Source organism: Komagataeibacter xylinus (assembly GCF_009834365.1).
GTDB lineage: Bacteria > Pseudomonadota > Alphaproteobacteria > Acetobacterales > Acetobacteraceae > Komagataeibacter > Komagataeibacter xylinus_D.
On record NZ_CP041348.1, the window covers coordinates 109,971 to 167,641 of the forward strand.

Annotated in this window: 42 protein-coding genes, 6 pseudogenes and 1 other annotated feature (2 of these 49 cut by a window edge); of the genes and pseudogenes, 22 read left to right on the forward strand and 26 right to left on the reverse strand. The window is 59.2% G+C overall.

Annotation, left to right across the window (positions count from 1 at the left end; all coding sequences use genetic code 11):
* The 3 genes in view from FMA36_RS00620 to rfbD are tightly spaced (at most 45 nt apart) and all read left to right on the forward strand, a layout consistent with a single transcriptional unit that may run on beyond the window.
* Nucleotides 1-409, forward strand: the final stretch of a protein-coding gene (locus tag FMA36_RS00620) for a glycoside hydrolase family 5 protein (protein WP_206065146.1). 614 nt of this gene lie to the left of the window's left edge; the window shows 409 of its 1,023 coding nt (coding positions 615-1,023); its start codon lies off the left edge, out of view; the stop codon is at nt 407-409.
* A gap of 44 nt (nt 410-453) precedes the next feature.
* The gene (gene rfbC, locus FMA36_RS00625) at nt 454-1,011 is read left to right on the forward strand and encodes a dTDP-4-dehydrorhamnose 3,5-epimerase (protein WP_159260148.1); all 558 of its coding nucleotides are present in this window, start codon (nt 454-456) and stop codon (nt 1,009-1,011) included.
* Between the two features lie 45 nt (nt 1,012-1,056).
* The gene (gene rfbD, locus FMA36_RS00630) at nt 1,057-1,941 is read left to right on the forward strand and encodes a dTDP-4-dehydrorhamnose reductase (protein WP_159260150.1); all 885 of its coding nucleotides are present in this window, start codon (nt 1,057-1,059) and stop codon (nt 1,939-1,941) included.
* A gap of 45 nt (nt 1,942-1,986) precedes the next feature.
* On the opposite strand, the gene FMA36_RS00635 is transcribed toward rfbD, so the two are convergent.
* Complete coding sequence (locus FMA36_RS00635) at nt 1,987-2,898, reverse strand: hypothetical protein (protein WP_240906436.1); 912 nt, start codon at nt 2,896-2,898, stop codon at nt 1,987-1,989.
* 330 nt (nt 2,899-3,228) lie between these two features.
* Between FMA36_RS00635 and FMA36_RS00640 the strand changes: the two genes are divergently transcribed.
* Entirely contained in the window at nt 3,229-4,386 is a 1,158-nt protein-coding gene (locus FMA36_RS00640) for a DegT/DnrJ/EryC1/StrS family aminotransferase (RefSeq protein ID WP_240906437.1), read from the forward strand.
* A 44-nt stretch (nt 4,387-4,430) separates the two neighbouring features.
* Nucleotides 4,431-5,813 carry a Rossmann-fold NAD(P)-binding domain-containing protein gene (locus tag FMA36_RS00645; protein WP_206065148.1) on the forward strand — a complete coding sequence of 461 codons (1,383 nt, stop codon included), beginning with the start codon at nt 4,431-4,433 and terminating at the stop codon, nt 5,811-5,813.
* Between the two features lie 126 nt (nt 5,814-5,939).
* On the opposite strand, the gene FMA36_RS00650 is transcribed toward FMA36_RS00645, so the two are convergent.
* The 6 genes from FMA36_RS00650 to FMA36_RS00675 all read right to left on the reverse strand — a co-directional run bounded on the left by FMA36_RS00650 (nt 5,940) and on the right by FMA36_RS00675 (nt 13,509).
* Entirely contained in the window at nt 5,940-7,307 is a 1,368-nt protein-coding gene (locus tag FMA36_RS00650) for a sugar porter family MFS transporter (RefSeq protein WP_159260152.1), read from the reverse strand.
* 61 nt (nt 7,308-7,368) lie between these two features.
* Nucleotides 7,369-8,499: an L-dopachrome tautomerase-related protein gene (locus FMA36_RS00655; RefSeq protein WP_159260154.1), complete on the reverse strand. Its 1,131-nt coding sequence runs from the start codon at nt 8,497-8,499 to the stop codon at nt 7,369-7,371.
* Nucleotides 8,500-8,591: 92 nt separating this feature from the next.
* Entirely contained in the window at nt 8,592-10,061 is a 1,470-nt protein-coding gene (gene xylB, locus FMA36_RS00660) for a xylulokinase (RefSeq protein ID WP_159260156.1), read from the reverse strand.
* A 279-nt stretch (nt 10,062-10,340) separates the two neighbouring features.
* The gene (locus tag FMA36_RS00665) at nt 10,341-11,483 is read right to left on the reverse strand and encodes an acetoin dehydrogenase dihydrolipoyllysine-residue acetyltransferase subunit (RefSeq protein ID WP_159260158.1); all 1,143 of its coding nucleotides are present in this window, start codon (nt 11,481-11,483) and stop codon (nt 10,341-10,343) included.
* A 1-nt stretch (nt 11,484) separates the two neighbouring features.
* Nucleotides 11,485-12,513, reverse strand: coding sequence for an alpha-ketoacid dehydrogenase subunit beta (locus FMA36_RS00670; RefSeq protein WP_159260160.1), 1,029 nt, complete (start codon nt 12,511-12,513; stop codon nt 11,485-11,487).
* Between the two features lie 30 nt (nt 12,514-12,543).
* The gene (locus tag FMA36_RS00675; RefSeq protein ID WP_159260162.1) at nt 12,544-13,509 is read right to left on the reverse strand and encodes a thiamine pyrophosphate-dependent dehydrogenase E1 component subunit alpha; all 966 of its coding nucleotides are present in this window, start codon (nt 13,507-13,509) and stop codon (nt 12,544-12,546) included.
* Between the two features lie 215 nt (nt 13,510-13,724).
* Between FMA36_RS00675 and FMA36_RS00680 the strand changes: the two genes are divergently transcribed.
* On the forward strand, nt 13,725-14,684 hold the full coding sequence (locus FMA36_RS00680) for a helix-turn-helix domain-containing protein (RefSeq protein WP_159260163.1): 960 nt from the start codon (nt 13,725-13,727) through the stop codon (nt 14,682-14,684).
* A gap of 12 nt (nt 14,685-14,696) precedes the next feature.
* On the opposite strand, the gene FMA36_RS00685 is transcribed toward FMA36_RS00680, so the two are convergent.
* The 4 genes from FMA36_RS00685 to FMA36_RS00700 form a co-directional block, all read right to left on the reverse strand.
* Nucleotides 14,697-14,846 carry a hypothetical protein gene (locus FMA36_RS00685; protein WP_159260165.1) on the reverse strand — a complete coding sequence of 50 codons (150 nt, stop codon included), beginning with the start codon at nt 14,844-14,846 and terminating at the stop codon, nt 14,697-14,699.
* 33 nt (nt 14,847-14,879) lie between these two features.
* Complete coding sequence (msrQ, locus tag FMA36_RS00690; RefSeq protein ID WP_159260167.1) at nt 14,880-15,509, reverse strand: protein-methionine-sulfoxide reductase heme-binding subunit MsrQ; 630 nt, start codon at nt 15,507-15,509, stop codon at nt 14,880-14,882.
* Nucleotides 15,510-15,511: 2 nt separating this feature from the next.
* Nucleotides 15,512-16,456 (reverse strand): protein-methionine-sulfoxide reductase catalytic subunit MsrP, encoded by a 945-nt coding sequence (gene msrP, locus FMA36_RS00695; protein ID WP_159260169.1) that lies wholly within the window; start codon nt 16,454-16,456, stop codon nt 15,512-15,514.
* A 573-nt stretch (nt 16,457-17,029) separates the two neighbouring features.
* Nucleotides 17,030-18,460, reverse strand: a complete 1,431-nt coding sequence (locus FMA36_RS00700; RefSeq protein WP_159260171.1) for an NCS1 family nucleobase:cation symporter-1 — start codon at nt 18,458-18,460, stop codon at nt 17,030-17,032.
* A gap of 285 nt (nt 18,461-18,745) precedes the next feature.
* Between FMA36_RS00700 and FMA36_RS00705 the strand changes: the two are divergent.
* A pseudogene (locus tag FMA36_RS00705) lies at nt 18,746-18,917 on the forward strand (transposase); the annotation flags it as partial.
* Between the two features lie 716 nt (nt 18,918-19,633).
* Nucleotides 19,634-20,509 (forward strand): annotated as a pseudogene (locus FMA36_RS00715) (TonB-dependent receptor); the annotation flags it as partial.
* 126 nt (nt 20,510-20,635) lie between these two features.
* Here FMA36_RS00715 and FMA36_RS00720 read toward each other — a convergent pair.
* A complete protein-coding gene (locus tag FMA36_RS00720; RefSeq protein WP_010516652.1) occupies nt 20,636-21,715 on the reverse strand; it encodes an IS5 family transposase in 1,080 nt (359 codons plus the stop codon).
* A 74-nt stretch (nt 21,716-21,789) separates the two neighbouring features.
* Between FMA36_RS00720 and FMA36_RS00725 the strand changes: the two are divergent.
* The 5 genes and pseudogenes from FMA36_RS00725 to FMA36_RS00745 form a co-directional block, all read left to right on the forward strand.
* Nucleotides 21,790-23,232: pseudogene (locus FMA36_RS00725) on the forward strand (TonB-dependent receptor); the annotation flags it as partial.
* 61 nt (nt 23,233-23,293) lie between these two features.
* Nucleotides 23,294-24,019 (forward strand): tetratricopeptide repeat protein, encoded by a 726-nt coding sequence (locus FMA36_RS00730; protein ID WP_159260173.1) that lies wholly within the window; start codon nt 23,294-23,296, stop codon nt 24,017-24,019.
* Nucleotides 24,016-24,522, forward strand: a complete 507-nt coding sequence (locus FMA36_RS00735; protein ID WP_159260174.1) for a hypothetical protein — start codon at nt 24,016-24,018, stop codon at nt 24,520-24,522. Before FMA36_RS00730 ends, FMA36_RS00735 begins: the two co-directional genes overlap by 4 nt.
* A 31-nt stretch (nt 24,523-24,553) precedes the next feature.
* On the forward strand, nt 24,554-25,237 hold the full coding sequence (locus FMA36_RS00740; RefSeq protein WP_159260176.1) for a Fe2+-dependent dioxygenase: 684 nt from the start codon (nt 24,554-24,556) through the stop codon (nt 25,235-25,237).
* Between the two features lie 125 nt (nt 25,238-25,362).
* Nucleotides 25,363-27,024, forward strand: coding sequence for a SulP family inorganic anion transporter (locus FMA36_RS00745; RefSeq protein ID WP_159260178.1), 1,662 nt, complete (start codon nt 25,363-25,365; stop codon nt 27,022-27,024).
* Between the two features lie 70 nt (nt 27,025-27,094).
* Here the strand turns inward: FMA36_RS00745 and FMA36_RS00750 are convergent, their stop codons facing one another.
* Nucleotides 27,095-27,781 carry a GntR family transcriptional regulator gene (locus tag FMA36_RS00750; RefSeq protein WP_159260180.1) on the reverse strand — a complete coding sequence of 229 codons (687 nt, stop codon included), beginning with the start codon at nt 27,779-27,781 and terminating at the stop codon, nt 27,095-27,097.
* Nucleotides 27,782-27,939: 158 nt separating this feature from the next.
* On the opposite strand from FMA36_RS00750, the gene FMA36_RS00755 reads away from it, so the two are divergent.
* From FMA36_RS00755 to FMA36_RS00765, 3 genes are all read left to right on the forward strand, one after another.
* Complete coding sequence (locus tag FMA36_RS00755) at nt 27,940-28,713, forward strand: aspartate/glutamate racemase family protein (RefSeq protein WP_159260182.1); 774 nt, start codon at nt 27,940-27,942, stop codon at nt 28,711-28,713.
* 144 nt (nt 28,714-28,857) lie between these two features.
* Nucleotides 28,858-31,341, forward strand: a complete 2,484-nt coding sequence (locus FMA36_RS00760; protein WP_159260184.1) for a TonB-dependent receptor — start codon at nt 28,858-28,860, stop codon at nt 31,339-31,341.
* A gap of 88 nt (nt 31,342-31,429) precedes the next feature.
* Nucleotides 31,430-32,914, forward strand: a complete 1,485-nt coding sequence (locus tag FMA36_RS00765) for an NCS1 family nucleobase:cation symporter-1 (protein ID WP_159260186.1) — start codon at nt 31,430-31,432, stop codon at nt 32,912-32,914.
* A 44-nt stretch (nt 32,915-32,958) separates the two neighbouring features.
* On the opposite strand, the gene FMA36_RS00770 is transcribed toward FMA36_RS00765, so the two are convergent.
* Together FMA36_RS00770 and FMA36_RS19390 are read right to left on the reverse strand one after the other, a co-directional pair.
* Nucleotides 32,959-34,212, reverse strand: coding sequence for a M20 family metallo-hydrolase (locus tag FMA36_RS00770; RefSeq protein ID WP_159260188.1), 1,254 nt, complete (start codon nt 34,210-34,212; stop codon nt 32,959-32,961).
* A 15-nt stretch (nt 34,213-34,227) separates the two neighbouring features.
* Complete coding sequence (locus FMA36_RS19390) at nt 34,228-34,485, reverse strand: hypothetical protein (protein ID WP_240906438.1); 258 nt, start codon at nt 34,483-34,485, stop codon at nt 34,228-34,230.
* A 373-nt stretch (nt 34,486-34,858) separates the two neighbouring features.
* Here FMA36_RS19390 and putA point away from each other — a divergent pair, with 373 nt between their 5' ends.
* The 5 genes and pseudogenes from putA to gabT all read left to right on the forward strand — a co-directional run bounded on the left by putA (nt 34,859) and on the right by gabT (nt 41,950).
* A complete protein-coding gene (gene putA / locus FMA36_RS00780; RefSeq protein WP_159260190.1) occupies nt 34,859-38,494 on the forward strand; it encodes a bifunctional proline dehydrogenase/L-glutamate gamma-semialdehyde dehydrogenase PutA in 3,636 nt (1,211 codons plus the stop codon).
* A gap of 347 nt (nt 38,495-38,841) precedes the next feature.
* A complete protein-coding gene (locus FMA36_RS00785; protein ID WP_159260192.1) occupies nt 38,842-39,537 on the forward strand; it encodes a GntR family transcriptional regulator in 696 nt (231 codons plus the stop codon).
* 136 nt (nt 39,538-39,673) lie between these two features.
* The gene (locus FMA36_RS19395; RefSeq protein WP_240906439.1) at nt 39,674-39,898 is read left to right on the forward strand and encodes a helix-turn-helix domain-containing protein; all 225 of its coding nucleotides are present in this window, start codon (nt 39,674-39,676) and stop codon (nt 39,896-39,898) included.
* Nucleotides 39,880-40,563 (forward strand): LysR substrate-binding domain-containing protein, encoded by a 684-nt coding sequence (locus FMA36_RS00790; protein WP_240906440.1) that lies wholly within the window; start codon nt 39,880-39,882, stop codon nt 40,561-40,563. Before FMA36_RS19395 ends, FMA36_RS00790 begins: the two co-directional genes overlap by 19 nt.
* 109 nt (nt 40,564-40,672) lie before the next feature.
* A pseudogene (gene gabT / locus FMA36_RS00795) lies at nt 40,673-41,950 on the forward strand (4-aminobutyrate--2-oxoglutarate transaminase).
* A 149-nt stretch (nt 41,951-42,099) separates the two neighbouring features.
* Here the strand turns inward: gabT and FMA36_RS00800 are convergent.
* From FMA36_RS00800 to FMA36_RS00820, 5 genes are all read right to left on the reverse strand, one after another.
* The gene (locus FMA36_RS00800; protein WP_206065245.1) at nt 42,100-42,918 is read right to left on the reverse strand and encodes a mechanosensitive ion channel domain-containing protein; all 819 of its coding nucleotides are present in this window, start codon (nt 42,916-42,918) and stop codon (nt 42,100-42,102) included.
* 778 nt (nt 42,919-43,696) lie between these two features.
* Nucleotides 43,697-45,148 carry a PepSY-associated TM helix domain-containing protein gene (locus FMA36_RS00805; protein ID WP_159260196.1) on the reverse strand — a complete coding sequence of 484 codons (1,452 nt, stop codon included), beginning with the start codon at nt 45,146-45,148 and terminating at the stop codon, nt 43,697-43,699.
* Nucleotides 45,145-45,426: a hypothetical protein gene (locus FMA36_RS00810; RefSeq protein ID WP_159260198.1), complete on the reverse strand. Its 282-nt coding sequence runs from the start codon at nt 45,424-45,426 to the stop codon at nt 45,145-45,147. The genes FMA36_RS00805 and FMA36_RS00810 overlap by 4 nt, the downstream gene beginning before the upstream one ends.
* A 4-nt stretch (nt 45,427-45,430) precedes the next feature.
* A complete protein-coding gene (locus FMA36_RS00815; protein ID WP_159260200.1) occupies nt 45,431-47,632 on the reverse strand; it encodes a TonB-dependent siderophore receptor in 2,202 nt (733 codons plus the stop codon).
* Between the two features lie 502 nt (nt 47,633-48,134).
* A protein-coding gene (locus FMA36_RS00820; protein ID WP_240906441.1) for an IS3 family transposase occupies nt 48,135-49,381 on the reverse strand; the annotation gives its coding sequence in 2 pieces (ribosomal slippage) (nt 48,135-49,075 and nt 49,075-49,381; 1,248 coding nt in all).
* Nucleotides 48,966-49,082 (reverse strand) — a sequence feature (AL1L pseudoknot). Its footprint overlaps the gene before it by 117 nt.
* A gap of 36 nt (nt 49,382-49,417) precedes the next feature.
* Here FMA36_RS00820 and FMA36_RS00825 point away from each other — a divergent pair.
* Nucleotides 49,418-50,568 (forward strand): IS3 family transposase gene (locus FMA36_RS00825; RefSeq protein WP_159260204.1). Its coding sequence is split into 2 segments (ribosomal slippage): nt 49,418-49,676 and nt 49,676-50,568, totalling 1,152 coding nucleotides; the frame shifts between segments, so codons are not numbered across the junction.
* Between the two features lie 16 nt (nt 50,569-50,584).
* On the opposite strand, the pseudogene FMA36_RS00830 reads toward FMA36_RS00825, so the two are convergent.
* The 6 genes and pseudogenes from FMA36_RS00830 to FMA36_RS00855 all read right to left on the reverse strand — a co-directional run.
* A pseudogene (locus tag FMA36_RS00830) lies at nt 50,585-51,183 on the reverse strand (transposase); the annotation flags it as partial.
* Nucleotides 51,184-51,295: 112 nt separating this feature from the next.
* Complete coding sequence (locus tag FMA36_RS00835; RefSeq protein ID WP_159260206.1) at nt 51,296-53,092, reverse strand: DUF262 domain-containing protein; 1,797 nt, start codon at nt 53,090-53,092, stop codon at nt 51,296-51,298.
* A 189-nt stretch (nt 53,093-53,281) separates the two neighbouring features.
* Nucleotides 53,282-54,559, reverse strand: a complete 1,278-nt coding sequence (locus tag FMA36_RS00840; RefSeq protein WP_159260208.1) for a type II restriction endonuclease — start codon at nt 54,557-54,559, stop codon at nt 53,282-53,284.
* 495 nt (nt 54,560-55,054) lie between these two features.
* Nucleotides 55,055-55,816 carry an SDR family NAD(P)-dependent oxidoreductase gene (locus tag FMA36_RS00845; protein WP_206065151.1) on the reverse strand — a complete coding sequence of 254 codons (762 nt, stop codon included), beginning with the start codon at nt 55,814-55,816 and terminating at the stop codon, nt 55,055-55,057.
* A 102-nt stretch (nt 55,817-55,918) separates the two neighbouring features.
* Complete coding sequence (locus tag FMA36_RS00850) at nt 55,919-56,818, reverse strand: LysR family transcriptional regulator (protein ID WP_159260212.1); 900 nt, start codon at nt 56,816-56,818, stop codon at nt 55,919-55,921.
* 294 nt (nt 56,819-57,112) lie between these two features.
* A pseudogene (locus FMA36_RS00855) lies at nt 57,113-57,671 on the reverse strand (MFS transporter) (its annotated part continues 227 nt past the right edge of the window); the annotation flags it as partial.

Sequence of the window (57,671 nt, forward strand, 5' to 3'; positions counted from 1 at the left end):
CTTTGCCAAACTGAACGGCCCACCCCTGAGCCAGCTCCACGACCCCGATAACAAGCTGCTTTATGAAGTGCATGAGTATTTCGATGCCGATGCCTCGGGCACGAAACCGGACTGCATTGCCCCTGACAAGGCGGTTGACCGCCTGCGCTCGTTTACCGACTGGCTGCACGCCAACCATGCCCACGGCTTTCTGGGTGAGTTCGGGGTCAGCCGCCAGCCCGAATGCGTGAAGCTGCTCGATCCCGTCCTGTCTTACCTGCGCGACAATGCCGATGTATGGGCCGGATGGACCTACTGGGCGGCAGGTCCGCTGTGGGGCAACTATATGTTTACCCTTGAGCCCGACCATGGTACCGACCGCCCGCAGATGACGGCCATCAGGCCCTTTCTTGCGGGTGGCACGCACTAACCATTTATTGCAACTGCCATAACCGGAATTTCAGGAGCTCTTTCATGGATATAAAGACCTTCAACATCGCGGGCATGATGCTGATCACCCCGCCGCGCTTTGGCGATGAGCGCGGTTATTTTTCCGAAACCTTCAATGCGGCCCGCATGAAGGAAGCCGGCATTACCGATGCTTTCGTGCAGGACAATCACAGCCTGTCGCGCCAGCGTGGCGTGGTGCGCGGGCTGCACTGCCAGTTGCCGCCGCACGCGCAGGGCAAGCTGGTGCGCTGCACGCGTGGCAGCATCTGGGATGTGGGGGTGGATATCCGCACCGGCTCGCCCACCTTTGGCCAGTGGGTGGGCGTGACCCTGTCGGAAGAAAATGGTTCACAGCTATGGATTCCGCCCGGCTTCCTGCACGGGTTCTGCACGCTGAGCGAGAATGCCGAAGTGCAGTACAAATGCACCGACCTGTGGAACCGTGAATGCGAACGCTCCGTGCGGTGGGATGATCCGCTGCTCAACATTGAATGGCCGGTGGCTCCCGGTGCTGCCATCCTCTCGGCCAAGGATGCGGCGGCGGAAGCGTTCTCCAACGTCAATGACTGGTTTCAAATCTGACGTCCCTCACCTGCCCTTTCCTCCCGTAAAAAGAAAACGCTCACGATGCAGAAATCGATCCTGGTCACCGGTGGCAGCGGCCAGCTTGCCAGCGCTCTTGCAGCCCAAGGCGATGTAAAACGGGCGGGCCGCCCTGGTTTTGACTTTGAACGGCCTGACACGATTGATGCCGCCTTCCGCGCGGCAGAGCCCTCCATTGTCGTTAACGCCGCCGCCTGGACTGCCGTTGACGCCGCCGAGACCCATGAGGCGGAAGCCGAACGCGCCAACAATACCGGCCCAGCCCATCTGGCCGCCCTGTGCCATGAACGCGGCATTCCCTTCATCCACATCTCGACCGACTACGTTTTCAGCGGCGACAAGGGCAGCCCCTATGTCGAGACCGACCCGGTCGACCCGCGCTCGGTCTATGGCCGCACCAAGGCGGAAGGCGAGCAGGCCGTGCTCGCGGCCCATCCTGACAGCATCATCCTGCGCACGGCCTGGGTCTATTCGCCCTATAACCGCAATTTCGTACGCACCATGGTCAATGCCGCAGCCCAGCGCCCGGTTTTGCGCGTGGTCAGCGACCAGATCGGCAACCCCACCAGTGCTGACCAGTTGGCCGATGTCATTTTCAGGATCATCGCCCGCATTGAGGAAACCGGCTGGAAAGCTGAATACGCCGGTATTTTCCACGCCGTGGGCGAAGGGGCGACAAGCTGGTACGAACTGGCCCGCACCGCCATTGCCGCTGCCGCCCGCCGGGGCAACCCGCTGCCCGAGATCGAGCCGATCACCACGGCGGACTGGCCAACACCGGCCCGCAGGCCGCCCGATGCCAGGCTGGACTGCACGCACCTCAAGCAGGTCTTTGGCTGCGCCCCCGGCCCGTGGGCACCGGAAGTGGACCGGGTTGTGGGCGAAATCATGAAGCACGGACAGGGCTAACAAGTTTACGGGTGCCGCCTTTTTAAAAGGCGGCATTCTTATTATCTACAGGCCACCACGGGCCAGGTGCAGCCTCTGGACCGCGCGAGCAAGAGCCGCGCGATAAAGCTGGCGGCGCGATACCGCACCGGGAAAGCGCCTGAGTTCGCGCCGCAGATGGCTACCGGGCATGAAGTAATGCCGCACGAAATGCGTCTGTCGCAGCAGGCTGGCAATATAGCGCTTCTGGTCCAGAACCGGGTGCACGAATGTATGCCCGCCCTCAGGCAGCACCAGATCGGCCTCGAGAATGGGCGGGAACCATGTATAGCGCGAGACATCGCCATACCGGCCAAGCGGCACGAAGCTGAACCCGGCCTTTTCTATTTCCGATGCCACGAATGCCTCACCCAGCGGCCAGAATTTGATCCCCGCCCCAGGCGCCGACATGGCGCGCCGCCGCGCTGCGAGATGCTCAAGCGCCCTGCTGGAAAAAAAGGAAATGCAGTTAAGCGAAGCGCGTAGCTGCCCATCGGGATAGACCCCGGTATGAAACGCCGTCCAGTACCATGACAGGTCAGCCACGATGGGGTGCGCCACGAAATCGGCCCCATCGGCAATCATGTCAGCGAGCAGCCGATTGCCGTTGCCGCCAATGCAGGCGTCATATTCAACAAACAGATAATACGCATAATCGGGGATGCAGGCCTGCACCTGATAATGGGTGTAGTCGGCGTTCCACCACAGCAGGCTGCCTTTTTCAAAACGGTTGGCAAACCCTGCGTTCACCATATCGGCATTGCAGGTGCGCAATACGTTGGGGTGGGAAATATTTCCTGCAAATCCGCCTGTCTCATCAATGGAGATGAAAATGTCCGTATCAGGAAAAGTGGCCTGCAGGCGCTGCAACTGGCGCTGCACGAAACTGTCCCACGCATAGGTTTTCAGTACAATAGCGCATGTTCGTGCAGCATTCATGTCAGTCACGTTCCCTGTTTCATTGGCATTATGACTTAAATTGACCGAAGGATATTTCAGTTTTCACATTTTTTTTGAATATGTCCTATAAGAAAAAACACGGGACGTTTTTTTTCGATGCATGAATTTTTATTTTCTTTTTCATTTATCGTATACTTAGACCATACATGCGATCACTTAAACGTGTGGTAAACGATATGCCTATGGGCGCGTTAAAAATGTACATGTTATGTGATTTTGCCGGTGCCCTGCGGGCAGATGCCATCAGGGCGCTGCACTTGGAACAATACTTGTACTACTAACCGAATCCAGTGAATCGGAATGTGAAAAATGACAGAAATGTCGCTCCCGGAAATATCGTTTATCCGTTCGAACATTCCGAAGATCAGCCAGTTATCCGAGAGCGTCATCGCAATGGAAAACTCGGGCATCTACACCAATTATGGCCCGATCAACCAGAAGTTCGAAAAACGCCTCGTCGAGCAGATGTTCGGTGGGGTGGGCCAGTGCGTGACAGTGTGCAACGCCACCATCGGCCTCATGATGGCGCTCAAATACGTCACGCGCCACACCAGCCCTGAGCGGCAGCGCTATATCATCATGCCATCCTTTACATTTGCTGCGGCAGCCCACGCCGTGCTGTGGGCAGGATTCGTACCACTTTTATGCGATATTGACCCATATGACTGGATGGCATCTCATGATGCGGAACGCGCCCTCCTGCACCAGTATAAAGATCAGGTTGCGGCAATATTTCCTTACGCCACCTTCGGCAATGCAGCCGACATGGCATACTATACCGAACTCGAAAAGCGCACCGGCATTCCCGTCGTGATTGACGCCGCTGCCTCACTTGGCGCGCGCGACGGGCAAGGCAATGGCTTTGGCCAGGGCTCGCCGCATGCCATTATCTGTTCGCTTCACGCAACAAAAACAATGGGAATTGGCGAAGGCGGTTTCATTTACGCCAACAACCCCGAGATGATTGATGCCCTGCGGGCCATGGGCAATTTCGGTTTTGGCCAGGTCCGCCATGCCACCATGCCTGGCCTCAATTCCAAACTGCCTGAAATCGGTGCGCTCCTGGCCCTGTCGGGGCTGGAACAGCTTGATGCCGTGGTCGAGAAAAAATGCAGCATAGAACGACTGTATTACGACCTGCTGCCCGAATTCACGTTCCAGCGCCAGCGCGGCACGCGCACGGCCTATCAGTTCCTGCCCGTGCGCCTGCCCGCGCATTACGCGCCGCACCGCCGGGCGATACTGGAGCGCATGAAGCAAAAGCGCATTGGCACCTCAACCTATTTTTCGCCCCATCTGCATGAACAGAGCTATTTCGCCGCCAATAGCGTGGCGGGAGACCTGAGTGCGACCAGAGCCCTGGCCTCATCCATCGTGTCGCTCCCGCTATGGCATGAAATGACCCCTGAAATGGTGCATTACGTGTGCCGCGAATTCAGGGCCGCCTGCCATGCCCAGATAGCCTGAGCCCCCGTCGTGCCTCCCCACCACGGAAAACGGACCCATGCCCCATGCCTACCCACGCGACAACGCCCATCCTCATTGCAGGCGGCGGCCCTGCGGGCATCGCCATCCTGCTCGCCGCCTCGCGCATCGGCCAGTTGCCCCACCTCCTTGATGCAGGCGTGACCCTGGTTGAACAGGGTAGTACGATCGGCTCTGGCATGCTGGGGCGCTATGTCATCAATTCCGACAGCGCCGCCGAAACCTTTGTCGATGCGATTACAGCCAACCCCGTGCCGGAACTTGCCCGCCTGACCCATCACCCACTGGTGGAAATGATCCGCAGCCAGGGCAAGCAACCCCTGCCGCTGCGCATCGTAGCGGATTTTCTTGATGTCGTGGGTCACGTGCTCACCGAGATCATCGCAGCCCATCCCGCTTCGCGCCTGCTTACCGGCTGGCGGGTCGAAACGCTGACCCGGCAGAAAGATGGCAGCTGGCTGGCCAATCTTGCTGCAACCCGCGGGGCACACAGCCAGGAGGTGGTTGCGGGCAAGGTGGTGCTGGCCCTTGGCGCCTGCCAGCCCGAGGCGCGCCTTTATACCGAGAACGTGGCAGGCCGCCCGCTGCTGCCGCGCTACGCAGGGCGTATCGTGCAATCCGATGCCCTGCTGGCCCCCGAAGGCATGCACATGCTGCGCGCCATGCTGGCCGGGCGCGACAAACCAAGGATCACCATTATCGGCGGCGCCAGCAGTGCCCTGTCATCGGCCAATGTCATTTTGCGCGAGATGGGCGAGCGGATCGCGCCGGGGCACCTGACGCTTCTGCACCAGTCCCGGCTCAAACTGTTCTACCGCACGGCGGATGAGGCAAAAGCGGACGGATATGCCGATTTCACCACCAGTGACATCTGCCCGGTCAGCCAGTTCGTGCATCGCTTTGGCGGCCTGCGTTATGATTCGCGCACCCTGGCAATGCGCCTGCTGGGCATTGCCAGCGCCCCACCCGAGCCTCGCCTGCACGCGCGGCAAATGACACCGGACAATACAGCGCAAATACAGCATATTCTCGATCAGTCCGATGCCATCATCGCCTGTCTTGGCTATAGCCCGCGCCGCGTGGGCGTGCGCGACACCAGCGGCCAGCCCATTGCCCTTGCCACAGACCAGCCCCAGGGTGCCCTAACCGGGCCAAACTGTGGCGTTCTCGATCAGGCAGGGCACGAAATTCCGGGCCTGTTTGGCATTGGCCTGGCCTCGGGCTTCAGGCCATCGGGGGCCATGGGGGGGGAAGCCAGCTTCCGCGGGCAGGTCAACAGCCTGTGGTTATGGCAGAACGCCATTGGGGAGCGGATACTGACGCATATCCTGCCCCCTGCTGCCCGCGCCCATTCATCTCCCGTGCCGACGCGCCCGTTTGATCTCGCGCGCGGGCATGTGCACCTCTAAAAACAAACATTTCGGGAAGCCGATTTTTTTTCAAAAGGCAGGTCCGGCAATACCCTGAAATCATAAAAATTCCGGGTGAAGCCTTTTTTTAAAAAGGCAACACCCAGAAACTTCTTTGCTTCAGGTTCAGCGCAACCGGTCAAAGGCGCCTGCCTTGAGGGCGGTCTCGATTTCCTCAAGCGAGCGCCCGCGGGTTTCGGGCACGTAACGCCATATGAACACAAAGGCCAGCACGTTCAGCCCGGCATACATCCAGAACGTGCCCGCCGCCCCGAGCGCCTGCACCAAAGAGAGCGTGGTAAGCGAGATCAGCAGGTCGGCTGTCCAGTGGGTCGCGGCCACAAGGCTCATGCCCTTGCTGCGGCATGAGAGCGGATAGACTTCCGCGCCAACCAGCCAGATCGCCACCGACAGGCTGCCCACGTTGAATATGGCGTAACAGACCACCGCTGCCGCCGTGATCCATGTATTGATGCCATGCGTGGCCCCCTGGGCAAACATGGCACCAAGCACCATGAGCGATACCGCAGCACCCGGCACCAGCCGCAGCAGCAGTCTGCGCCGCCCCCACGCATCAACCGCCCAACTGCCGAACGCGGTGGAAATGACCATGGCGACGCCAATGGCGATCGAGGTCAGCAGCGCCGAACTCTCGCCAAACCCCACGCCTGCAAAAATGGTCGGCGCGTAATACAGCACCGCGTTGATGCCGGTAATCTGGCAGAACAGCGCCACCCCTACCGATGCCACCACCGCAGGCCGCACCCATGGCTGCAGCAGGGCCGACCACGGGGCCTGCTCATCATGCATGGCCACGATGGCATCGAGTTCCGCGCGCGCTGCCACCGGGTCACGCCGCAGGCGCTGCAGCACGTCAAACGCGCTTTCCAGCTTGCCCTTCATGGCCAGCCAGCGCGGGCTGCGCGGCAGGAACGACATGCCGCCCAGCAAAATCACTGCCGGAATGACCCCCAGCCCGAACATGAGCCGCCACGACTGCGCGCGGAACAGGTAGCCTACAATAAACGAGACAAGAATGCCGGTCACGACAGCCAGCTGGAACAGTACCACCATCTGGCCGCGTTTTTCACGCGGAGCAATTTCCGCAATATAGACCGGTACGATCTGCGAGCACATGCCCACGGCCAGCCCCAGGATGAAACGCGCCGTGACCAGCACCTCCACCCCCGGCGCAAACGATGCCACCAGCGTGCCCACGATGAAGACAAGGGCTGCGAACATGATCATGTAGCGCCGGCCCAGCCGGTCCGACAGCGGGGCCGCCATCAGGCACCCCGCCAGCGCCCCGGCCACAATGGCCGAGGTCACCACCTGCTGCCCCAGCGTGCCCAGGACAAAATCCGGGGTGATCTGCAGCAGGGCGGCGGAAATGATGCCGGTGTCATAACCGAACAGAAGGCCACCGGTCGCGGCCACGCCTGCAATCAGGTTGACAATGCCGGAGCTGGAAACCGTTTGACTGTGATGCGCCATTATTATGCGTTCTTTCAGCTACGCCGGGTCAGGGCGGAACGGGGCGGTGCGCCCCCGGGGTTTATTTCATCGGTATCTTCACCACCAGCCAGGGGCGCTCTTCCATGTCGTGCCCATCATGGAACACGGGCAGCCGCCCCCACTGGCCCACGGTCAGCCACAGCGCGTTATCCTTGATGGTCAGGCCATCGGGCGCGATCAGGCGCGGGTCATGGGCCACGACCGACAGCTGCCCATCAGGCAGGCGGCGCAGTATGGCGTGGCGTTCGATATCGGTCAGATAGAGGGAATTGTCCGGCCCTGTCGCCATGCCGTCCACCACGGCGTCTTCCCCTTCATCACGCACGGCCTGTTCGAGCTGCGCGGGCCTGGTGGCGGGATCGGACAGCAATGCGGTCGGTGCGCTGTACAGCCTGCGGCTGGACAGGGGCTGCCAGTACAGCGTGCTGGAATCCGCGCTCAGCGCCACGCCGTCAATCCCGCCCTGCCCCATGGCCGGATGCGCCATATCATAACGCAGCATTTTGCCGTCGAGTTCCATGGCGAAGCCCTGCTCGGCACGGACGGAAGGCGCGTTTTCAAGCACGCGGCGGGCGTGACCGGTCGCGATATCAACCACGATGATGGCCGGGTGGTCCATCTGCGAGGTATCGCTGATAAAGGCGGTGCCCTTCTCGCCATGCGTCAGGTCCACACGCACGTCATTGACGTGGCTGTCGGTGCGCGTGGCGCCGGTGTCCGGGCCAAGCGCAATGGTGGCGATGATCTGGCCGGTCTTGGGATCCAGCCCGATCAGCGCCGGAGTGGCGGGTGCTGCCTGCCCCGCCACGGTGCCTTCATCCACGATCCACAGGTGGCCCGATGTATCCACCGTCATGCCAAGGGGGGAAATGAAACGCGCCTGCGTCGCCTCATCGGGGAAAGGAATGGCCTTGCCCTTGACCAGTTGGCCAAGACGCGGCCCCTTGTGGTCGGCAGCACTGCGGGGGAATGCAATGACCAGACGCCCATCGGGCAGGGCCGCGATGCCGGAGGGCTGCATGTCGGCAAACCGGGCTACCACGGTTACATTGCCACTTGGTGCCGCGCCATGGTCCACGCTATCTTTGGCATGGGCGCCAGGCGGCGCGAGCAGGGCGAGCAGCGCAGCCCCGCAGGCATAATGAAGGCGGGAGAACAGGCGTGTTTTCATCAAACTATATCCATTTCCTTATTCTTGCCCGACATGCGTAACATGATCGCCATACGGCCATAACCGTCTTTTTCCACACCCTGTCCGTGCCTTCAGGCGGGGCATGTGGCCATCGCTCCACGCAGGGCGGGATAGAGCGCGCGATAGCGCGCCAGCGGGGCTGCGTAGGCTTCGGCCATGCCTGCAGCGGGCACAAGCGTCTCTTCTCGCCGGGGTGGCTGGCACACCGTGCTCACCGCCTCCCCCGTTACAGCAATTCGTGCCAGACGCGCCGCGCCAAAGGCGCCGCCCTGCGCCCCATGCGCCAGGCGGTGCAGCGCAAGCCCGGTAACATTGGCAATGATCGAGACCCACAGGCGGCTGTGCGAGCCACCGCCAATCACATCCGCGCCGTTCAGGACAGATCCGGCATCGGCCAGCGCATCGACCACATCGCGCAACGAGAAGGCGACGCCTTCAAGCACGGCCTGCGTCATCTCCGCACGCGTGGTGGCATCTGACAGCCCGGCAAATCCACCGCGGATCTGCCCGTCATTATGCGGCGTGCGCTCGCCCGAAAGGTAGGGCAGGAACATGACGGGCGAAGGTTGCGTGATCTCGGGCGGCAGTTCGGCCAGCAGGGCGCTTTCCGTCATGCCGGTCACACGCGCCCACCATGCCAGCGACGACGCAGCCGAAAGTGTTACCCCCATCTGGTGCCACGCAGCGGGCACCGCATGGCAGAAGGCATGGATGCCACCCTGTGGATGCGGGCGGAAACGGTCGGTCGTGACCCACAGCACGCCCGACGTGCCCAGCGACAGGAAGGACGACCCCGCCTGCACCGCCCCCAGCCCCACGGCACCGGCGGCATTGTCACCCGCGCCGCCCGCCAGCACCGGGCGACCCTTCATGCCCCAGCGCCGGGCCAGATCGGCATGGAGCAGGCCTGCCTGCGCCGTGCCCTCGACCACTTCAGGCATGACGCCACGATCAAGCCCGGTGGCGGCCAGCGCCGCATCCGACCAGCACCGCCTGCCTACATCGAGCCAGAGCGAGCCTGCGGCATCCGACATGTCATCAATCATCTCGCCAGTCATGCGGTAGCGCAGCCAGGCCTTGGGCAGCAGCACATGACGGGTGGCGGCAAACACCTCCGGCTCATGTTCCGCCACCCAGATCAGCTTGGGCGCGGTAAAGCCGGGCATGGCGATATTGCCGCAGACCTGCCGGCTGTCGGGAAAGCGGCGCTCGAATTCGGCGCATTGCGCAACGCTGCGCAGGTCATTCCACAAAATACACGGCCGCAGCACGCCCCCATCGGCGCCAAGCAGCACGGCACCGTGCTGCTGCCCCGACAGGCCAATGCCCACGACCTGCGCCATCTCGCGCGGGTTTGCCGCCGCCAGCGCATCCATGGCGAGCAGCAGCGCCTCCCACCAGTCCTGCGGGGCCTGCTCGCTCCAGCCCGGTCGGGGGGAGGCCACGCGCAGGGGGTGGGCGTGGCTGGCAACAACCTGCTGCCGGTCATCGACCAGCACGGCCTTGAGTGATGATGTACCAAGATCCAGTCCGACAAACATTATTTTTATTCCCGTGCCGTAACTTGCATTGCAGTCGCGGCATTGCTGTTTTTGCTTGTTCAGGACTTTACTCAAGACATACCGGCTGCTTTATGGCAAGCACCGGATGGACACCTTATGGTGACCGGAATATGACAGGACGTAATATTGTTACGAGGAACAAAAGTTCCGCGCCTGATGTTTTACAAAGCTTTTCAAAAACAGTTCATGGATGCATGAAAAGTTCTGAGGTGCCGCCTTTTTTCCAAAAAGGCGGCATTCTGAGTGCCGATACGGACTTTACGCAGTCGCAACCTCATGCCCGATGAAGGCTTCCACAACATTATTGACGGCACTCGCAATTTCAAGCTGCGGCATGTGCCCGATGGCCGGCAGGATATGGCGGGTCACGCTTCCCGGCAGGCCATCGGCCTGCGCTACTGGCAGGATTTCATCCGCCTGCCCCCAGATCAGGGTCACGGGCATGTCGGCACCCGCAATTACGGGGCGCAGGTCATCGCCCTGCTTTCCGCCCGGAAAACACGCTTCCGCCACCTTGCGCAATGCGGCTTCCGCCCCGTCCAGCCGCTTGTAGCGCAGCACGTCATCGGCCATGCGCCGCCCGATCAGCGCCTTGTCATGCACGAGGTATTTCAGCACGTCCTGCACGCTGCGCACGCGGTCGGCCTCGATGAAGCCGGTAATGAAATCCATGTTGATCTGCGGCCCCAGCCCGGCGGGCGCGATAAGGGTCAGCGACGCCACCTTCGCGGGCTGGGTCCGTGCCAGTGTCAGCGCAATGCCGCCGCCCAGCGAATGGCCCATGACATGCACGCGCGGCAGGTCGAGATGCGCCAGCAGTTGCGCCGTGACATCGGCAAAGAATGCCAGCGTGCCCGGCCCCACATCCTTTGATGAACCACCATGCCCCGGCAGGTCGAACGCAATGACGCGCCGCCCGTGTGCCAGGGCCGCGTGGTTGAGCATCCAGTTCTTGAGGTCGCCACCAAAACCGTGAATGAGCACAAGCGGCGTGCCGTCGCCCGCGCCGCGATCATGCACGCGCAGGCTGTGATTGCCCACCTGTATCATCACCGGCTCATCAGCCGCCTCTGCCCCGTCAGGCGTATCGGAGGAGGCGGCAAAATCGGCCTGGAAGCGGGTAATGAACGCCTCGATATCCGCATCCGCCACTGCCGCATCCGCCACGATGCCGATCAGCGCGCCCACGGGCAGCATCTCGCCATTGGCCGCCACATGCCGGCGCAGCAGGCCAGCCACCGGGCTTTCGAAGGTATTGGTGATCTTGCTGGTCTCGATATCAACGAGTTCCTCGCCCGTCGTGACCTCGGTGCCGGGCTCGACCAGCCAGCCCGCAATCTTGCCCTCCGTCATGGCAAGGCCGAATTTGGGCATGGTGATGGGGGTGATGTCGGGGGTCATGTCACACTTTCTCCGTTACGCGGTGGTTCATGGTGGCAGTGACGGCGGCCTCGATCTTTTCAACGCTGGGCATGTACAGCGTTTCCAGCACCGTGGCGAAGGGCACCGGCGTGTGCGGTGGCACCACGCGGCGGATGGGCGCACGCAGGGCATCAAATGCCTCCTCCGCCACCAGGGCCGCGATATCGGTGGCCATGTTGCAGCGCGGGCTCGATTCATCAACAATGACCAGCCTGCCGGTATCAGCCACGCATTCCAGTATGGTTTCGCTATCCAGCGGTGATGTGGTGCGCGGGTCGATGACCGTGCAGCTTATGCCTTTTTTCGCCAGCCTGTCGGCCGCCTCGTTAGCCATGCCGACCATGCGACCAAAGGCCACGATGGTCACGTCATCGCCTTCACGCGTCAGGTTGGCCTCGCCAAGGGGGATGGCGTAGGGCTCATCGGGCACGTCTTCCTCAACATCATACATCACCTTGTTTTCAAGGAAGATGACCGGATCATCATCGCGTATGGCTGAAATGAGCAGGCCCTTGGCCTCGTAGGGGGAGGACGGAATGACCACCTTCAGCCCCGGAATATGGGTGAACAGCGGATACAGCGCCTGGCTGTGCTGGGCTGCGGCATTGAAGCCCGCGCCGTACATGGCCCGGATGACCAGCGGCGTGCGCGCCTTGCCGCCAAACATGTAGCGGAACTTGGCCGCCTGGTTCATGATCTGATCAAGGCAACAACCTACGAAATCGACGAACATCAGTTCCGCCACCGGGCGCAGGCCGGTCACAGCCGCCCCTGCGGCGGCGCCAATATAGGAGGCCTCGGTAATGGGGGTATCGAGCACACGGGTCTCGCCAAACTCCTCATACAGTCCCTTGGTCACACCCAGCACGCCGCCCCAGGCATCGGCTGTGCCAGCCGAGCCGCCACGGCCGCCCGCCACGTCCTCGCCCATCAGGATAACGGTGGGGTCACGGCGCATTTCCTGGCGCAGGGCCTCATTGATCGCCTGCCGGAAGCTTTTCTTGCTCATGGGTTATCTCCTTCGTGCCGTGGGGTAGGGTCAGTAACGCACATACACATCGGCCAGCAGGTCGGCCGACTGGGGCAGCGGGTCATCCTTGGCCTGCATCACGGCGGCCTCGATCTCGTCGGTTACGGCGGCATCGACTTCATCAAGCACGCTGTCCTCGAACAGGCCCGCCTGCGTCACGCGCTCGCGGAACAGTTTCAGGCAGTCATGGTCACGCTTGGCCTCGGCCACTTCATTGGGGGCACGATAGGTCATGGCGTCACCTTCAAAATGGCCATACCAGCGCTGCAGGTGCACATGCAGCATGACCGGCCCCTTGCCCGCGCGCGCATGGGCAATGGCCTCGCCCGCCGCCTCGTGCACCGCGAAGTAATCCGAGCCATCGCATTCAATATACGGCATGCCAAAACCCGCAGCCCGCGCCTTCTGGGTGCCCGCACAGGCAAAGGAAGCGGCCGTGGCCTCGCCATAGCCGTTGTCTTCCACCACGAACACGGCAGGAAGCTGCCAGACGGAGGCAAGGTTCAGGCTCTCGAGCGTGGTACCTTCATTCGAGGCGCCATCGCCATAGAACGCCACCGCCACGCCGCCATCACGCAGGGTCTTGTGCGAGAGTGCCGCCCCGCAGATCAGCGGCGGCCCGCCGCCTACGATGCCATTGGCGCCCAGCATGCCGCAGGCGAGATCGGCAATATGCATCGAGCCGCCCTTGCCCCGGCACACGCCGGTGCTGCGGCCATAGATCTCGGCCATCATGCCCGCCACTTCCACGCCTTTGGCAATGCAGTGTCCGTGGCCGCGATGGGTGCTGGCGATGGTATCGTTATCGGTCAGGTTGGCGCACACGCCCACGGCGGAGGCTTCCTCGCCGCAATACAGATGCACGAAGCCTGGTATCTCGCCGGTTGCAAATTCGACATGCAGACGCTCTTCAAACATCCGGATGGTGCGCATTGCCCGATACGAGCGCAGCAGCGTTTCACGCGCTATTTGCATGGGTCTTTATCCCTGTTTCTTCCCTGGTCCCGTCACGCATGCCACAGGGCACGCAACCGGGCTGTGGGCAGCACACACGCAAGCCCGTGGCCTGCGCAAGCATGCGGCCCCGGTGCTTCACGCCCATGTGACGGCGGTGGTACGAAGTGTCGCGAAACTGCGCCATGTGGCCGCGTGTTTAGCCGCAACCCCTCCAAACCCTGCAAAGAGACAGCATGCCGCACGGTTCCGGTTTTCCGCCTGCCTTCCCTGCACGGTCTGCTCCGTCCGTAATCGGGACGGGGCTCGAGGCCTCATGGCGGCGCTGCCAGCACGACTATGCGCTCGACCCCAGCACGCCCGCGCTGCCCGATGTGCTGTCCGGCACGGAACTGCGCCATGCCTGCCAGCATGCGGGCCGCATGCTGTATTTTGCAGGGCCGGAAATGGAGCGGCTGCACCACGCGCTTGAACCCGTGGGCTACACCGCCCTGCTGGCCGATACCGCAGGCGTGGTGCTGGCGCATAATGTGGCGGGCACGCTACAACGCGGCTGCCGCCGGTGGAACCTGTGGCCCGGCGCCGTGTGGCACGAGCGCCATGCAGGCACCAACGGCATTGGCACCTGCCTTGCCGAACAGCGCAGCATAAGCGTGCACCGCAATGAACACTGGCGCAGTTTCCTGCACGGGCTGACCGGCATTGCAACACCAGTCTATGACGCGACGGGGCGCATGGCGGGCGCGCTCAATGCCAGCTCCTACCGCCCCTCGCCCGATGGCAGCCTTGGCACGCTCATCGCATCCAGCCTTCTGCAGGCCGCACGCCAGATCGAGCAGGCTTTTTTCATGGATCTGTATCGTGGCCATACCATCATGCTGCTTGGCGCGGCACAGGGGGCATCGGCGTCCGTGCCCATGATGGCGCTCAACCGTGAGCGGCATGTAGTGGGTGCAACCCATGCCGCGCGCATACAGTTGGGCCTGCCGCCTGCGGGCGATGTCAGCCTGTGCCTGATGGAGGAGACCGGCCCCCGCTCGCCCCTGCGCGATGCTCAGGCCATGGCCATCCGCACGGCCCTTGCCAGCGCGGGGGGCAAGGTGGCGGTGGCGGCAAGGATGCTGGGCATCAGCCGCTCGACCCTGCACCGCAAGCTGCGTGCCCTTGACGGCACGCAGGCGGCCATGCGGCCCTGACCGGCCTTCAGCTTATCCGTTCACGCACGCTGGAATTCGGGCTACCGTGGCCTGCCACAGTTCATACCACGGTTCGGCCTCGCGCAGGGTCAGCACCGCACGCCGCATTTCCAGCGGCATGTAGAAATCATCCTCCGGCCAGGACTGGTGCCAGCCGCCCACAACGGCATCGACATTATCCCGGAACAGAAAGCATTACCTTACCCGCCCCATACGGGCACGCAGCAATGACACACCCCGCCACAATACCATGGTCACCAACGCCGCCGCGTAGCTGACGCTGGTGGCGTTATAGGTCTTGAACGCCAGCAGGAAATGCAGCGCAACCAACACCGCCACACCATAAACCAGCCGGTGCAGCCTGCCCCACCGCCGCCCCAGCCTGCGGATGGACCAGTTATTTGACGTAAGTGCGAGGGGCAGCAGCAGCATGAAGGCCGCAAACCCCAGCATGAGAAAGGGCCTGCGCGTGATGTCATGCCATAGCACGGCCAGATTGCCCTGCTGGTCGAGCGCCACATAAACACTCACATGCATCAGCGCGTACCAGAAGGCCAGCAACCCCAGCATGCGCCGGTAGCGCAGCAGGCTTATGCCGCTCACGACTCGCAGCGGCGTGACCAGCAATGCCGCAAGCAGGAAACGCACCGCCCACAACCCCAGCCACCGCTCGAACACATTGACCGGGTCCGGCCCCAGCCTGTCCTGCGCGCCATACCAGAAATAGAGCGCTGCAGGCAGCAGCCCCACCGCCATCAGCACCATTGTCTCGCCACGCCACGGCAGCAACGTGCGGGTGCGCCCCGCCCCGGTCAGGCGCGGCATGCTCAGTAAAAGCTGCGCAGGTTCATGTTGCCATACAGATGGGCCACCTGCTCACCATAGCCATTGAACATGAGGGTTTTCTTGCGCCCGCCGCCAAAAAATCCGCCCGCGCCGATCACCCGCTCCGAGGCCTGGCTCCAGCGCGGGTGATCCACATCGGGGTTGACGTTGGCGAAGAAGCCATACTCGGCGGAGTTCATCTGGTTCCATGTCGTGGGCGGCATCTTTTCCACCAGCCGGATGCGGGTAATGGACTTGATGCCCTTGAAGCCATACTTCCACGGCACGACCAGCCTGAGCGGCGCGCCGTTCTGGTTGGGCAGGGTCTCGCCATACAGGCCCACGGCCAGCAGGGTGAGCGGGTTCATGGCTTCATCAAGCCGCAGCCCTTCCACATACGGCCAGGCCAGGCTGTCGAGCCCACCCGTCTGGCCCGGCATCTCGGCCGGGCGCACGACCGATTCAAACGCCACGTAGCGCGCGCTGCCCAAAGGCTCGGCCAAAGCGAGCAGGCTGGCAAGGGGAAAGCCATCCCACGGGATGACCATCGACCATGCCTCGACACAGCGCATGCGGTAAAGCCGCTCCTCGATCGGCATGGCGGCGATCAGCGCATCAATGTCCCACACGCGCGGATGGGCGACCAGCCCTTCGACCGACACGGTCCACGGCCGCGCCTGAAACCGGCCGGAACGGGTGGAAGGATCTGTCTTGTCCAGCCCGAACTCATAGAAATTGTTATAATGGGTGACATCTTCCAGCGGGGTTGGTTTTTCCGCGGCCTGAAAGGGGCCAGGCCGGGTGTGCAGCGCTGCGGCCAGGGCGCGGGGCCCCGTGCCGACCGCCATGCCCAGCGTTGCCCCCGCCAGCAGCCTGCGCCGCGACAGCCAGACCCCGCGCGGCGTAATCTCGCTTGATGACAGACGCGGATAGGACCCTCGGGCCATGGAGACCTCTCCCCTTATGTGTGTTTGCAACACGTCAAACGCATCGCACCCTGCGCGGTATCCCGGTCATGCACAAGACGGGCCGTAAAACATGACCGACCTTTCACCTTCAGTCAGTCAGGATCAGGGCACGGAAGGGGCTGAGGCAGAGCGCCCGCACGTTTTTCCAGGCAGGACGGGCACAGGCATGCGGCCTCGGCCTGCGTGGGCACGGGGTGCACCGGCGGTTGCTTCATGCACCAGCAATCGCCATGCGGATCGCACTGGAACGGTGCCTGACAGATAGCGCAGCAAGCCAGTTTATCCTCCTTCCCGCCATGCGGGTTTTGTGTGCCCGCTCACAAACAGGGCGGTTCCTGCCGGGATGTTTCAGTTTCGCGGCCACAGATATACATGATGAATAGCAGATCAGCACCACCCGATACGAGAGGATGGAGCGGCCTCCTGGCCGCCACTCCTGCTTTTGTGCGCCATGAGCCGTAACGCAGTGGCCTGGCGCTGAACGTGCAGGGATATTTATCAGCAGCACTTCATTACTTATGTAAATTTGGTAGCAATATGGTCCACCCTGTATCAGGCATTTCTGGTTCTGTAATTAAACAGTACATATATCAGGCCAGACAGCGCCACCCCTACAAACCAGGACATGGAATTGATCAACGCGGACATATGAAAAATCTGGGCACCATAAAGAAAAAACAGGGTAATCAACATGGAGGCAAGTGCCGACATACGCCACCCGCTGCGGCCATAATAAGGGCCGGAAAAAACATACAGCCAGTTCAGTTGCAGTTTCTGGTGCCGGATAAAATAATAATCGGCCAGCATGATGCCGGTAATGGGCGCAAGCGTGCTCGCTATGATATTCAGAACCATATAAATGTTTTCCGGGTGATCGAACCATAGCCAGGGCACGGCGCCGATCCCGAGGAACAGGACCATTTTGCTGCCACGGTTGAAATCAAACTGACGCGGGAAGATACTCAGCAGATCATAGGCCGCAGGCATGATATTACCCGCTACGTTGACGGAAAGTGCCGCGATAATGATTGTGGCCCCCCCCACGAGCGTCAGCGCGGTATTGTTGATTTTGATCAGGATATCAACCGGATTCCATATCGGGTATCCAAACTGCACAACCGTGGCCGATGTAATGAAAATGCTCATGGGCGTAAACAGGATGGCTGTCAGCGGCAGGCCAATCGCCTGACCGATCACCTGATCGCGCTGTGAACGGACGAAGCGCGAAAGATCGGGAATGTTGACGGCATAAGACGCCCATATCCCGATAATGCTTGTCACCGCCGCCCAGAATTTGAGCCACAATGCCGTGCCATGCAGTTGTGATGGCTGGTCAAACAGTGGACCGACACCATGGCAGACATATATGGCCCACCCCGATGCCACCCCGGCCACAACCAGAACGAGGGGACCGGCATATAATTCAAAATTGCGGATGCGGTGAACGCCATGGGCACCGATGATGCCATGCAAGACCCACATCATGGCCATTGCCAGCCACATCTGTATGGATTGCCCCGCAATGGCATGGTCAAGATGGGCCCAGCCCGGCCACAGGGTGGAGAGGATGGCATTCAGGGCCTGTGATGCCGCATAGGCCTGTACGGAAAACCAGAAAATGGCGCATATGGCCCGCAGACCAATCGGGATCATGGCTCCCCGTGGCCCGAAGGAAGAACGGATGATGACACAGAAGGGAATACCATAACGCGTGCCCGAGCGGGCATTGAACCACATGGCTACGCATAGGGCGAGATAGGCCGTGCCAATGATGTAAAGGCACTGTAATGCCGAAAACCCGATCGCCATAAGCCCTGCCGCGGCTTCGTAAGCCACGACATTATGCACCATGCCCATCCATACGGTCGCCATGTTGAACCAGTTCCAGTCCCTGCGTGCGGCAGGCACGGGAGCCAGGTCGGCATTATACAGAACGGGGTCGTATCTGAAGGTATCGTGTCTGTCTGATGCCAGTTGATTCATTTAATATGCGCCTCAGGAAGAATATTCTGGAGTATGGGGCGGGTTTTCCGCCCCCCCTCCAACAGGTACGACAGGAGCAACCCTGACCTGCCCGGACAGGCGGAAATGACTGTCAACATATCGAATATTCATGCCACATCCATGTTTTTACAGCCTTTCCATATTGGCTGACATATTACTTATACGCAACAGGTTCACGCTCCCCAGGCTCAGGACCCATTGATTTGATGAAGGAAATCTTATTCAGGCTCTACGAGGAGACTGGAGATGAGTGACCTGTACTAGCTGACGGACGAACAGAGGGCGCGTCTTGAACCGTATTTTCCAGAAAAGCCACGGGAAGCCTCGCGTGGATGACCGCCGCGTGCTGAGCGGGATCATATTTGTCAACCGAAACGGCTTGCGCTGGCGCGACGCACCGAAGGAATACGGTCCGCACAAGACGCTTTACCGAAAGTAACGATATTCGGCACGATGTGCTCGGCTTCTAAGGCATGCATCGTACCAGGACGGCACAAACCAACCTTCACCTCATCACAGGCAAGCATTACCCCGTATTAGCGACATAATGCCTGCAATCCGGCCAGAAAACCGACGGTGGTATGATCAGGCCACCATCCGACAAAATGGGCTCAACCATAAGGCAGGCCATATCACCACGCGCAGGTTCGCCTTCTACCTCCTGCAAGGATGCATCCCGTTCAGCCTCGGGTGTCACATCAGGGCCAGCATCTGGTAACGGCATGCGCGTTTCATGGCCAGCCACAGTAGTGGTGCCTGACACAACGGCACGATGCGCGGAGGCCCGCATCGGGCTGGCGCACCAGCGAATGGCAAATTCCAGCATTTTATGCAAGTGATAATCAATATCAAAATGTGGAGGCCATAGCGCCCATGCCCGCTGCATCACAGCCCGATTGCCACAGTTCCTTGATAAAACAATTCTCTTTACGCTACTAACATCTTATTTGTTACATAATTACATATTATTTCATCGACTTTTTGCGTTTATTCTTGATTCGTCCATGTTGCCATGGAGCAACACTACACTCTGTTCTTTGTTATAATAATGAGAATCATTTGCGTTACGTGTTGCGATTGATTATCAACACCCTGTTCCCATCATCATAATCAAACAACGCATCCCTTTCAGGGTGCAACAGGAGTGGTGAATTGAGTAAGCCAGAACTGTCCCCCATCAGGCCACAAGGGCATGGGCTTCGTGTGGCCGTGGCCCTGGGCATGTCAGTCGGCCTTGGCGCCGGCGCGGATGAAGCCCATGCCGAAGCTCCGCCCGAACCGACTGATACCGCCGACAGCACCATCAAACTTTCTGCCGTGCGCGTGGGCGGGCAGGTCAACACGGAAGATGCCGGCATTGAAGCGGGCAACACCAACAGCGAGACCCTGCATATCGCCCGCATGCCCACCAGCGTGCGCGACACGCCGCAGACCATTACCGTCGTGCCGCAGGAACTGATCAAACAGCAGCGCGCCTTCACACTCGACCAGGCGCTCGCCAACGTGCCAGGCATTACCCTTTCCACCGGCGAGGGCGCGGGCGGGCTGAATGGCGACCAGTTCCGCATTCGCGGGCTGCAGGCACGTCAGGACATCTATACCGATGGCCTGCGTGACTTTGGTACCTATACGCGCGATACGTTCAATACCGAGAGCGTCGAGGTCATCAAAGGCCCATCGGGCGAGTATTTCGGCGCGGGCAATGTGGGCGGTGTCATCAACCAGAGCCAGAAGCACGCCCATGCGGGCAACAGCTACAGCTATGACCAGACTTTTGGCAGCGGGCCGCTGTTTCGTGGCGTGGGCGACATCAACTACCAGATCAATGAGGACATGGCCATTCGCATCAATGGCATGTTCAACAAACAGGATGTGGTTGACCGCGACAACGTAACCTCTAACCGCTATGGCGCCGCGGTTGATTTTGGCGTGGGCCTGCGCAGCAGGACATCATGGCACCTGACATGGCAGTGGCTGAACAGTAACAGCAAGCCTGATTACGGCGTAAGCATGATCAAGGTGGAGGGATCGAAGAACCGTTGGTTGATGCGCCTGGCTCGTGATTTCAGGGTTTTGGCGATTTGATTTACGGTTTTTGGGGTAGCTTTTGATCTGCGTTTTGAGCAGATCGGGGACTGCCCTCCCGCTGGATGACTACGCGCTCGCGTTCAACCTTTCGAGGAAGAGGAAGCGGCGCATGTTGTAGACGATATTGGCCAGCCCGATCCTCATGGTGGCCCGGGTGATACCGACAGTTCGGATGAACAATCCCGTCTGTGATTTCTGGTCGGCAAAGACGTGCTCGACGCGTGATCGGATCACGGACTTTCCAGCATTCGATTTCTGGATATGTCGGGGCATAGGCTTGAGATGCGGCTTTTTTCTGTGAACCTTTGAGACAAAACCCTCTTTGTCCATGAAGTCCTCATTCGCTTTCGAGCGATAAGCTGTATCAGCCCAAACGCTTGAGGCCGTATTGGTTTTATCTAACAGCCCCTCTCTCAATCGCGCACCATCACTGGCGGCGGCATCCGTCGTCTTCCATTTTCGGATGAACCGAAACTTCCGGTCGATGGAGATGTGGGATTTGTAGCCAAAGAACGGGATGGCGAGATCGCTCGACGGTATGGTTCCATCGTCCTGCCGCTTCGCCTTCGTGAACTTAAGTGTCCATCGTGCATGACGATCCTTGTGCGACATCTTTGCGGGCTTGTCCTGCCAGTCTTCTGGAATACGTCCCGCCCGGAGATCCGCTTTCTCCCCTTTGGTATTGCGCTGCTTTGGCGCTGCCACCAGCGTGGCATCCAGGATCTGGCCGGACATCGGCAGATACCCAGCGTTACGCAGGGTGGCGTCAAAGCGCTCGAACAGCTTCTGGATGGCGCCTGCCTCGGTCAGACGCTCGCGAAACAGCCAGACCGTTTTGGCATCGGGCACCCGGTCCGACAGTCCCAGACCGAGGAAACGCATGAAGGACAGGCGGTCGTTGATCAGATATTCCGTTCGCTCGTCGGAGAGATTGTTCAGCGTCTGGATGACCAGGATCTTGAACATCAGCACCGGATCGAACGGGGGACGGCCGCCTTTGCTCCTGTCTGAATAGGCCAGAGCCTTCTCCAGATCAGGGCGGAACGCCTCAAAATCCACAGTCCGGGAAAATGCCTCCAACTGATCGCCAAGCCCGCTTAACCGGGCAAGCCGCTCGTCAACATCAAAGAAACCCGGCTGCTTCATGAGCCATCCCCCCAATCATCACACAAGGTATGGAATCACAGCCACCAATTCAGAGCCAAGGGGTTTTTCGAACCCTCCAGGTGGGTAGCATCTATCGCCCCATCACCGATTATGGCGTGGCCCGCAATACCAGCTACACTCGCAATTTCGACTTTGACCGCTCCAACATCCATACCCTCACCTCTGCGCTCAAATCAGACATCACGCGCTGGTTCACCCTCACCAATGACACGCGGCTGAGCTTGTACCAGCGCGATTATACCGCCACGACCCCGGCTGCCTGCTCGGGGGCGTGCGCTGCCGCCATCCTGTCAGGTGGCAATTACGCCCTGCCCTATGGCGCGGGCGGTGGTGCGGCCTACCGGCAGCAGGGCTGGGGGGTGCAGAATGTCATCATGGGACGTGCGCGCTTCAATACCGGCTTTGTACATCATGACCTCAAGGCGGGAGTGGACATCAACTACGCCAGTGATTCGCGCTGGCCAGGCAGCTTTACCAACCGCACCAACAACCAGACCATCCGCAACCCGCAATATGCCTATCCGGGCACGTCGCTCAGCTTTCCCGCCACAGGCTACGGCAATGCCAATGCGCGTGACCTCGGGCTGTTCGTGGCCGACCGCATTCAGCTGACCCGGCAGCTTTCGCTGTTCGGCACGGCGCGGTGGGATTCGTTCAGCAGCACGTATTACAAGCAGTCAACCGCAAGCAATGGCCGCGCCGAGCAGAAATCCGACCGCTGGAGCCCATCAGGCAGCATCATGTATTCCCCGCTGAAGGATACATCGTTCTATTTCACCTTCGCGCGCTCGTACAAGCCTGTGGGCACGGATGTCTCCTCGCTGGTTACGGTCAAGCCGCAGGCGGGCGACGTGGCGCAGAAAGGCGTTAACCTCTCACCCCAGCGCAGCGACCTGCTCGAGTTTGGCAACAAGTCCGACTTCTTTCACAAGCGGCTGGGCACCACGGTCGCGTTCTTCCAGATCAGCGAGAACAATTCGCGCTATTATGACGTGAATGGCGATATGGAAACCGGCTTTGCCGATTCCGGCAGTGGCCGCCGCATCCGTGGTGTGGAACTGAGTGCAAACGGCAAGATCACACGCGACTGGCAGGTCTTCGCCTCCTATTCCTACATGGATGGACGCGTAACCAACAGCAACACCGGCGATAACGGCAAGACCGCGCCGCAGGTGCCGCACAACAACATGTCGGTGTGGAGTTCGTACGACCTCTCGCACCTGCTGCTGCGCCCGCAGTGGGGTGACCTCAAGATTGGCGGTGGCGCACAGTATTCATCGGGCTACTGGGCCGGACCGGACACGACCAATACCGCACGCATGCCCTATACGTTCAACCTCAATGGCATGGTTTCGTGGGATTACAGGCATTATCACGTGTCATTCAACGCCAACAACATCACCAACCGGCTCAACTATGCCTCCTCGTTCTCCGGTTCGCGGGCAGTGCCTTCGCCGGGGCGTTACTTCCTTGGCAGCATTGGCGTATCATTTTGATACTTCTACATTCCGAAATACATGACATATACTGCCTCAACCAGAACAATACCGTGCTGAAATGAATAAAAACGGACAGCGCACCTCCGACGGCCACCCCCTCCCCACGCCGCAACCCGGCGTGGTGGAGACACAGCTCATGCTGGGGCAGATCCATCTTGATCAGGGCCATATGGATGAAGCCTTCACCATGTTCGAGGCGGCCGCACGCAGTGGCGACCCGCGTGCGGTGAACATGCTCGGCCGCGCCCATGAGCGCGGCTGGGGCACCGCGCGTAACCCGGTCACCGCGGCACTATATTACACCCATGCAGCCGATAGCGGATATGGCTGGGCGCTGTTCAACCTGGCCGACCTGTATCTGGCGGGCCAGGGCGTGCGGGCCGATCCGGGCCGCGCCCATGTCCTGTATGTGGCCGCTGCCCGGGCAGGGGTTGCCAAAGCGCTGAACATGCTGGGCATCATGGCGGAACAGCGCATGGTGCCGGCTGCACGGCCCGAAAGCGCACCCGTGTTCTTTCATGCTGCCGCCACAGAAGGCGACTGCTGGGGCTGCGTCAATCTTGCACGCCTGTATCTGGCAGCAGGCCAGACGGCGCAGGCCATCCCCTGGCTGCACAAAGCACTGGAACATGGCTTTGGGGATGTCTTTGCAGTCATCGCCACGCTTCTGGCCACACAGCCTGCCCCCCGGCTGCGGCCTCTGGCGCGTGAAGCGGCAGGACGGATGCGGGCCGCATGTCAGCCCGACAGGCTTTTAACCCCAACACGATCGCATGACACATGAAACTGATAATAAAGAAATACGCCACCCCGCTGATTACCGGCCTGTTCCTGGTTTCTGCCATTTCCGGCACGGCCCTGTTCTTTCACTGGATGCCGGGCATGTTCCACTCCATGCATGTCTGGCTGAGCATGGTGCTGCTGCTGCCTTTCGTGCTGCATATATGGCGCAACTGGGCGCAGTTCCTGCTTTATTTCCGCACGCCCTCCATGCTGTTGGCGTGCGGCCTGTCGCTGCTTGCGGCCATTGGCTTCGTGCTCACCACGGGGCATGCGGGCGGCAACCCGGCGCGCCAGCTTTTTCCGCTGCTGACCCATGCGCCGCTGAACGCGCTGGCCCCCGTGCTGCACGCAGCCCCTGATGCACTGGCCGAACGCCTGGGCCATGAGAACTGCACGGTCAATTCCACCGACGAGACGCTGGAACAGATCGCAACGGATTGCGGCAAGAAATCAAACGACCTCCTGCTGCGCCTGCTGCCGCACCATAACGATCACAGGCATTGAGCGCGATGATCCGGCCAACAGGAAATTCCTCATGCTGATTCATATTCCCGGCGTGCTGAGCCGCCATGATGTGGCCCATTGCCGCGCGGTGCTGGGCCGCTCGCAATGGGTGGACGGACGGGTAACGGCGGGCGAGCAGTCCGCCAAGGCCAAGTTCAACCTCCAGATCCCGCATGACAGCACGGAAGGCCGTGACCTGGCCGACCTGGTGCTGCAACGGCTGGGGTGCAATGCCACCTTCAACAGCGCAGCCCTGCCGCTGCGCGTGTTTCCGCCCCTGTTCAACCGGTATGATGCGGGCATGTGCTTTCACACCCATATCGACAACGCCATCCGCCCCTTGCCCGGCACCGGCCACCGGCTGCGCACCGATGTGTCCTCCACGCTGTTCCTCAGCGAACTTGATGAATATGACGGTGGCGAACTGATGATACAGGACACCTATGGCACGCAGAAGGTGCGCTTCCCCGCAGGTGACATGGTGCTCTACCCCGCCACCAGCCTGCACAGCGTCAGCCCCGTTACGCGCGGCAGCCGCTGGGCATCGTTTTTCTGGTCACAGTCCATGGTGCGCAATGACGTGCAGCGCACCCTGCTCTACCAGTTCGACCAGTCGATCATCGAAACCCGCCGCACCCTGCCTGACAGCCACCCCGCCGTGCTGGGCCTGACGGCCACCTACCACAACCTGCTGCGCCAGTGGGCGGAACTGTAGCCGCCGCATTCGCACCCACCATGGCTGGATACGGCACCGCATTCACGATAGATACGGGCCGGAATGCAGGGTGAAAACAGATACAATGAACATGAAAAACGCCCCCCACGCCACGGGGCGCTGAGATGACGGGAGCGGACAGGACCCTGCGGGGGCGGCTGCGTGATATTGTTGCCGGGCTGTCGCTGGCATCGATGAACATTCCGCAGGTGCTGGGCTATACCCGCATTGCACAGATGCCCGCGGTGACCGGCCTGTACACGGTGCTGCTGCCGCTGGTTGCCTTTGCAGGGTTCGGGGCCTCGCGCCATCTGGTGGTGGCGGCGGATTCAGCCACGGCTGCAATTTTCTCCAGCGCACTCGGGCGCATGGCCGTGCCGGGCAGCACGCATTACATGGCGCTGGTCAGCACGGTGGCCCTGCTCAGCGCGGGGTTCCTGCTGGTCGCGCGACTGTTCCGCCTTGGCTTTCTGGCCGATTTCCTCTCCCGCACCGTGCTGGTGGGGTTCATGGCCGGTGTGGGCGTGCAGGTGGCTCTTGCCATGACACGCGACATGCTGGGCATAGACATCACTGCCCATAACACCGTGCTGCAACTGGTCCAGACCATAACGCGTCTGCCCCGGCTCAACGGGCCGACGCTTCTGCTGTCGGCAGGCATTGTGGCGGTCATCATGGTGGGCGAGCGGCTGGCCCCGCGCCTGCCGCTGCCACTGGTCACGGTCGTGGGGTCGATCATGGCGAGCATGATGTTCGATCTGGCGGGGCATGGCATCGCCATCATCGGCCCGATTGAAAGCGGCCTGCCACGCCTGCGCCTGCCTGATGTTTCATGGAATGAAATGCTGGCCCTGCTACCGGTCACCACATCGTGCGTATTTGTCATCATTGCGCAGAGTGCCGCCACATCCCGCGCCTTTGCACAGCGCTTTCATGATCCGGTCAATGACAATGCCGACATTCTCGGCCTTGCCGCAGCCAATGCCGTTGCCGGGCTGAGTGGCACCTTCAGTGTCAATGGCAGCCCGACCCAGACCGCCATGGCCGTGCAGGCAGGTGCGCGCACGCAACTGGCGCAACTGACCTTTGCCGCCATTACCATGATCGTGCTGCTGTTCCTGACCGGCCCGCTCCAGTACCTGCCGCGCTGCGTTCTGGCCTCGATTGTCTTTACGGTCGCCCTCGGCATGATCAACACACGCGCGATGCTGGCCATCTACCGCGAAAGCCCGGGCGAATGCGGGCTGGCACTTGCCACGGCGGCTGCCGTTGTCAGCATCGGCGTGGAACAGGGCATATTCCTGGCCATAGCGCTCTCGCTGTTCCGCCATGTGCGGCACAGCTACGAGCCCCATACCATGCTGCTGTGTTACGACATGCATTCCGGCCTGCTGGAGCCGCAACCCGTCTCGGCAGGGGTGCAGACCGCGCCTGGCATCGTGCTGTACCGGTTCTGCGCGGATCTGTTCTATGCCAACTCGATGCGTTTTGTCAGCGACATCCGCTCCCTCGTGGCCCCTGCGCGTGCACGGCCTGAGTGCATCGTGGTGGATGCCAGCGCAATCACCGATATCGACTTTTCAGCCGCGAGTGACCTGCGCGACCTGTTTACCAGCCTCAGGCAACAGGGGGTCAGGATCATATTCGGGCGGGTCACGCCCTATCTCCGCGCCGATATGGACCGCCATCGCCTCACGCCGGTTATCGGGGCGGAGAACATTCATGCGCAGTTGCATACGGCCATGGCCGCGGCGCAGCAGATCATGAACACGCACGCACCCACCTGATCTGGCCCCTGCATGCGCTCAGGAAGGGTGTATCGGCTTCTTGCCACAACCCGTTTTACGGTTACAGCGCTCAGTCCTTCAGGGGCTGGAGGATCTGACTCAGTATGGTCGTGGTGGCGGGCTCGCGATGGAAATCAAGGCAGCTTTCAATCCCTTCCAGATGCCGCGCCATGAGGGCGGAGGCTTCGACATAATCATGCGCCAGAAGCAGTTCGAGCAGATCATGATGATCGGAAGACAGGCAGCACGTCGTGTTCTGTCGCTCATACATGGTAATGATGAGCGACATGCGCAGGATAAGCTCGCCGGTAATGCTTTTCAGCACCTTGTTACCGAGTTCCTCGATCAACGTCAGGTGAAACTGGCCGGAAAGATAGATCATGGCAATCGCGTCATGCGCCGCATGCGCCTGTGCTTCCTGCATCATGATGCGGCGCAGGCGCTCAGCCCCCTGCGCGGATAGCTTGCGGTAGGGATGCGCGAGCAGGCTGACCTCGATCAGGCGGCGGCTGGCCAGCACGTCACGGGCTTCCTGCGGGGAGGGGCGGCTGACAAAAGCCCCGCGCCCCGGTTCCAGCGTGACGATGTGCGAGCGCGACAGCAGCAGCAGCACACGGCGGATCTTGGCCCGGTTGGAGCGAAAGATCTGGGCAAGCTCTTCCTCCGGCAGCTTGCTGCCAGGTGCCAGCTTGCGCTCGAGGACCGCCTTGCACAAGGCATCAGCAATGCGCGCTTCTTCCTTGGCAGATGATCCCATGGCCCGTGCCTCCCCTCCCCTTTTGCTGAAACGCATTTCTGTTGAGGCAGTCTGGCGCGTCCGTCAAGAGTCTTGATATTGTAAACAATAATGGTTGACGAAACACGTTTCCAAATCATACTGACTGACAGAGGCCACTGATATGGCCCGCCTTAATCATGATTGGATGCCTGCCCGTGTCGCGCCTGCTGCTCATCAATCCCAATACCGATACGGATATGACGCAACGCATGGTGGCCTATGCCGAGGCCCAGTTTGCCGGCGCGGTCGCGATTGAGGCGATCACGGCCCGGTTCGGGGCGCGCTACCTGACCAACCGCGTTTCCGTCACGATTGCGGGCCATGCGGTGCTCGATGCGCTGGCCTGCGCGCGCGGACCGTTTGACGCGGTGCTGGTGGCCTGTTTTGGCGACCCGGGGCGCGAGGCTCTGGCGAGCCTCTGCCCGGTGCCGGTCGCGGGCATGGCGCAGGCTTCCCTTATCCGGGCGGCGCGGCTGCCGGGGCGCTTCTCGATTGTGACCGGCGGCCCGGAATGGAAGCCTATGCTCGTGACTCTGGTGCAGGCCATGGGACTGAGCGCACGGCTGGCATCCATCCGCATCCTGCCCGCAGCGGGCAATGTTCTGGCACAGGGCGGGGCTGAAGCCTGCCGGCAGATTGCGCGTGCCTGCAATGAAGCGGTGCAGGAAGATGGTGCCGCCCGCGTGGTGCTGGGCGGTGCGGGGCTGGCAGGCTTTGCCGCGCGGATTGCGCCAGACGTAACCGCCCCGGTCATGTGCTCCCTGCACGAAAGCCTGCAGGAAGTGTCCAGCCTGCTGTCGCGCCCCGCGCCGCAGCAGCACGCGTGGAAGAGCATGGAAACGGTGGGCCTGTCTCCCGAACTACACCGTTATCTGGCATCTGGCGCGACTGTACGCGCCTGCCAGGATTGAAATCCATTTTTGTAAACAATATGCGTTGACACGTATTTTAAACCGATATTATCCTGCAACCGTAATGAGAGACATTCCTCTCAAGTATCATTCCATACCGTGATCCCGGCCTGCCGGGCGGGATAAAGAATAAGGACACCGGCAATGTACCTTGACGGAAAAAGCCCGAACGGATCGCACTCCTCCAGGCAGACCGTGCCGCTGCTCCGTTTTTCCGTTCAGGCGCCCGGTCACCGGTTTTTTCTGGTGCTGACAACCGCGCTGGTGCTCGGTGCGCCACGCGGGGCGGCCCTGGCCCGCACGGTAACGACCCATGACAAGCACGCCAACAATGCCCACCCCGCAACCGTGCAGCCGCAGGGTGTAAAGGCTACGGGCGGACCCGAGCAGATCCAGGTGGGGGCGAGTGTTGTCCATTCAGCCGATGGCGTGACCGGGCGCGCGCCCGGTGGCGGCCTGATCCAGAAACAGACCGCGCCCAAGGCACGCAGCACTGTCACCCCCGATTACATCATGAAGCAGTCGCCTGCGCAGAACGCCTATAACGCCGTCAAGCTGCTGCCGGGCATCGTGGTCGCCAATACCGACCCTGCAGGCCACGAAAAATCCGCCCTGAGCATGCGTGGCCTGACACAGGACCAGATTGCCAATGTGTGGGAAGGCATGCCGCTGAGCAGCATCGGTGGCTACAATCTTGACGTGGCATGGGTTACGGATAGCGAAAATATCGGCAGCGTTTCCGTGCAGCCCGGCTCATCCAATCTCGATACGCCCGCCATCAACGGTTCGGGCGGCATGTTCGAGTTCAAGACCCGCGATCCCTCAAAGAAATTCGGCGGGCTGGGCGATGTCGGCGTGGGCAACCGCGACTATACCCGCCAGTTCCTGCGCGTGGACACGGGCGAATGGGGCAAGACTGGCATCCGCTCCTACATCTCGTTCTCCAACCAGCATGACACGTTCTACCACGGCCCCGGCCAGGAAGACTTCAAGCATATCGACTTCAAGATCCTCAAGGAATGGGGGGATGGCAACCGCGTGTCACTCGTCGGTGGGTTTACACGCGGCATTATCGGTAACGAGCCCTACTGGGACATGACCATGGCCAGCTGGCAGCAGAAGGGGCTGAAGAACGAACTGGCCGGTTCCTACGACCGCAACAACGCGGCTGGCGGCACCGATTACTGGAAGCTGAACTGGCTTCATTCCAAGACCTTCAACATCGCGGCCCCCTCGCACTTCAACTTCGGGCGGATCGGGCTGGATGTCACCCCCTATGTGGCGGCCAACCAGAAGGTTTACGGCTCCGGCTTTGAACTCAACGATCAGGTTTACAATGGCTATGGCAGCAGCCCGCAATCCATTGTCATTCCCGGCCAGCAGGCCGGTCAGTCCTACGGCGTGGCCGAGCAGTACAGCAGCCTGAACGAAATGCGCGGCGGCGTGAACGCCAAGCTGAGCTACAAGGTCGGCAATCATCATATCTATCTGGGTTACTGGTTCGATTACGACAATTCCACCAACCTTGTCGGCTACACCGGCGTCAGCAGCGCAGGCGACCCGGCAACCTCCTGGGGGCGGGCGCGCAACTCGCTGCGGCTGAGCAACGGGCAGGTTTTCTATTCGCAGAACTACAGCGACATTTCCACCGTCAACGGCATTTATGCAGGCGATACGGTCACGCTGCTCAACGGGCGGCTGGTGCTTGATGGCGGCATGCGCGTGACCATGATCCATCGTGACGGCACCGACAACATTCCCGGCCTGCAGCGCAAGGTCAGCGCCAACGAGGTCATGCCCCTACCCACGCTTGGCGGGCATTTTCAGCTAAACAAATACGTGCAGATCTTTGGTGGCGTCTCGACCGGCGCCAAGGCCCCGCCTGACAGTGCCATGATCACCACCATCAACCCCAATACCGGGCAGATCGCCAATCAGGGCCAGACCCATATCCATGATGAATACAATATTACCGAGGAAGTAGGCATGCGCTACACCGGTAAATACATCATCGGGTCCTTTACGTATTTCCATTACAACCTGTCGCATCATCAGGTTTCCACCTCCATGTTCCTCGGTAACGAGGCCATCGGGCAGGTCATTGATGCGGGCAACCAGACAACCAACGGGTTTGACGCGGAAATCGGCATGCGCCCCATCCACCATTTCCGCCCCTATGCGTCCATGCAGTATCTGCACTCAACCATCGATAACAATATCCAGGGTCTGCCCACCAAGGGCAAGATGGCGGTCAACACGCCCACATGGGCGGCCTCGCTGGGCATAGACTGGGATAACGGCATCTTCTTCTGGAATTATGGCCTGAATTACTTCTCAAAACAGTATTCAACCTTCATGAACCAGGAAGCACTGCCCTCGCTTTACACCATGAATGCCACAGTGGGCGCGCGCCTGCCGCGCAACAGCCTGGTCGGGCGCGGGCTGAGCTTTCTCAAAAGCCCGGAAGTCATGCTGTGGGTCAACAACATGATCGATACCCATGCCTACTCCGCCATCAACAGTGTCAGCCTGACCAATACAACCATCGGCAAGATCCAGGGCACGGCACCTACCTACAATACGCTGGGACGTTTCTCCGCTGTGGTGACCTTCCGGGCCGGTTTCTGAGCAGGCATCATGCAATGGAATACGTAAGCTGGCCCGACCTTCACATGGCCACAACACCCGGGCATAGTGGCCTGCGGGAGAGCTGTGTATGAACATGCAGGTACGACCGGAAGCGGTTCCATCTTCTTCAGCCACGCGGCAGGGCACGCAGGATGATAGATTGCGCAACAGCGATCTGCTCCCTGCGGCAAAGCAGGACTGGAACTGGTACGACTACCTGTCTTTCTGGATGTCGGATGTGCATAGCGTTGGCGGCTATGTCACGGCTGGCAACCTTTTTACCCTCGGCCTGCCTTCGGGGCTGGTTTTTGCCGCCCTGCTGGCGGGCGTACTGATTGTAAACGCCCTGTGCAACCTTGTGGCGGTGCCCAGCCAGCGCACGGGTACGCCGTTTCCGGTTGTATGCCGCATGTCCTTTGGCGTGCTGGGGGCCAATATTCCCGCGCTGATCCGCGGCGTGATCGCCGTATGCTGGTACGGCATACAGACATGGCTGGCCTCTAACGCACTGGTGGTACTGACCCTGCGCCTTGCCCCCGGCCTGGCACCATGGGCCGAGGTCAGGCGGCACGGCATGCTGGGGCTTTCAGCCGTGGGCTGGGGCGCATTTGCCCTGTTATGGCTGGTGCAGGCCGCCATTTTCTGGCGGGGTATCGAAACCATCCGCCGGTTTATCGAACTGGCGGGGCCTGCCGTATACGCCATCATGATCGCACTCGACCTGTATCTGCTCCACCATGTGGGGTGGCACCATTTTTCCTTGCGGATTACCGGGGCGGGTGCCCCCTTGCATGGCAGTGCACTGGTATGGGCCAGCGTGAATGCGGTGGCACTTGTGGTCTCCTATTTCTCTGGCCCCATGCTTAATTTTGGTGATTTCGCCCGCTACGGCCGCAGTGCGGCGGATATCAGGCGCGGCAATTTCTGGGGGCTGCCGTTCAATTTCATCGGCTTTTCAGCACTCACAATCTGCACCATTGCCCTGACTGCACCGGCTTTTGGTCATGTCATGATCGACCCGGTGGAAACCGTCGCGCATATCGATAGCCTGACCGCAGTCATATTCGGCATGCTGACATTTATCATTGCGACGGCAGGCATCAATATCGTGGCCAATTTTGTCTCGGCCTCGTTTGATTTTTCCAATCTCTCGCCCCGGCATATCAGCCTGCGCGGTGGCGGCATGATTGCGGCTGCTGGCTCAATCGTCATCATGCCATGGAAACTGTATGGCAACCCGCACGTCATGCATCTGACACTGGATGTGCTGGCGACGTTCATCGGCCCGTTATTTGGCATTCTTGTCTGTGACTACTATATCGTGCGCCGCCGCGAAGTTGATGTAGCAGCCCTTTACACCACCAGCGCGCAGGGCCGTTACTGGTACCGCAACGGGGTTAACCCGGCGGCCATCCTTGCCCTGCTGGCTGCGGTGGCGGCGGGGAGCACGAGTGTGTTCGTGCCTGCGTTCTCTGCCCTGTCTGAATTTGCATGGTTTATCGGATGCCTGACAGGAGGGGCGTGCTACCTTGCCCTGATGAAATCAGGCCCTGCCGGCAACGCATCTCCCTGATAGTCGCGCCGGGGGAATGACCCCGATAACGTCTATCCCCTCCCTCAGGCAGGGTCGAAATGTTCATCGGCTGCCATGATCGCGCGCATCAGCACGTTTGCACCGGCCACGATATCATCCGGTGCGGCATATTCCGCCTCGTTGTGGCTCAACCCGTCACGGCAGGGAATGAAGATCATCGCGGTCGGGCAGATTCGGGCCATATAGGCCGCATCATGCCCTGCGCCGGAAATGATGTCGCGATGGCTCAGCCCCGCCTTTGCCGCCGCATCGCGCACCATGCTGACGCAGCCCGGGTCAAACGGCACGGCAGGAGAACGCCAGCTTTCCTCGATCGACAGGTCGATGCCCGCCCTGCGTGCAATCCAGGCCGCCTGTGTGCGAAAATCGGCTTCCATCGCCTCAATCACGGCATCATCAGGGTGGCGCAGGTCCAGCGTCATGCGCACTTCGCCCGGCACCACGTTGCGACTGCCCGGGCTTGCATCAATGATGCCGATGGTTGCCTTGGCATCCGGCCCGTGTGCTGCCGCCACATCCGCCGCCAGCACCATCAGGCGGGCCGCCGCGAGCAGCGCGTCGCGGCGCAGTTCCATGGGGGTCGTGCCGGCATGGGCTTCCTGCCCTGTCAGGGTTACATCAAACCACCGCATGCCCTGCACGCCTGTCACGACGCCAATGGTTTTGCCCTCGTTTTCCAGCACTGGTCCCTGTTCGATATGCAACTCGAAATAGGCGGCAAGCGGGTGCGCGCCACAGGGCTCATCGCCCTTATACCCGATTGCGAGCAGGGCATCACCCAGACGGACCCCATCACGGTCGGCAAGACCATAGGCCTGCTCCAGCGTGAAGGCACCGCTAAAAACGCCTGATGCCGTCATGGCCGGGGCAAAACGCGCCCCTTCCTCATTGGTCCAGTTGGCCAGTTCGATTGAATGGCGCGGCACATATCCCGCTGCCCGGAAGGCACGCAATACCGCCAGCCCCCCCAGCACGCCATAAATGCCATCATAGCGGCCGCCCGTGGGCTGGGTGTCGAGGTGGCTGCCCATCATCAATGGCGGAAGGGTCGGATCACTCCCCTCAAGGCGCAGGAACTGGCTGCCCATGGTATCGACCGTAAGGGAACAGTCCAGTGCCGCCCCCTGCCCGGCCAGCCAGTCACGGACAAGACGGTCCTCCGCCGACAGGGCCAGCCGGCGGATGCCGCCCCGTGGCGTTGCGCCAAAACGGGACGTGAAGGCAATGTCCTCGTTCAGGCGGGGACCATCAATCGTAATATTGGCGTTCTTGTGCATCTGACTACCCTTTTTTCATGGTCCCGTGCCGATGGTGGCTGCAAGTGTCAGCATCCCGTCACGCAGGATATCCTGCAGGCGTCGAGCCGGGCCAGCCCGGCGCTTGCCTGCGTGATGGATTGGCTGCCCCGCCATGCGCCCATCACGACAGACACGCCCGTTCCACCCCTGTGAGCACAATGGTCTGGTACCGGAAAGGATAACCATGAACTGCTCCAGCGGCTGCATGCCGGTAATCATCATGTATGATGAGGCGATGGCAAGATCCTGCACGCACTGGGCGCATATCACATATATCTAAAATCAATCACGTCCTTGTTGGCGTGCTCGCTACACAGGGTAGCATGCACATTGCAGTTATTATGGATTACCTGCGCACCCTGCGCGGCGGCGTGCTGATCCGACCGTCTTGCCTGAGACAGGCCCCTCCCTTCCGATGACCGCCTCTTGCGCCTGCACTGACCAGTTCATGCCGATCGGAACACCGCGCATGGCATTTGGCGCCATCGTGCCCAAGGATATCGGCTTCTTCATATATTATATTGCGAATCATATATTATAATGCGAAGGGTATATCATTCTGAAGCCAAAACCTTCTGTGCCGTGCGCCAGAGGGGCAACCTTTCACATACCGGAACAGAAATTCATGTCAGTCCATGACACGTTTGCTCCCGCGTTTTCGTCCCGTTCCCCCTTGCGTCAGGCTATTGTGAAGGCGATCCGCAAACCCGAAGCCTCATGTGTCGAGACACTGACCCCTGCAGCAAAGCTGAACACGGTGGAAAGCGCGCAGACACAAGCGCTGGCAACCCGCCTGACAGAAGGCCTGCGGGCGGAACGCCACCCCGGTCTTGTGGAAACACTGGTGCAGGAATTCGCCCTTTCCTCCGCCGAGGGCGTGGCCCTGATGTGCCTGGCCGAAGCATTGCTGCGCATTCCCGACACGGCGACGCGCGATGCGCTGATTGAGGACAAGATTGGTGATGGCGACTGGCTGGCGCATGTGTCGCGTGACCGACCGCTTTTTGCCAATGCCGCGGCCTGGGGGCTGGCGCTTACGGGTGAAATCGTGGCTCGGCATGATGAAAAAAACCTGAAATCCGCCCTGCTGGGATTTGTTGCCCGGAGCACCCGGCCTGTCATCCGCAAGGCGGTTGATGCCGCCATGCGGCTTATGGGCGAGCAGTTCGTGCTTGGCGAGACCATAGGGCAGGCCCGCGAGAACAGTGCACGGCTGGAAGAGGCCGGTTTTTCCTATTCCTACGACATGCTGGGCGAAGCCGCCTTTACCGCGCAGGATGCCAGCCGCTACCGGCAGGATTACCTTGACGCCATCCATGCCATTGGCCGCAGCGCGCGGGGCGCCAGCGTGTATGAACGGCCGGGCATTTCCATAAAGCTTTCGGCCCTGCACCCCCGTTATGTCCGCGCCCAGCGTGAACGGGTCATGACCGAGCTGCTGGCCGTGGTGCAGGAACTGACCCTGCTGGCGCGCAGTTATGATATCGGCATCAATATCGATGCCGAAGAAAGCGAACGGCTCGACCTGTCACTCGACCTGCTGGAAGCACTGTGCCACACGCCGGGACTGGAAGGCTGGAACGGGATCGGCTTTGTCGTGCAGGCCTACGGCAAGCGTTGCCCGTATGTGCTGGATTACATCATCGACCTCGCCCGCCGCACCAGCCGCCGCCTGATGGTCCGACTTGTCAAAGGGGCCTATTGGGACAGCGAGATCAAGAAAGCGCAGGTCGACGGGCTATCCGATTTTCCCGTCTATACGCGCAAATGCCATACCGACATCAGCTACATAGCCTGCGCGCGCAGGCTGCTGGCGGCACGTGATGTGATCTTTCCACAGTTTGCCACGCATAATGCCCGCACGCTGGCGAGCATCCACACCTTGGCTGGCGAAGCGTTTGAAGTGGGTTCCTATGAATTCCAGTGCCTGCATGGCATGGGTGAGCCGCTTTACCGGCAGGTGGTCGGCACGACCGGACTCAACCGCCCGACCCGTATCTACGCCCCGGTTGGCACGCATGAGACCCTGCTGGCCTATCTGGTGCGCCGCCTGCTGGAAAATGGGGCCAATTCCTCCTTCGTGAACCAGATCGGTGATGAATCCATCCCGGTTGCAAAACTGGTGGAAGACCCACTGGCCATCGCCCGCGGCTTTACCCCTTATGGTGCCCCCCATCCTGACATACGCAGGCCCTCCGACCTGTTTGGCGCGGAACGCCGCAATTCCGCAGGGCTGGATCTGGCCGATGACCAGGTTTTGTCCGAACTGGCAGCCGGATTGCAGGCAGCCCCAAACAACTGGAAAGCCACATCCCTTGTTGTGGGCATGCAGCCTGAGGGCACGGCCTTACCCGTTACCAACCCGGCCGACCACAGCGATCAGGTCGGGACAGTCATCCCGGCAACACGGGAGATTGTAGGACAGGCCGTAACGGCGGCACAGGCCGCATGCACCGACTGGGCCAATACAGCGCCCGCGACCCGTGCAGAAATTCTGGAAACAGCGTCCAGCCTGCTGGAATCCCGTCAGGATGAACTGCTGGCACTGCTCTCGCGCGAGGCCGGAAAATCCCTGCCAAACGGCATTGCCGAAGTGCGTGAAGCCGTGGATTTCCTGCGCTATTATGCCGCCACCATTCGCCGGGATTTTGATAACGCCACCCATGTTCCCCTGGGCACGGTGGCGTGCATCAGCCCATGGAATTTTCCGCTGGCCATCTTTGTAGGCCAGATTGCCGCAGCCCTGGCTGCAGGCAATGTGGTTGTTGCCAAACCGGCGGAAGAAACCCCGCTGGTTGCAGCCCTTGCCGTGGGAATCCTGCATGAAGCCGGCGTGCCAGCAGGTGCGGTGCAACTGCTGGCCGGTGAAGGAGATATCGGGGCGGCGCTGGTGGGCGATGATCGGGTTATGGGCGTGATGTTCACGGGCTCCACTGCCGTGGCGCAGACCATCAGCCGCCAGCTTGCAGCACGGCGCACGCTGACCGGCCAGCCTGTACCGCTGATTGCGGAAACCGGCGGCCAGAACGCCATGATTGTTGATTCCTCCGCCCTGGCGGAGCAGGTGGTGGCGGATGTCGTGGCATCGGCCTTTGACAGCGCGGGCCAGCGCTGCTCAGCCCTGCGGCTGCTGTGCGTGCAGGAAGACTGTGCCGATCATGTCCTGGCCATGCTGCGCGGTGCCATGCGGGAGCTGACCATGGGCAATCCCGCCCAGCTCTGCACCGATGTCGGTCCGGTCATTACGGCGCAGGCGGCACAGGGCATTACCCGGCATATCGAGGCGTTCCGCCAGAAAAAAGCACCGGTCTTTGCCCTGCCCATGCCGCAGGCCTGTGCAGATGGCAGCTTTGTTCCCCCCACCCTGATCGAGATCCTGAACGTGCAGGAAATGGGCAGCGAAGTCTTTGGCCCGGTCCTGCATGTCTTGCGGTATTCCCGCCGCAATCTCGATCAGGTGCTGGCTGATATCAATGCAACCGGATATGGCCTGACCTTCGGGTTGCATACCCGTATTGAATCCACGGTGAGGCATGTGCTGTCACGGGTGGCGGCAGGCAACCTGTATGTAAACCGCAATACGATCGGGGCGGTCGTGGGCGTGCAGCCGTTTGGCGGGCGCGGCCTGTCAGGCACGGGGCCCAAGGCGGGCGGTCCGCTTATCCTGCGCAGACTGCTGTCACAGGCGCCAGCGCTGTCACCGCTGGTGCAGGGACAGACACCTGCGGCCATGACCATATGGACGGACTGGCTGCGCGGACAGGGAGAAACGGCTGCGGCAGCCACGGCCATGACCCTGCGCGACAGGCCGCTGAGCGGGGGCACACTGACCCTGCCCGGCCCGGTGGGAGAGGAGAACCTCTACAAGCTGAGCGCCCGTGGCAATGTGCTCTGTATCGCAACCTGCAAGGCGGGGCTGTATGACCAGATCTCGCTTGTGCTGGCCGGGGGCAATACGGCCCTTGTGCTGGGCAATGCCGTGCCGCGTGCATGGTACGCCACATTGCCTGAGGTCGTGCAGGCCAGGGTCAGGCCGGTAGACAGCGCCACGAGCGAGGCCAGTACGGTTATCCTTAGCGAAAAGGATGATACCACCTTCGCCACGGCCCGACAGGCATTGTCCGCTGGAGACCAGCCGCTCATCTCCGCATGGCTGACCGGCGGCGGCCTGCCAGGGGCCGAATGCGTGCTGGAGGAGCAGTCCGTCAGCATCAACACCACGGCTGCAGGTGGCAATGCCAGCCTGATGACGCTGCACTGAAAGCTTTGCTGGCCTGTCAGCCATGACGGGTCGGCTGCACCAGCCTTCATACTGACTGTGTGCCTGAAAGCCGGCGAAAGGCTGACAGGTGAGCATGCCATACGCCCCACAGCGGGCGCAGCACGGCCTGATCCGGCACGCGCGGCCACAGCCAGATCAATGCGACGGATTTCTTTCAGTCCACCTGACATGGATATCGGGCATCCCGTTCTGGTTACGCAACATATGTTTCATATGCTAACTGTCTATCCCTGCCCCTGAACTACCGGTAAACTCGTACCGCCTGCTGCCTGCATGTCTGTGCTGGTGCAGAATTTGATGCTCCCCCTGAAAAGGACCGAAACGCCATGTTGCCATCTTCCATTTTTGATGCAGGCAACGGGCAGAAACGCGGCATCGCCTCGGTCATGATCAGCACGGCGTTACGCAATGCCATCGTGTCAGGCGTGTTACCCGCAGACCAGCCCCTGCCCCAGTCAGAACTGGCGTCGGGGTTCGGCACCAGCATCATCCCCGTGCGGGAGGCGCTCAAGCAACTGGAAGCCGAAGGACTGGTCATGTTCATGCCCAACCGGGGGGCCATGGTTACGGGCATGACGGAAGAAGACATTATCGAATATTCAGAAATTCGTGCCTCGCTGGAAGAAATGGCCGCCCGGCACGCCGTCAGCCGGATGTCGCGCGTTGACCTTGCGCGGATAGAAGATGCCTATGACGCCTTCGTGCAGGGGGCAGCACAGGCCACCGGGCGGCATCGTTCGGGGGAACTGAACCGGGCCTTTCACAATGCGATCTATGCCGCAGCGCAGCGTCCGCGCCTGCTGGAAATGATTGATGACCTGCATATACGGCTCAACCGGTATATTCGCAGCCATCTGGAAATTGCAGGCCGCAAGGAAGCAACGGATATCGAACACGAGGCCATCATGCAGGCCTGCCGCCGCCACGATGCGGACGAAGTCGCGCGTTTGACAAAGCAGCATATTCTCGAAGCCGCCAATATTTCCGTGCAGGTCATTCGCGGGCATATGGCAGCCCCCTGAAAAAACGGACAGGACCATTATGGACCCCGCTCCTCCAACGGTGCTCTTGATCCGCTACCTTCATGATGGCAGCGGGCATATATGGATACACGCCATCACATCCCGCCGCTTGCTGCCCTCAATGCCTTTGTAGCCTATGCTCGCACGGGAGGCATCCGTCGTGCTGCAGGGAGTGGACCATGCCGTGATCAGCCGTCACCTGCGTGACCTTGAAAATGCCCTTGGCGTTGCATTGCGCGACCGCAGCATAGGGAGCCTGACACCCAAAGGCCATGAATACCATGCGCGCATTGCCCCCTGCTGGACGGGCTGGCCCGGGCCACGGCGGATATGCGCGGCCAGATGCCACAGCTTACCCTGACCTGTTCGCATGGTATCGCCTATCACTGGCTGCTGCCACGGCTGTCCAGCTTCCGGCAGCTTTATCCCGGGGTGGAACTCATGCTGCGCCCGGTTGATTCCGACTGCCGGTTCAATCCCGACCCGATTGATACCATCATCCATGCCGATATCCGCTACATCCATGATAAGGCGAATACCCCCCTGCCCCCGCGCATATGCGCCCTGCCCGTGGCGCGGCCACCCGTTTTTCCGGTAGCCGGCCCCGCCTGCCTGCACCGTTTTGCCCATTCACTACAGCAGGCTGCCGACCTGCTGCATGCCCCCCTGCTGATTGAAGACAACGATACGGAATGGCGGCTGTGGTTCAGAGAACAGTCCGTTGAGGTCGCGCATGTGGCCGGCTGCAACCGGCTGTGGCAGGCGCATCTGGCGCTGGCGGCAGCGCGGGCGGGCGAAAGGATCGCGCTGGCCAATCCCTACCTGCTGGAAGATGACCTGCTTGCCGGCCGGCTTGTCCGGGTCAGCACCACGGATATCGCGTTGCGTGAGGTCTCGCTGGGAGCCTATGTCCTGCGCGCGACAAAACAGGCATGGCAGGCGCGCCCGATGGTGATGCTGCACACCTGGCTGGAAACGCAATTCAACACCGATGCTGCACAAGTGGTGACATCCGGTCACCACTGATCGCACAGAAAGCGCCTCCCCATCCCGATGCGAACCCGTTACGGGCGCATGACCGGCGCGGTTGTACCCACACTCCCGCCACGCACCCCACAGGGATGAAAAACAGGCCATGACACTGACCAACAGCGATCTCCTTGCCCGCCGTAACCACGCCGTGCCACCCGGTGTCGCGACCGCCACCCCCATTTTGCCGACCGGGCCGAAAATGCCGAACTGTGGGATGTGGAAGGCCGCCGCTACGTTGATTTTGCCGGCGGTATTGCCGTGCTGAACGTGGGGCATCGCCACCCGAAGGTGCTGGACGCCGTGCGCGCACAGCTTGACCGCTTCACGCATACCGCGTTCCAGGTCTCGGCATACGAACCCTATATCGCCCTGGCGGAAAAGCTGAACGTGCTGGCCCCGTTCGAGGGGCCCGCCAAGACCATCTTCTTCTCCACGGGGAGGCGAAGCGACAGAGAATGCGGTCAAGATCGCGCGCGCGGCAACGGGGCGCAACGGCATCATCGCCTTTACCGGCGGGTTTCATGGCCGCACGCTCCTGGCCTCGGCCATGACCGGCAAGATCAGGCCCTACAAGGCCCCCTTCGGTACGCTGCCCGGTGAGGTCTATCATCTGCTTTTTCCTGATGGGGAAGATGTAAACGTAACCGACACGCTGCGCATGCTGGATTTCGTGTTCGCAGCCGACCTGCCACCATCGAGCGTCGCCGCCATCATCATCGAGCCGGTACAGGGCGAAGGCGGCTTCCGTATCGCCCCCACCGAACTGCTGCAGGCCCTGCGCCGCATCTGTGATGAACACGGCATCAAGCTCGTTGCCGACGAGGTGCAGTGCGGCTTCGCCCGTACGGGCCGCCTGTTTGGCATCGAACATTCCGGCGTACAGCCCGACCTTGTCTCGGTTGCGAAATCCATGGGCGGTGGCCTGCCGCTTTCAGGTGTCATCGGGCGGGCAGAACTGATGGATGCAGTTGACCCCGGCGGCCTCGGTGGCACCTATGGTGGCGCCCCGCTGGCCTGTGCGGCAGGACTGGCCGTGCTGGACATCATCCATGAAGAAAAACTGGTGGAGCGCGCCAACGCCATCGGCGAGAAGCTGCGCCACCACATTGACCGCCTGCATGCCAATACCAGCCTCCTGCCTGTCAGCCGCGCGCGTGGTCTGGGCGCGATGATCGCCTTTGACCTCCTGCACGAACGCGGCAGGCCGGCCCTGCGCGCCAATGCGGCTGCCGCCATCTGCGCGCGGGCCTGTGAAAAGGGGCTGATCCTGCTCTCATGCGGTACGCAGGGGGCAACCATCCGCATCCTTGTGCCATTGACGGCCTCGGATGCCATCATTGACGAAGGCATGCACATCATCGAGCAGGTGCTGGCGCAATAAGCAGTCTGACCACCGGTTTCGCATACAGATGCACCCAGGAAATGGAAAAGGGCCGGATCTCTTGCAATGAAATCCGGCCCCGGCCCGCATGACGTCATGCCATCAGAATGTCAGATTGACACGGGCATAACAGAAACCACGATTACAGATCATGCAGCACTCCGCGCCGTGACCCCAAGACGGTAGCCTTCCTTCTGAAGCACCTTGATAGAGGCCTCGGAATATTTCGCGACCAGTCCAGACACATCACCAGGCGCACACCAGAACCCCAGCGTAACCTGAATATTGGCCGGTTTTGGCAGAAAGGAAACAGAAGGCGCGGGAGTCTTGAGTACCTGCGCGTCGTTTTCCGTAAGGCCGAGCAGTAGCGTGCGTGCCTTGTCCAGATCGTCATTATAATCAATCAGCAGGCTGACCGAGCCGGCAAGCCGGTCTGACTCCGAACTGTTGATTACGATATTGTTTGATAATGTTCCGTTGGGGACGTAAATGATCTCGTGATTGGCATCAAGCAGCACGGTACGAAACATCTCGATCGATGTAACCGTTCCTGAACTGCCACCTGCCGTAATTGAATCCCCTACCTTGAACGGACGGAACAGCAGGATCAGCACGCCACCGGCAAAATTGGCAAGACTGCCCTGCAGTGCCATGCCAACCGCCAGCCCCGCAGCACCCAGCACGGCTACGAACGATGTTGTTGCAATGCCGACCATGGATGCCACACTGATCAGCAGCAGGGCTTTCAGAAACAGCCCGACCACACTCAGCAGGAATCCGCGCAATGTCGGTTCTATATGGCTGGCCTCCATCATCCGGCCCATGGCCCGCGTTACGGCGTTAACAAGCTTCCAGCCCACGAAAAGAACGATCAGAGCCAGTAAAAACTGACTTGCATATTCCAGTATGAGAGGAAGTAATCCGTCCAACTGCTCTAAAACTGAATGAATCTGCTTTTCCATGACAATCCTTGTTCTATCTTTTATGGATACCAGATGGCGGCATCTGCCTTCTGCTTCTATCAATATCGTACATTGTTTTATGCCGGTTCGTCACCATCATGGTCTTAAAAGATCATTTCCGGGATGCCCTGTTCTTCCAGTGCAAGGCAATCTTTTTTCCCTCTTCTCCATTTAAATGAATGGACCAGGCGAAAGGTTCATCTCAATGGGCTGTATAAAGCCAGAAAGATATATTGAATGCAAAAATGAGAGAAACTGGATAAATATTATGAATAAAATTGTACAATTTTTTGAATTTACCCTGCCATTTATGCTAATAAATAGATTTTTAATTTTAATATTTTCTTCATTAATCATCAAAAATAGAATATTTTCCTAAATATACCAAATTGTACAATCCCTTCCGGCACGCTACATGTAATTGCGAATGAACAGTGAATGACATATTTTTTTGCCTGATCATTCTATAAAACGAAAAATTATACCAAAAATTAACGATGGAAACTCTTTTTCTGTTTTATGCTTTTTATGAAAGCACAGATGAGCGCCATAATAAAAATTTCAATACTGCCTATCCCAATCCAATTTATCGCCGCGATAATCGGCGTTTCCATCGTCTGCATCTGAAGAAAAAAGCTCAGACCCAGCAATACGATCCCTGCTGCCTGAAAGCATCGACATGCCAGAGGTGTGGCAGTTTTGCGAAAAAGGATGCCACTGCCCCGCACGGATCCCATGGCTAGCAGTAGCATGGCACATTGCCCACACAGGAGAGCGGCCATCATCATCCCTGTCGCGCCGTGCGGAAAGTGGCATAGCCGAACGCCCCGGTCAGCGCGAGGGCGATGCCGCCTGTCCCGAGTGTTACGGTACTGGTCCATGGCATGCTGAGCAGCGCTATGGCCAGACAGGCCAGCGTATTCCCCCCCAACAGTTCCGGCCATGCGCGAGCAGGCCGCCGGACTAGGGCAAAGACAAGCGCAAGCGCCCACACCACGAAAACGGATTGCACCTCGTATCCGGAACGGCCCGCCATTGTGAAAGGAAGAAGCCGGTTGGTTAGGAAATAGGTGGCAAAGGCCAGCGGGGTGCCAGCCAGAATGCCCGTGTTCAGGCGACTGACGATCAGGTGGCCTATATGAGGCCGCTGACGCAGGCGCTTGATGGCCCACAGATGCATCCCGCTACCGATAACCACGGCGAGGGCCAGACCGGACAGGAAATAGAGCCCGCGCGTGAATGCCGGTGCAAAGCGCGCGACATGCAGGCCATAGAGAAATGTATAAAGCCTGATGACAGGTCGCGTTTCGGTATGCTCGTTCAGCAACTGCCCCGTTACCCCATCAAACGTCATGATCCGGGCGGATGTACTGACCGTCTGGTCATTGCCGGAAATGAACGTGATCAGGGCAGCACGATCAGATGGATTGAAGACATAGATCTGTGCAATGCCTGCGCCCCTGAAATGCCTGTCCGCCGTCTGGATCAGGGGCAGGATGGGCGCAAGATGTCCTGGCTGGCCGCTGGCAGGGCGGGCGTACAGGGCCGGGTTCAGTTCGGTGTAGGATGCCATCTGGTCATGATGATAGACCGCCTGCGTGCTCCACGGCAGCAGCAGGGAGGCGAGTGTTACCGCACCCGTCAACGAAATCATGAGATGGAATGGAAGTGCTGCAACACCAAGCAGGTTATGGGCATCAAGCCAGCTTCTCTGGCCCTTGTTCGGCCGGAACGTGAAAAAATCCGCAAAAATGCGCCGATGGATGATGATGCCCGTCACAAGGGCCACCAAAAGCGCCAGCGCCGCGATGGCCGCGATCAGCCTGCCCCAGGGATAGGGAAGTTGGAGTTCGAAGTGAAAACGGTAAAAGAACTCACCCCCAAGCGTATCACGCAGGCCATCAGGACTGCCGCTTTGCGGATCAAGAACCCGTTGAATGTATTTTCCCTGCGCATTGGGCCATATGCCGGTTGCAAAAGGTACCTGAGGCTTGGGGCAGGCCACGTACCATGCCGCCGCCGTGCCTGCATGCTGGCCCAGCCAGTCAATCGACCGGCTGCATGCCTGCACAGGGTCAATCGGCTGGCTGGCCAGCTCGGGGTGCATCCAGCGGGTGATTTCCTGACGATAGACGCTCAGTGACCCCGACAGCGCAATGGCAAACAGCACCCAGCCGGTGATGAGCCCCAGCGTAGTATGCAGCCATGCCATGGAGGCGCGAAATGACCCTTTCATGGCCGCCACCCCGCGGCAAATGCCATAAGGGCGCAAGCTCCCATACAAAGAACGACACCCAGCACCAGCCGCCGGAGACTGGAGACACCAAAGGCCACAATGAACACGACGGGCCAGAGCAGCAGGCCGCAAAGTGTTCCGGCCATGGCCCTGTCCGCCCGTGACAGGGGAAGCCACAGGGCCAGCGCCATGCCACCAAGCGATGCAAGACCATACCCACCCGGAAGAGCCACCAGCATGCGTAAGGCGACATTCAGCCGGGCCTGCCCGGCAGGCAAGAGGTTACCAGCTAAAGCCAATGCTCGCCTGCGCATTCCGCCGCTCGCCATAATAGCACCATTCCTGATTATAGGATGCGTAGCTCAGACAGTTGGAGACATACTTCTTGTCAAACAGGTTGCGCACGCTCGCAGCGAGCGTCCATCCGCGCAGGTTGGGCGAAAGGTGCGAGAGGTCGTAGCGCAGCGACGCATCAAACACAGCGTATTGCGGTACCCACACGCTGCCATAACTGGCCTCGCCACCATAGGATTTGGCGGAGTAGCGTAGGCCGCCACCAAAGCCCAGACCTTTTACCGGCCCCGAAGGCATGGTGTAGAATGCAAACAGCGAAGCATTGCCCTTGCCTGACTGCAGCAGGGGCTTGCCTGTCGAGTCATCACGCACTTTCTGCACACTTACCGCTGCAGTGATCATCAGGTTCTTGTAGGGCTCGGCATGGGCTTCAAACTCAAAGCCATCCGAATGGACCCTTCCGCTCTGCGTGCTGTAGCCCAGATTGCCAACGGCAACGAGCACGTTGGTCTGTTCGATATGGTAACCCGCAGCCGTAAACAGCAGCGACGTGCCCGGAAGCTGGTATTTCAGGCCACCTTCAAGCTGCTTGCCAAGCGATGGATCAGCCTGCCGTTGCGTTTTGCCGCCATCATTGGAGACAATGCCTGACTGCGGCTGGAAGGAGGTCGAATAGCTGATATAGGGCGAAAGGCCGAAGTTGAAATGATACAGGGCCGAGGCGCGCCATGTGATCTGCCGGGGATTTTCATGCGTGGATGTATGGCCGACATATTCGTTCTGTTGTGAACGGTACCAGTCATTGCGCAGGCTGCCGGTTACGACCAGACCTTTCCAGCGCATTTCATCCTGTGCGTACATGCCGATCTGGTGCGAATTGGTCCGGTAATTCACATAAGGGCTGCCCATGGAGGGAATTGTCATGTGATAGTCCGGATGCAGGACATTCAGGTCAGGTGCCGAGCCATAAAATGCCTGCTCCGCCGCGCTCTGCTGCATGTAGTCAAAGCCGAACATCATCGTATGCCGCAGGGCGCCAGTGCGGACATGACCCTTGAACTGGCTGTCAAAAGTCAGGTTGTGCGTATGCTCGTTCGTGCCGAACGCGGAGCGGCTGAGCATGTCATCGCTTGTGTAATACCCGTTGTTATACACACTGCGATAGATGGTCTTGATATCATCATACCGACCGCGGCTGGTGAAGCTCCAGTCATTGTTAAAGCGGTGGTTGAAGATGTAGGTAATCCCGCCCTGCCGGCGGTTGAACTTCTCGAACGGCACGTCGCCATCATAAAAATTCCGTGGCAGGTAACCGTATGATGCGGGCTTGAGCGACCCCACCAGCGGCTCGCCACCATAAGTGCCGTTTTCGGGATCGTACTGGTAATTGCCCAGTAATGTCAGTGTTGTTGGCCCATCGCCACCAAATGTAAAGGAAGGGCTGATGGAAAAGCGTCGGCTGCCTGTCTTGCTCAACTGGGTATGCTGGCCGTTAACCGTGCCATACAGACGGTAGCGGACCATGCCGTCCTTCGTTGCATAGCCGCCAACATCGGCATCCACGCGGTAAAGGTCGAACATGCCGCCGGTTGTGGTGACGCCACCATAGAATTTCTGGTCAGTCGGCAGCTTGCTGGACAGGGCGACAAGACCACCCGGGCTGGACTGGCCATATAGCGCGGATGACGGGCCTTTCAGGATCTCGACGCGTTCCAGCCGGAACGTATCGGTCTGCGCCGTGGCATAGCCTGTCGGGCTGTCCTGCAGTTTCAGGCCATCAAGAAAGGTCGGGACCTGAAAACCACGTAGAAAGAACTGGTCATAACGCGTGCCCTCCCCGCCGCGCAGGTCAGGCGTAATGCCCGCCGTATAGCGCACGGCCTGATTAAGGCTGAGCACTCCGCGCACATCCATTTCATTCCGGCTGACAACCGTGACCGACTGAGCGGTTTCGATCAGCGGCGTATCGGATTTTGTTGCCGAGGACGCAGATGTGGCTGGCCTGCGGGCATGGACTTCCAGCTTTTCAGCCTGCACGGCGCGCGCGTCAGTCTGGGCCGCAGCCTGTTTTGTGTGCGATGCCCGGGCGGGATGGTCACGGTCTGATGTCTTGACCGGATCAGCCGCAAGGGCATTTCCGGTCACCAGAAGTGAAAGTGGAAATACATAAAAAACCCTGCTGCGCTGCATGCCCGACCCCGTTACTGGCGTTTTCCGTCGTGTGGATGGGGACCCTTAACGTAAATGATAATCACTTGCAACACATGTCAAAATGTATCTGCAAATGATTGTCGGGCGGTCTTTCTTTTAGATTTATAACGGTTTTGCGCCTGTCACCTGAACAGGTCTGGCTTGTGATGAACAGACCGGACAATGACTGGTTAGGCCGAAGCGTTCAAACGTGAAGCGGCCCGGCTTGCCTTGAGCAGTGTGAGGTGGACTCGTCTATTCGGACAGTTTTGTGGGCTTGATAAGCTATACCCGGTTGTCGTTATGCCGCCATCCTGACGGCGCTGCTGTTGGCCATCATGATACTCCTCATCGGGACTATCAGGAATTTCGTGTGAGAGGCGATGCTCATGTTGTTGATCAGGCAGTGGCGCGCGCGAAGCGGTCACCGAAGAGAATGGTGAACTGTGCCTTTGCCATGGTGAACTGCCCCGGGTTTACCGGAGAGCGATTTGTTCAGCGCTCAGGCTGCGATATCAAGTCTGCTCTGATCTGCATAGAAGGCGCGTTCGGCTTCGGCGGGAGGCCTGTAGCCAATTGGTGCCAATAGGCGTCGATTATTATACCAGTCCACCCATCTGAGTGTTTCCCATTCGACCTGCACCATGGATTTCCATGGCCCCAGATGATGGATAACTTCGGCCTTGTATAAACCGTTGATCGTCTCCGCCAGTGCATTATCGTAACTGTCACCGACCGTGCCGACCGAGGCATCAATGCCAGCCAGCGCCAAGCGTTCGGTATATCGGATCGACAGGTATTGTGAACCCCGATCCGAATGATGGATCAGCGCCTTGTTTCCCGAGGGCTTTCGTTGCCAGATGGCCTGTTCAAGGGCGTCGAGCACGAACTGGGTGGTCATGGAGGCCGAGACCTTCCAGCCCACGATCCTGCGGGCGAACACATCAATGACAAACGCCACATAGACCATGCCATTCCGGGTCTGGACATAGGTGAAGTCCGAGACCCGGAGCTGGTTGGGAGCCTCGGCCCGGAACTGCCGGTTGACCCTGTCATCGGGACAGGGACGCGCCGTATCCGGACGGGTCGTGATGACCTTCCTGCCCCGGATCACCCCCTTCAGGCCCATCTGCCGCATCAGGCGCTCGACAGTGCAGCGCGCGACCTTCCGTCCTTCACGCTGCAGGCTGTGCCAGACCTTGCGCGCACCATAAACACTACGGTTGTCGTGCCAGATCCGACGGATATGCGCCATCAGATCCCTATCACATTGTGCTCGTATGCTGGCTCTGGCCGGATCTCTCGCTATGGCCGCCTGATGATAAAACGTGGAAGGGGCAATCGGCAGAACGCGACAGATTGGCTCGACCCCATAATCGGTACGACAGGCTTCAATAAACGCGATCATTTGCGAAACGGGCGGTCGAGCTCCGCCTGCGCAAAATAAGCCGAAGCTTTCTTGAGGATCTCATTGGCCTGACGCAGTTCACGAACCTCACGCTCCAATGCCTTGATCCGTGCCGTCTCGGCTGTGGTCGGTCCCGGTTGTGCACCAACATCTCGCCGCGCCTGCTTCCACCAGTCGTGCAGGCTGTCTCCCGAACAGCCAAGCTTGCCACCAATCTCCCGACAGGCTGCCGAAATGCTCGGGTAATCCGATCGATGTTCGTCCAGAAGGCGCACGGCGCGCTCACGGAACTCAGGTGAATAACGCGATGTCTTTGACGTGCCCCCCCGGAATGTAACCATTTAAAAGTAGAGTCCGATCGAGAAGGATACGGACGAATGAAGCGCAGTCGTTTTACGGAAGAACAGATCATAGGGATTTTGAAGGAACAGGAATCTGGTCTGAAGGTCTCTGATCTTTGCCGCAAACACGGGATCAGTGATGCGACGTTCTATAAATGGAAGACCCGCTATGGAGGTCTTGAAGTTTCCGAGGCCAAGCGGCTGAAGGCGCTGGAAGATGAAAACAGCCGCCTGAAACGTCTTCTGGCGGATGCGATTCTGGATAATGCGGCGCTGAAGGAAATTGTTGGAAAAAAGTGGTAACGCCTGTCGCGAAACGGCAGGCGGTCCGACACATTCAGGAAGCTCTGGCCCTGAGTGAACGCCGAGCCTGTGCGCTTGTTGGTGTTGGCAGGCGTGTCGCGCGGTATATTTCTACCGGAGCGGACGATGCTGCCCTGCGCCAGCGTCTACGGGAACTGGCGGACCAACGACGCCGCTTTGGCTATCGCCGCCTGGGTTATCTTCTGGCGCGGGAAGAATTCAGCCCCAATCACAAGAAGCTGTTCCGCCTTTACCAGGAGGAAGGTCTGAAAGTCCGTCATCGGCGTGGCCGCAAAAGGGCACTGGGGACACGTTCTCCCATGACCATCCCTCAGGAACCCGGGCAGCGCTGGAGCCTGGATTTTGTTTCGGATGCCCTGATCTGTGGCCGCCGGTTCTGCATTCTGGCTGTTATCGACGATTTCAGTCGCAAGAACCTGGCATTGGTTGCCGACACGTCATTATCAGGTGGACGTGTGGCGCGGGAACTGACGGCTCTGGTGGAACGATATGGCAACCCCCTCATGATTGTCAGCGACAACGGTACGGAGTTCACATCCCATGCCATCCTGAAATGGGCCGATGAGATGAAGGTTGAATGGCACTATATCGCCCCCGGGAAACCGCAACAGAACGGCTTTGTCGAAAGTTTCAACGGCCGGTTGAGGGATGAATGCCTCAACGAGACGCTGTTCACGTCTCTCAGCCATGCCCGACAGGTTCTGGCTGACTGGCGGGAAGACTACAATACGGTGCGCCCCCATTCCCGACTGGGTGGCAGGACACCGGATCAGGTCGCCAGACAAGTGTCTCGGGGGCATGCCCCCGAGACACTTGTCATCCCATCAACCCAAAGCCATAAAAAACGGGAACTCTCCTTTTGAGTGGATACAAAAAAGGGGGCACGTCAATGGGAGCGCGCGTTCCCAACGCTCTCTTGCGGCCACCCCGATGCCGGACTTTCAGACCTTCCTCCTGATAAAGGCGGAACAGCTTCTTGTGATTGGGACTGAACCCTTCTCGCGCCAGAAGACAGCCCAGGCGGCGATAGCCAAAGCGGCGCCGCTGGCTTGCCATATCCCGTAGGAGCTGACGCAGGGCGGCATCGTCCGCCCTGGTGGAAACATACCGCGCAACACGCCTGGCAAGACCAACAAGGGCACAGGCTCGGCGCTCACTCAGGTCCAGAGCCTCCTGAATGTGTCGGACCGCCTGCCGCTTCGCAACAGGCGTCACCACTTTTTTCCAACGATCTCCTTCAGCGCCGCGTTATCCAGCATCGCATCCGCCAGAAGACGTTTCAGGCGGCTGTTTTCATCTTCCAGCGCCTTCAGCCGCTTGGCCTCGGAAACTTCAAGACCTCCATAGCGGGTCTTCCATTTATAGAACGTCGCATCACTGATCCCGTGTTTGCGGCAAAGATCAGAGACCTTCAGACCAGATTCCTGTTCCTTCAAAATCCCTATGATCTGTTCTTCCGTAAAACGACTGCGCTTCATTCGTCCGTATCCTTCTCGATCGGACTCTACTTTTAAATGGTTACATTTCCGGGGGGCACGTCAATCTGTACGAAAGTGCGTCACCTGAACTTTCCATGCTGAAAATGCTTACTCATCCAACCGCTGCTTTAGAATACTCAACAACTATCGGATTGGCGGGAGGTACCTCGTCAACGAGAAGTTCGAGTAGTTTATCTTGCAGTGCGGCGCGACGAACTGCGTAGAAAGCTTCGAAGCCATGAATATCTTTCGGAAGTTGCCCGAGAACATGGAGCGACTGATAGTTAAGCGCTCTATCCTCGCTCTTGAACCGATCCTGCAGCCACTCAGCAGGAAGAGCCGCTTGTTTTTCGATATTAGCTGCTCCCTCGAGAAGTTGAAGATTCGGCAGGGAATTAGCTTTCTTGTAAAGTTCGTCGTGCTGTTCTGGTGGGATGCCCTCCTTTCGTAGTTTTCCTTTGGAGAAGCGCGAAATGGGGAATATATGATCTATGTGGAATTGATTGCGCAAATCTACAAAGGGAAAAAGCAACGAAAGCAAAGGAAACATTCGTTTATCACCGTAAGTCATTTCCAGCATATCCTCTATTTCTACAGGATCAAAACGAAGTGACTTACCTCGAGTTCGCATGACATCCATCAGTGTTGCCACCGGGAAAATGTCGGAATTAGATTGTTTGATTGCTTCGCGTAAGGCGGTCAGCAGTGTATCAAGTCCACTTCCCCATATGCCAGAAGCTTTAAGAAGCGAACGGATCAACCATTGTCGGATTGTTTCGCGATCATGAGAAAACTGACCAGCGGTGACATAGTTTGCTGGAACCTTCCGATTGTAGAGATAGTAAGCGATTGGAAGTAACGCGCTGTCTGCACGTAACGTCTGCCCATTCATACCGAAACTTGCCGCAAGTTCTACCGCGCGGATAAGTGCTGAACGAATGTCGGGCCAGTTTGCCTCGAGCAGGCCCATATTTTCTGCCGTGAAGTTTTCGACTTTGAAGCCTACACTGCTGATACCAGCAAGCATCAGACCTGCTTTTAGCACAAAGTCCTGACTCAGGGTAAAACCAGTGCCAATCTTATTGAGTTCGTCGACAAGCCGGTGAATTTCCGCTCTGGCATCCAGATGTTTCCACTGAGCCACTGCGACACTGAGCAACAAATCCGAGTAAGAAAGTACAGTTCCACCAGAATTGAGGCGGATAAAAATATTTAGGACACGCTCGATGTCCTGATCCTCTTCTTCGTAATAATTAATTAGCGGTTTATTATGAACAATATTATGCAGTGTATGAAGGATGTCAAAGGCATGATTAAGCATATCGCCTTCTAAACCTTGCTTGATCAGCCAAGAGAGCATTTCTGGCCCCGCCTGCATACCAAGGATACCTGGGACTTTGAACCACAAAGCGTCGTCTTTGCGCTGAGCCTGCTCATCATCAAGAAAGCAAAAATTATACCTCGCACCATCTTCATCTGGCTCGGTAGGTGCCAGCAGATTAAGACATAGAGTTTTGCGAGGAAATGCTTCCGGGCTATTCCACCATTTATAGGGTATCTTCATAGCCATCGAACCTCGCAGGCCGATGTTGAGTGCCGTCAAACGCTGCTGGCCATCTAAAACTGCGGTAACGGCCTGATTATGCTGTATCGCGAGTTCGGGACAATGAGCAGCATCGCGTTGGTGATAGTTCAAAACAAAATCATAAAACTTGAACTTGCTACTAGTCGTGGACTCTACATGCCAAAAAAGGAAAGTGCCGAACGGGTACCCCTGCATGAGACTATCGAAAAGACGCTCAATCTGCTGAGGTTTCCAAACGAACTCTCGTTGAATTGCTGGAAGCACGTATTGCTTTTTGTGAATACGATTAAGCGCTTCAGCGATCGTGCCACCAGGTTTATACACTTCCTATCTCCTTCTGTTCGAAAATAAAATTCTGCGTTGATGTACACACGCAACGTCAATTTCTGCACGACAAAATCCGAATAAATTACAACAACAAATTGACGGATCCTCAGCAGAGTAGAGAGCTGCCTTGCTAATCAACCTCTCGACAGCTAACCTTCCGCTTTCCTCGCATTCCAGCCAGCACCATCATGCTGGCGTAAGGAGATGGGAGATAGCCTGGATAGGCTTCAGTCCGTGACCAAAGCGCCTGATTGCCTCACGATCCTTCTCAAGCGCCCCATAAGGCAGATACCGGACTTTCAGATCGGCAATCCTGCTGAATGCCGGCCGTCGTAATTGCTCCCGCACATCAGCTTCCCGCTTGTCCGGAGCGACAAGGAATAGTCCTTCCAGAGCCTGCGCCTCTGACCCAAAAGCAAGGTCCAGCATCCGCACGATGCCGGAATAGATGGTCGTTGAATGCTCGACCTCGAATGCTGCAACAATCCCGTGGCTGTCCCGGTCCAGCCATAGGACATCAATCAGGCGAACGGATTCCGCTCCCTGCGTTTCTGTCGTAAACCCCGGCAATACCGACAGGCAGCCATCCCCCAGCTTGCCGTCCTGCCATGGACGACTGCGATCGTTGGCGGCAATCCAGACATCGTAACCCAGAGAATGCCCCAGATCGCGCAGCCAGCCCTGAATTTCGGTATGGGTATGATCCGTTTCCCGCTCCGCTGCCAGTATCCGGGCCTCTTTTGCGCTCTGCTCCCTCACCTGATGAAGATCGGCTTCCCAGAGTTTTCGTGCTGTTTCATCATCCTCAAGAGGCGGCGCTGAATAGCGTCCGCTTCCGAGATCAAACAGCAGTCCTCCAATGGCGCCCAGATCATTGGAAAGCAGCGAACGATAAGTCGCATTCAGCTTCAAGATGCCCTGCCGCATGGCAAGATATTCTTCCCATCGCCCCAGCTTCACCTTTGATCCGGTCAAGGCGTTGTAGCCGTTTACGATTGCCGTATTGAAGGGCGGCATGATCGTGGGGTGCAGGAAATACAGCAGATTGGCGACGGCTGGTCCCAGCCCTTTTATCTTCCGGGCATCAATTGCATGAACGGCCGAGACCACATGCTCTTCGGTATTGCAGCACAGACAGGTATCGAGAAGCTGCCCGAATGCTTTCTGGTTGGCAGGATTTTCATAGATATCGGGAATGCGTAGCTTCGGCTTCCACAGGAATGCATGATCCGCCCCCTTGAATATCTGGCGCTGCTCAGCAATCGAATGAACAACCGTTTCCAAGGATGAGCCACGATAGGCGACCCCGAATGTGCCAGCGGTAATCTCCGCAACGACCTGCTGCAGCCCACGGCGGATAGACCGAAAGTTCTTGATACGCTCGTCCCATAGAAACCAGCTCTGATAGGTCCCTGCCGGATCGTCCCTCCAGCGAAGGATAAGGTCTCGAATAAGGTCCGTCATCAATCCAGAAGCTAAAATTACATTCGCTTCTGAGCCTGATTGTAACAGCGTCTCACGTCAATGCAGATAATCGCAAGTGGTTGCGAGGTAGGATACCCCCGATTTGAACCTGCCTCCCCTAAATACCTGAAATTAAATACTTTATCAGAAAATACCCTCGGTTTACGCATAGCAAAACCCCGCTAAGCCGTTGACTTAGCGGGGTTTCAGACGCTTATGCTTGGTTGCGGGGGCAGGATTGGTTCTCAACTTGCGGCAACCGCAAGTTGAGAACGAAGCGGGTCTAATAGGCTGTTTTAATGAACTTTTTTTCGGCACACGCATGACCTCTTACTGAAATAAATGCCCCCTACCCTCATAAAGCGTAAAGCTTATGCATCCAGAACGATGTCCGCTTCCGCCTCCATCCCCGTCATCCGCTCGGTCATAGCCCGTTCCGCAAAGCAGACATGGCCATGACGAGCAGGGAGAGAGTGGAAAGCGGAAATGATCTGATCAGGCGGGAAGAACTACGCTTTTCCCACCATCGACCATTGTGATTGACCCGACCATGAAGCTGGCCTCGTCAGATGCGAGAAAGGCTATCACCCTGGCGATCTCCTCTGGTTGAGCCGCGCGTCCGATGGGGGCGTGTTTGCCATAGTCTGCAAGGGCTGATCGGCCGTCTACATGAATATGGTTGAGAATATTGGTCACAGTATCTCCCGCGCCCACGGCATTCACCCGGATCCCATGGCCGATTGCTTCCACTGCAAGGGTTCGGGTGAACTGTGCGAGAGCCCCTTTTGATGCGGCATAAGCTGCGATCGATGGAAATGTCTGAAAGCAGGCATAGGAGCCGACATTGACGATAGCTCCGCTACCGTTCGGGATCATCGCACGCATCGCCTCACGCGAGTGCAGGAATACGCCCCGGATATTGACGGCGAAGATGCGATCCCAGTCCTCAAGAGTCATGTCCACCACCAGTTTGTTGATGATGATGCCCGCATTATTTACGAGAATATCCAGCTGACCGAACTGTTCCACCGCTGTTGTCACAGCTAGTCGGGCAGCGCCTTCTTCTGTCACGTCCCCGACGAGTGGGAATATGCCAGGCCGGGCAAGGGCGCTGACACAGGGATCGCAGTCCTCCGCAATAACCGATGCCCCACGCGCATGAAGTAGTTCCACAGTTGCGCGACCGATCCCGCTTGCAGCGCCGGTGACAATCGCGACTTTGCCTGCAAAATTTCCTGATGTGTTTTCCGGATCCATACAAACCTCCTGTGATGTCGAGGACATTATCTGGAGTGACCGGGCCATAAGTTTAATACCGGATATTCGGGATGGGTTATACGGCTGGGCAGGTACAATCTGTCACGGCTTCTTTGCACCGCGCACGGCGGCAATAAAGGTCTTCACCGCAGTCGACCGATGACGGTGCGGGGGATAGTAAAGCGCAAAGCCAGGAAAAGCGGCGGAATACTCCGTCAGCAGGGGAACAAGATGGCCGGCCTCAATGAGCGGCTGGACCTCGCTCTCAACCCATAATGCAATGCCCGCACCAGCAACGGCGGCATCAAGTGCGGCCCGCTGATCATTGAAGGTCAGCGGGCCGGATACGGCTACGGAGAACCAGACGCCGTTTTCGCAGAATTCCCAGTTGTACAAGGCAGCGTGCCCCGGCCAGCGAAAGCCGATGCAGAGATGATCGCGGAGTTCACGCGGATGGAGTGGCACCCCGTGCTGATCGAGGTAGGACGGGGCGGCAACGGTAATCTGCCGCAAACCGGGCTGAAGCGGAAACGCAATAGCATCCTGATCCAGCATCTCTCCAAGCCGTATGCCTACGTCGAACCGTTCGTGTACGATGTCCACGCCAGCATCATCGATCTGCACCTCTACGCTGATCCGGGGGAAACGTCGGACAAAGTCAGGCAAAAGCGATTTTAGAAAGAGTTCATAACCAAGACGTTGGGCGTGAACTCTCACCGGACCAGCGATTTCGCCGCCCATTGCACCGGCCTCGCTTAAAGCGGCTCCGATTTCTTCGAACGCCACGCTGAACCGCGCAGCCAGACGTTCTCCTGCGGGCGTGGGGCTGACACTGCGTGTCGTTCGGTTCAGGAGCTGGGCGCCAACAAAGTTTTCCAGTCGGCGGATCGTTTCACTGAGCGCTGAACGCGACACGCAAAGTTCTCTCGCAGCGGCGACAAAACTGCCGCGATCGATAATACAGCACAGTGCGCGGAGATCAGAATAATAGCGGTCAGACATACCCTTCTTTAGCACAAATCGACCAGTTTATGGGGCTAAGGGCGATTGATCGTCCCAGCCCAGATGGGAGTGTAGCGGGTTGACGGGATACTCACCCATGTCGAACATAAAGTGCCTATTCTCATATTCCTGAAAGCGGACATTCTCGGGTGCCCCCAATTCACGATCAGATAAGATCCCGTCAACCATTTGGGTGAGGAGTAAAAATCCTCTGACACAAACCATCATTGGCAGAAATTGGGTTATCCTTACCGAAACCGCGCGGTAACTCCACAATTCGTCCCCATCGAATTCTTAGTTCCCGTCCCCATGTCCGAGCCGGTGCCCAGATCGAAATCCGTGGGACCGGGCCTGCCATGCGATCAGGAATCCAGCAGCAGCAAGTCCCGTTACAGCCCAGGGCAATGATGCTGCACCCCATATGTCGAGCAGCGCGCCGCCCAAAAGGCCCCCGCCGGCTATGGCACTGTTCCACGCCACGACATTCATTGACAACGCGACGTCCACGCCATCGCCGGCCGCATCCGCCAGTGCGGTCTGGAGCAACGTCGCAGCGCCTCCAAAGGTCAGACCCCATATCGTGACACCGATCATGATCACCGCAGGCGACGCTGATCCGATGGCGAAAGCCACTGCCACGACCGCGAATATGGCCAGACTGAGCAGGACGGACAGGCGCAGGGCGTGATCGACCGTGCGGCTGGTCAGCCAGATGCCAAACAGGGCGGCGACCCCGAACAGCAGCAGGATGCGATCTGCCTGTCCCGCCAGTCCGGCAGGTGTGACGAACGGCACGATATAGGTGTAGAGCACGTTGTGCGCGAGCATCCAGGCCATCACCACGCCCAGAACA

Coding starts and splice junctions, on each gene's coding strand:
- FMA36_RS00760 (WP_159260184.1), top strand. CDS start 28,858: ATGTACCTTGACGGAAAAAGCCCGAACGGATCGCACTCCTCCAGGCAG.
- FMA36_RS00665 (WP_159260158.1), bottom strand. CDS start 11,483: ATGACCCCCGACATCACCCCCATCACCATGCCCAAATTCGGCCTTGCC.
- FMA36_RS00805 (WP_159260196.1), bottom strand. CDS start 45,148: ATGAAAGGGTCATTTCGCGCCTCCATGGCATGGCTGCATACTACGCTG.
- FMA36_RS00815 (WP_159260200.1), bottom strand. CDS start 47,632: ATGCAGCGCAGCAGGGTTTTTTATGTATTTCCACTTTCACTTCTGGTG.
- FMA36_RS00750 (WP_159260180.1), bottom strand. CDS start 27,781: ATGGGATCATCTGCCAAGGAAGAAGCGCGCATTGCTGATGCCTTGTGC.
- FMA36_RS00845 (WP_206065151.1), bottom strand. CDS start 55,816: ATGGATCCGGAAAACACATCAGGAAATTTTGCAGGCAAAGTCGCGATT.
- FMA36_RS00640 (WP_240906437.1), top strand. CDS start 3,229: ATGACAGAAATGTCGCTCCCGGAAATATCGTTTATCCGTTCGAACATT.
- FMA36_RS00745 (WP_159260178.1), top strand. CDS start 25,363: ATGACGGGAGCGGACAGGACCCTGCGGGGGCGGCTGCGTGATATTGTT.
- FMA36_RS00765 (WP_159260186.1), top strand. CDS start 31,430: ATGAACATGCAGGTACGACCGGAAGCGGTTCCATCTTCTTCAGCCACG.
- FMA36_RS00740 (WP_159260176.1), top strand. CDS start 24,554: ATGCTGATTCATATTCCCGGCGTGCTGAGCCGCCATGATGTGGCCCAT.
- FMA36_RS19395 (WP_240906439.1), top strand. CDS start 39,674: ATGCTCGCACGGGAGGCATCCGTCGTGCTGCAGGGAGTGGACCATGCC.
- rfbD (WP_159260150.1), top strand. CDS start 1,057: ATGCAGAAATCGATCCTGGTCACCGGTGGCAGCGGCCAGCTTGCCAGC.
- FMA36_RS00850 (WP_159260212.1), bottom strand. CDS start 56,818: ATGTCTGACCGCTATTATTCTGATCTCCGCGCACTGTGCTGTATTATC.
- msrQ (WP_159260167.1), bottom strand. CDS start 15,509: ATGCCGCGCCTGACCGGGGCGGGGCGCACCCGCACGTTGCTGCCGTGG.
- FMA36_RS00650 (WP_159260152.1), bottom strand. CDS start 7,307: ATGGCGCATCACAGTCAAACGGTTTCCAGCTCCGGCATTGTCAACCTG.
- FMA36_RS00770 (WP_159260188.1), bottom strand. CDS start 34,212: ATGCACAAGAACGCCAATATTACGATTGATGGTCCCCGCCTGAACGAG.
- FMA36_RS00655 (WP_159260154.1), bottom strand. CDS start 8,499: ATGAAAACACGCCTGTTCTCCCGCCTTCATTATGCCTGCGGGGCTGCG.
- xylB (WP_159260156.1), bottom strand. CDS start 10,061: ATGTTTGTCGGACTGGATCTTGGTACATCATCACTCAAGGCCGTGCTG.
- FMA36_RS00700 (WP_159260171.1), bottom strand. CDS start 18,460: ATGAATCAACTGGCATCAGACAGACACGATACCTTCAGATACGACCCC.
- FMA36_RS00755 (WP_159260182.1), top strand. CDS start 27,940: ATGATTGGATGCCTGCCCGTGTCGCGCCTGCTGCTCATCAATCCCAAT.
- FMA36_RS00675 (WP_159260162.1), bottom strand. CDS start 13,509: ATGCAAATAGCGCGTGAAACGCTGCTGCGCTCGTATCGGGCAATGCGC.
- FMA36_RS00785 (WP_159260192.1), top strand. CDS start 38,842: ATGTTGCCATCTTCCATTTTTGATGCAGGCAACGGGCAGAAACGCGGC.
- FMA36_RS00670 (WP_159260160.1), bottom strand. CDS start 12,513: ATGAGCAAGAAAAGCTTCCGGCAGGCGATCAATGAGGCCCTGCGCCAG.
- msrP (WP_159260169.1), bottom strand. CDS start 16,456: ATGGCCCGAGGGTCCTATCCGCGTCTGTCATCAAGCGAGATTACGCCG.
- putA (WP_159260190.1), top strand. CDS start 34,859: ATGTCAGTCCATGACACGTTTGCTCCCGCGTTTTCGTCCCGTTCCCCC.
- FMA36_RS00720 (WP_010516652.1), bottom strand. CDS start 21,715: ATGAAGCAGCCGGGTTTCTTTGATGTTGACGAGCGGCTTGCCCGGTTA.
- FMA36_RS00635 (WP_240906436.1), bottom strand. CDS start 2,898: ATGAATGCTGCACGAACATGCGCTATTGTACTGAAAACCTATGCGTGG.
- FMA36_RS00730 (WP_159260173.1), top strand. CDS start 23,294: ATGAATAAAAACGGACAGCGCACCTCCGACGGCCACCCCCTCCCCACG.
- FMA36_RS00840 (WP_159260208.1), bottom strand. CDS start 54,559: ATGACGGACCTTATTCGAGACCTTATCCTTCGCTGGAGGGACGATCCG.
- FMA36_RS00790 (WP_240906440.1), top strand. CDS start 39,880: ATGCCACAGCTTACCCTGACCTGTTCGCATGGTATCGCCTATCACTGG.
- rfbC (WP_159260148.1), top strand. CDS start 454: ATGGATATAAAGACCTTCAACATCGCGGGCATGATGCTGATCACCCCG.
- FMA36_RS00645 (WP_206065148.1), top strand. CDS start 4,431: ATGCCTACCCACGCGACAACGCCCATCCTCATTGCAGGCGGCGGCCCT.
- FMA36_RS00735 (WP_159260174.1), top strand. CDS start 24,016: ATGAAACTGATAATAAAGAAATACGCCACCCCGCTGATTACCGGCCTG.
- FMA36_RS00680 (WP_159260163.1), top strand. CDS start 13,725: ATGCCGCACGGTTCCGGTTTTCCGCCTGCCTTCCCTGCACGGTCTGCT.